The sequence below is a fragment of the Methylocapsa palsarum genome (assembly GCF_900114285.1).
Taxonomy (GTDB): Bacteria; Pseudomonadota; Alphaproteobacteria; order Rhizobiales; family Beijerinckiaceae; genus Methylocapsa; species Methylocapsa palsarum.
The window spans coordinates 1-55833 of the sequence record NZ_FOSN01000006.1; the positions used below are offsets into that span (position 1 = coordinate 1).

Genomic DNA, 55833 nt, shown 5'->3' on the forward strand with positions numbered 1-55833 from the left:
CAGAAGCCCAGCGAATGGATCAAGGCGCAGCCGGCCTTCGTCGGCGAACAGGGCAAGACGGTGTTGGACCCCGACTTCGACATCGACGACGGCGGCGTCCCGCACGAAAAGGCGCAGCTGCCCAAGCGGTAATGCTTTGGCCTTTCAACGCCGAGCCCTGATGGCCTCTTAGGGTGCTCTGCCGCCGGCCGGTTCGGCCCCCGCTATGACGGGTTTCAGGACGAGTTGATTGGCGTTTGAACGACATGTCGGGTCGTTAGCTGCCATCGCCAAGTGATCTGGGAACGACAGCTAAGCTGCTTCGGGCTCTCCGAACCAGTCGTTCCGTTTCCGGCCCAGAGGCGACCCATCCCTCACCCGGCCCCCAGCAACCGGATCGCCTCGGCGCGCTCGAAAATGTTGAGCAATAGGCGCAGCGCTTCTCCGCGTGGACCAGAAAGCTTCGAATTGTCCTCCACCACCTTCAGGGCCTCGCGCCGCGCGAGGGCGAGCAGAGCCGCATGCGCGGGCAACTCGGCCAGCTTGAAGCCGGGCAGGCCCGATTGCCGGGCGCCCAGCACCTCGCCTTCGCCGCGAAGGCGCAGATCCTCTTCGGCGATGCGGAACCCGTCCTCGGTTTCGCGCATGATGGCGATGCGCGCTTTTGCGGTTTCGCCGAGCGGCCCCTTGTACAAAAGCACGCACGACGATTTCGCCTCGCCGCGGCCGACGCGTCCGCGCAATTGATGCAATTGCGCGAGGCCGAACCGCTCGGAATGTTCGATCACCATGATCGAGGCTTGCGGAACATCGACGCCGACCTCGATCACAGTGGTCGCCACCAGAATCTGCGTCGTCCCCGCGGCGAAGGCGGCCATGGCGGAATCCTTTTCAGCGCCTTTCATCTTGCCGTGGACGAGGCCGACCTTGTCGCCGAAGATGTCCCGCAGATGGATGTAACGCTCCTGCGCCGCCGCGACGTCGAGCGTCTCGCTTTCCTCGACGAGGGGGCAGACCCAGAAGGCGCGCGCGCCGGCGGCGATCGCCGGGCGCAGCCGTTCGACGAGTTCGCCGATCCGCTCGACCGGTAGCGCCCGCGTCTCGATCGGGCGCCGCCCGGCCGGTTTTTCCCGCAAGGTGGAGACGTCCATGTCGCCGAAATAGGTCAGCACCAGCGTGCGCGGGATCGGCGTCGCGGTCATGACGAGAATATCTGCGGGTTGTCCGCCCGAGGTCTGGCCCTTGTCGCCGAGGGCGAGGCGCTGGTGGACGCCGAACCGGTGCTGCTCGTCGACGATGGCGAGGCCGAGATCCGCAAAGGCGACGCTCTCCTGAAACAGGGCGTGAGTCCCGACGGCGATGTTGAGGGAGCCGTCCTTAAGCCCATCCACAACCTTGGCGCGGGCGGCGCCTTTCTCGCGTCCGGTCAGCAGCGCGAGGGTCAGGCCCGATCCCCGCGCAAAGGCGTTGAGCGCGGAAAAATGCTGACGCGCCAGAATTTCGGTCGGCGCCATCAGCGCGGCCTGGCGTCCGGCCTCGACAACGCTCGCCATGGCGAGAAGCGCGACCAGCGTCTTGCCCGAGCCGACATCGCCCTGCAACAGCCGCAGCATCCGGTTGGGGCTGGCGAGATCCGCGCGGATCTCCACAAGCGCCTGTTGCTGCGAGGCGGTCAGCGAGAAGGGGAGGGCGGCGGCGATCCTCTCCGAAATGCGTCCGTCCCCCCGCGACGGGCTGCCCTTCGAGCGCGTCATCTGCGCCCGCGTCAGCGCCAGGGCGAGCTGGTTGGCGAAGAGTTCGTCGAGCGCCAGCCGCTGACGCGCCGGGTCGTCGGGCGAGGTCGCTTCAGGGGTTTCGGGCCGATGCGCCGCGTTTAGCGCCTGCGCGAACGAGGGAAGACTTTTGAAGCCGAGGACGCCCTGGTCATGCCATTCCGGCAAGTCTGGAAGCCGGGCGAGGGCGCCGCCGGCCGCCTTGACGAGAACCTTCGGAAACAGCCCCTCCGTGAGGGCGTAGACCGGCTCGACGGGATCCATCCGGGCGAACCCTTCCGCGTCGAGCACGCGGTCGGGGTGAACCATCTGCCGGTGGCCGTCCCAGAGTTCGAGCTTTCCGGAAATCCATCGCTTCGCGCCAATGGGCAGGCTTTTTTCGATCCATTGATGATTGGCGAGGAAAAAGACCAGCTGGACGTCGCCGGTGTCGTCCTCGACGAGCACCCGGTACGGCCCCTTGGAGCGCGGCCCCGGCGCGCGATGATCCACGACCGTGACCTCCAGCGTCACGACACTCCCGATCGGGGCGTCGGCGATTTTCGGGCGGTTGCGCCGGTCGATGGTCGCGGTAGGAAGGTGGAACAGGACATCGAGGATTCGGGCGCCGTCCGGCGCGCCGAACAGCCGGTCGAGCAGCTTCCCCGTCTTGGGTCCGACGCCGGGCAGGCTGGCCGCCGGCGCGAAAAGAGGATTGAGGAGAGAGGGCCGCATGATGTCTTATCGCCGCCTGCCGCCAGGGAGGCAATGGTCGCCGCGCATCGGACAATGCTCCCCGTCCAGTCTGTAGTATGCGCGCCGGCCCCTACGCGGCCGGTCTGGACAGCGCCTGCAAATGGCCGGACCGCGATCGCCGAACTTTTTGGGCGGGGACGGACAGATGCAGGCTGATGACCAGGCCACATTCAAGACTTCGGCGACTCAAGACTTCGGCGCGTGGCGCGGCGGCGCGCCGCTGCTTGATGAAGCGTTGCGAGTCGAGATCAGCCATCTCACTGAACTGACGCTTCCGCATCTTAAGGCCTTCGATCTCGATCTCGATCCCGAGCTCGGCCTCGCCTGCCTCACAGCCGACGGCGACGCCTTCGCTGTTTACCTCAACGGGCGCCTCACTCGGTCCTGGCGTAAAGAGGGCCACTGGAAACCCGCGAAAATCAAATGGTTCGGTCGCGCGGAGGTCGTGATCTATCCAGACCTGTCTATCATCTCGGCGGATAGTTGGCGGGAACTGGAGCAGACTTGGCCTTACGTGTTTACCCTGTCCGACAGCTACATGTTCATCGGTTATGACGAGGAGGCCATTCAGAGAGCTTTGATTAACGATCCTGAGCGGCATCTTGTGTCAATCCGAACTCGCGACGGCGGTTTCGAATTCGGCTTTGAAGAAATTTTTCTGGAAGACCGCGACGCCGAGTTCGACGAGCCGCAAGCTGCCTACAGCTTTGGCGATTGCTTCGCCTTCATCATTTATTCGAGTGATAGACTGTGGTTGCTGGATACCAAGACCAGGACTTACCGAAGCATTGCGGCGCCGTTCAGCCTCGCGTCGATCCATGTTATGAGCGGCGACGACAAAAAGACCTATGCGAACTTCGACAATCGGCCGCATGTTCAAGGTCATCCTGACTTGCCACCGTTCGAACTCGCGGTGTTCGATCTCGTCGCCCGGACGGCGAAGAAGCGCACCTTCGCGCCGGTCGCGGCGGCGCTCGTCTTGGCGGGGTTCGATCCGGCCATGGTCACGCTGCAGCCGAATGCGAAAGGCCGCATCATCGTCAGCGACGACCAAAAGGCCGCGCTGCTCGAATTTTGCGATGGCGATTAGCTGGCGAGGACCGCCCTGGCCGATTTTTCCGCTCATCCCGCCTCGCCGGAAAAGGCTGACAGGCGCGCGTTCAAAGTCTATACGGCGTCAACGTGAGGTCCCTGTCCTGGGGCCGATAGGCCAGAAGCCGGAGAACTCCATGTCGGCCCCCTCGCAGGTGCTCACTGACCTCGACGCACGGCGCCGGCGCGTCAAATTCCGCTCATGGCATCGCGGCATGCTGGAAACCGATCTCCTCCTCGGCCGTTTCGCCGACGCCGAGATCGAAAAGCTGAGCGAAAGCGAGCTTGACGATTTCGAAGCGCTTCTCGAAGCCCTGGACAGGGATGTCTTCGCCTGGATGACAGGGGAGACGCCAATTCCTCAGGTTTATGATACGCTGCTGTTTCGCAAGATCGTCGCCTTCCACGCCAAAGCGGATCCGTCAAGGCTGTGACATTTCCGATGCGGCTTTGCCGTTCCTATGCCTCGCAAGAGGCCCAACGCCTGAATTGACGCCCTCAACTTGACTGATCTCAAACGCGCGATCGCCGAACTCAACAAGGGCGGCTCGCTGACGCTCTCCTCCGTGACCGACGGCTTCGACGCGTTCCTCGTCGCGGAGATCTCGCGCGCGCTCGCCCGCGCGGCCGAGGACCGGGCCGTGGTGCTCGTTCACGTCGCCCGCGACAGTCAGCGCGCCCGCGCCTTTGGCGAAGCTCTCGCCTTTGCGGACCGGGACATCGAGATCCTGGAATTTCCGTCCTGGGACTGCCAGCCCTACGACCGGGTCTCCCCGAACGCCGCCGTTTCGGCGCGGCGGATGACCGTCCTCTCGCGCCTTGCCCGCTCGCGCTCGGCCTCCGAGCGGCCGCGGATTCTCTCGACGACGGTCAACGCGCTGGTGCAGCGGGTCGCGCCCTTGCAGAAGATCGCGGGCGACAGCTTTTCCGCCGCGCCCGGCAATGTCGTCGACATGGACGGGCTGGTTCAATGGCTCGAGACCAATGGATTCGCCCGCGCCTCGACGGTCCGCGACGCCGGCGAATATGCGGTCCGCGGCGGCATCCTCGATCTCTTCGCGCCCGGCATGGCCCAGCCGGTCCGGCTTGATTTCTTTGGCGACGCGCTCGAATCGATCCGCGCCTTCGATCCCGAAACCCAGCGCACCACCGGCCAGTTGCGCGGCCTCGACCTGGTGCCGATGAGCGAAGCCCAGCTGACCAGCGACTCGATGCGCCGGTTCCGGCAAGCCTACGTGACCTTGTTCGGGGCGCAGACGCGAGGAGATAGCCTCTACGAGGCCGTGAGCGAAGGACGCCGCCATGCGGGCGTCGAACATTGGCTGCCGCTGTTCTACGACAGGCTCGACACCTTGTTCGACTACGCCGGCCGGGCGCCGCTGATTTTCGATCCGCTCGCCGAGGACGCCGCGGGCGAGCGGATCGCGCAGATCGCGGATTACTACGACGCGCGCAAAACCGCGCATGATTCCGATCCTAATTCCTCGACCTACAAGCCGCTTCCGCCTGACCGGCTGTATCTTTCGGCCGCTGAATGGAGTCAGCGCGTCGGCGGATCGAGCGTCGTGCGGATGACGCCTTTTTCCCCCGCGCCGGGTGGTCGCGGCCTCATCGTCGATTGCGGCTCGAAGCCGGGCCGATCTTTCGCCGCCGAGCGCGCCGACCCCGGCGCCAATGTGTTCAACGCCGCCGTGGATCACGCGCAGACGCTTCAGGCGAGCCAGCGCCGCGTCATCCTCGCCGGCTGGTCGGACGGCTCGCGCGAGCGGCTGGCCCATGTTCTCGCCGAGCACGGGCTCGCCAACACGGCGCCGGTGTCGTCTCTTGAGCAGGCGCTGGCGCTGCCGCAATCGAGCGTCGGCGTCGCCGTCATCGGCCTCGAACAGGGGTTCGAGACGGACAGTCTTGCGCTCATCTGCGAGCAGGACATTCTGGGCGACCGGCTGCTGCGCGGGCGCAAGAAAGCCCGCCGCGCCGACGATTTTCTGCGCGAAGTCGGCTCTCTCAACGCGGGCGACATCGTCGTCCATGTCGATCACGGGATCGGCCGGTTCATCGGCCTGCAGGCGATCGAGGCGGCGGGCGCGCCGCATGATTGCCTCGAACTTCATTACGCCGACGGCGACAAATTGTTTCTGCCGGTGGAAAATCTGGAGCTTCTCTCGCGCTACGGCTCGGAGGACACCGAGGTCCAGCTCGACAAGCTTGGCGGCGGTGGCTGGCAGAAGCGCAAGGCGCGGATGCGCAAGCGCATTCTCGAAATGGCGGCCGGCCTTATCAAGATCGCCGCCGCGCGCCAGACGAGGGCCGCGCCGAAGCTCCTTCCGCCCGAGGGCATTTACGCCGAATTCTGCGCCGGTTTTCCCTACGACGAGACCGAGGACCAGCAGGCGACGATCGACGCCGTTCTCGACGACATGGCGTCGGGGCGCCCGATGGACCGCCTCGTTTGCGGCGACGTCGGTTTCGGCAAGACGGAGGTCGCGTTGCGAGCGGCGTTCGCGGCGGCGATCGAGGGCCGGCAGGTCGCGGTGATCGTCCCGACCACGCTTCTCGCCCGGCAGCACTACAAGAACTTCGCCAGCCGCTTCGCCCATCTGCCGGTCAAGGTCGCGCAAATGTCGCGGATGGTGAGCGCGGCCGAACTCAAGGCGGCGAAGGCAGGCGCGGCGTCGGGGGACGTGGACATCATCGTCGGCACCCACGCGGTGCTCGGCAAGGGCGTCGATTTCAAGGATCTCGCGCTCGTCATCATCGACGAGGAGCAGCATTTCGGCGTCAAACACAAGGAGCGCCTCAAGGAATTGCGCGCCGAGGTCCATATCCTCACATTGTCGGCGACGCCCATTCCCCGCACGTTACAGCTCGCCCTGACCGGCGTGCGCGAACTCTCGATCATCGCGACGCCGCCGGTCGACCGGCTCGCCGTCCGTACGTTCATCTCGCCGTTCGACGAGGTGCTGGTCCGCGAAGCCCTGTTGCGGGAGCGCTACCGCGGCGGACAGAGCTTCTATGTCTGCCCCCGCATCGAGGATATCGACGACGCGACGGCTTTCCTGCGCCAGCACGCGCCGGAAGTGAAATTCATCGTGGCGCACGGCCAGATGGCGGCGACCGAACTCGAGGACAAGATGTCGGCCTTCTACGATGGCCAATATGACGTCCTGGTCTCGACGGCGATTGTCGAGTCGGGCCTCGACATTCCAACCGCCAACACCTTGATCGTCCATCGCGCCGACATGTTCGGCCTCGCTCAGCTTTACCAGTTGCGCGGCCGCGTCGGGCGCTCGAAAACGCGCGCCTACGCCCTGTTCACGGTGCCCGCCAACCGCGCGATGACGCCGCAGGCGGAGCGCCGCCTCAAGGTGCTGAATTCGCTCGACACGCTCGGCGCGGGATTTCAGCTCGCGAGCCATGATCTCGACATCCGCGGCGCGGGCAACCTCCTTGGCGATGAACAATCAGGCCACATCAAGGAGGTCGGATACGAACTCTACCAGCAGATGCTGCAGGAAGCGATCGAGGCTCTGAAGTCGGGCGCAGACGAACCCGTCGAGGATGTGTGGTCGCCCCAGATCACGCTCGGCGCTCCGGTCACGATTCCCGAGGCCTATGTCGCGGACCTTTCGTTGCGGCTCGGCCTCTACCGCCGCCTCTCAACTCTTGAATCGGACGAGGAGATCGAGAGTTTCGCCGCCGAGATGATCGACCGTTTCGGTCCGCTGCCCGACGAGGTCGAGCAATTGATGAAGCTCGTGTCGATCAAGGCGCTCTGCCGGCAGGCGAACGTCGAAAAGGTCGACGCGGGCCCCAAGGGCGTCATCATCTCGTTCCGCGACAATTCCTTCGCCAATCCGCCGGGACTGGTGCGTTTCGTCGCCCAGCAGGGCTCTGACGCCAAGGTGCGGCAGGACATGAAGATCGTGTTCATGCGGGACTTCGAGGCGACGGAGGAACGCTTGGAAGGCACGCGCGCGATCATGCGCGCGCTCGCCGCCATCGCGCTGAAAAAGGCGGCCTGAGAAAGCCCGGCGGCGTCTCTTGGCGGCGGCTCTTACTTGCCATCGTCTGGCGCATGACCGCCTGCTGTGGCCTCGCCTCCCTGTAACTATGATTGAACCGGCCTTAGAATGCGCCTTCTTGTTGATGGAGGCGAACCCATGAAACTCGGCGATGGTCCGGCCGGCCCGGGCGAGGGGCCGCATGTCCCGCTCATGTGTCTGATAAAGGATGGGCTGCTGTTCGGCCACGGCGTTCTGCTGGCGAAAATGGATGAAGACGGCCTGTGCATCGAGGACGACCGCATTCTGAGGCTGCTCGCAATCGCCCAGGGCCGAAGTTCCGCAATCCGCGATTAAAGCCATGGGCCGCGCGTCACAACATTGGCGCTCCGGCGACAAGGCTCTCGCCGCTATCCATCTCGCGCAGATCGGCCTGCGCAAGATCGATGAGGAGGACGGCGAGCGGCTCGCGCTGGCGGCGGCGCTGCTCGATGCAGGCATGAGCGCGAAGGATTTGGCGCACGAGCTTCGGCTGAAAATCCAGCTCCGGGTAAGGAAATGGAGCGACAATCAGCCGCGCGTTCCGGCCGGAAGCGGGCGGGAAAGCGGGCGATGGACGTCGGGGGATGCGGCGGGAGGAGCAATGAAGCGCCGCTGGTTGAGGGGAGATCGGCGGGAGGTGTTGAAAGTATTGTGTATGACCTGCCGGAGGATGCCGTAGTGGTCGCCAAGCCCGACGGCTCACAAGTAGTCGATTATGACTCGCCAACTGGAAATCTGATGGCTCCGCCGCGAGCGAATTTTCGAGAGGTGTATGCGGCAGGAATGCGAGCAACCAACCCTTTTCAGATCAATGCCGCGGTTGGCCATTGGGGAGAGTTCGATTTCCAACGGGACGGCGCAAGCGGAACTTACTATCCGGTCTATAAACACGCAAGCAACTACGCCGTCGGTGTATTCATGGCGGGTGCGGGTTATTCGCGCCAAGACGCCATTGACATTTCTTAAAATTTTGCGTGGGCGTTTTCGAGCAACTATGCGACCGATAAATTTGAAAGAAAATACTGGACGTCGCACGGCTGGGATGATGCCCATTTCGGAGTCTGGAAGTGATTACTATCTTATGTTCGCCAATCGGCTTTGCTGTAAGTTCGCCACTGCTCGTTTACCTGACCTATAGCATATGGAGAGATGGGTTGCGCTGGGTCCCTGCGACGCTGCGGAGTATGAAATGGGTTGCGATCACTGTTATGTTAGCGGTATTTCTGAACTTGGCGATATTTGCCGGACAGTTTCTTTATGTTGTCGGAAATCCATGTGACGATATGAAAAGCTCTCCTGGCGCCGTCAATCAACGAGGCGATATAGCGGAGGCTCGAGTTCAGGCGTGCACTTTGATTGGCACAGTGGAAAACTATTATGTAACTCTACAGATCCATATTTATCCGCGTCTCTATCCTAAAAAAATACTGGTCGGCTATTCCCCGGTCGGCGACCACGATCCCATCCTGCGCTGGATCGATGACAACACACTTAGCGTGGATCTCGGCAAGGTTTCGTGGATCTCGTCGCGCCCCGACAGGGTGGGAAACATCCGCATCCTCTACCGCAACGTCATGGCCGATTAGGCCGCATTAGGATTGCGCGGACTAGGCTGGGACGACGCCCGCGCCGGTGTTGGAAAACGAAATGAAACGTATCTGGATTGTCCTCCTTGCACTCCTGTTCCTTGCGTTTTGTGCATTCCTGTGGCTCTTGCCGGCTTTCCTCTTAGGATTCATGTGGGGCGCTTCGGAGCCGGGATGCGACGAGGGACCCGTGACGGACCGGAGCTCCACCAATGGGCGGGGCGATGTTGTTGAAGAATATACGAATATCTGTGGGAGTATTGGGTCAATTATCGATTACTCGATCGTGCTGCAGCTTAAGGGCGACGAGAAAATGACGACGCTGGCTACACATGAATGGCTCCTCTACGACTACCCACAGTTTACCTGGATCAATGACGATGAGCTCAATATCGCTCTCGGCAATGTCGCATGGGTCTCCCATAAGGTAGAGAAAGTCGGCTCCATTCGCATCACCTATTCCTACACGAAAACGGGCTGGTGGTAGACCATCCATTTAGCATGCGTCTTTTTCATATTTTACAGCCAATCTCCGCGATGCGCGTCGTCCCCTGCATCATAGCAATGATCGTCTTTGGCGCGACGCTGGCGGCCCTACCGCTTGCTATTCGTCACCTATTTCCAGACGAGTACGACGAAGCAATGGCGCAGGATCGACGCGCCGCCAATTCGCGCGGCGACACAGTCGCAGAATATGACAGATCTTGCGGCTTCGGTGTATTTGACCAATCCATCGTTTTACAGCTTGCGGGTGCTGAAAAGCTGACGACATTGGCGAAATTCCAAAACCTACACTACGCCTATCCGAAGTTTCATTGGATTAACGACAACAACCTTAATGTTGAGCTTGGGAGCGTCCGTGGTCTTTCCTCTCTGCGCGGTAAGGCAGGCAACATTCGTATAAGCTATACTTACACGATGGCGGATAAGGTCCAATAACGATTGACGTCGCTCCACTCCTGCGGCGACCGGAAGGGGCGCTGCGGACAAAGGTAATCAAATTTACCTCTTAGGGGATCGACATGGCAGTCGGTTAATTCGGAACTTTCGACTACCAACGGGACCTCGCAACACAAACCTTTTTACACCCCTACAAACACGCCGCCAATTATAGCGTCGGCGTGTTCATGGCGGGAGCGGGTTATTCCCGAGCAACCACGATTTTCATTTCGAACGCGTTTGCGGGGCATTATTCCTCGAATTATGTGCAGGATCTGCACGAACGCCCCTATTGGACGGGCCGGGGCTGGGATGATGCTCACACCGGAGCTTGGAAATGATTAATGGTCTGGGACCGCGATTGCGAAGCGTGCTAAAAGGGCTCGGCGTCTTTATCGGCGGCGCGGCGCTCGCCGCTAGCATTTACGTCGGCGCGGTCGCGCTCTTTCTGTACCACGAGTGCGACGAATTCGACGAGACGCCACATGTCGCCAACTCCCGCGGCGATGTGGTATGGGGACATCTCAGAGCCTGCAAAGTCCTGATAGAGACGGATGATTCTTTCGTCGTTATGCGAATGAAGAATCAGTGGTCCTTCTTTCCCGAGAAAACCCTGATCGGCTACGAACCTCGTTATGATGGAAAGCTGGTCTTGCGCTGGATCGACGACAAGACGCTGAGCGTCGATCTCGGCAATGTCTTTTGGGTCTCCTCTTCACGGATCGACAAGGTCAAGGACATCGACATCGTCTATCGCTACACATTGTTTCCCACGGTGCAAGGCCAGTGACGCCACGCGGGCGTTTCCACTCGCCGTCGTCAAGGGGGAGACACTGGATCAAGACTGGCTGGGACGACGCCCGCGCCGGTGATTGGAAAACGAAATGAAACGTATCTGGATTGTCCTCCTGGCCGTCCTATTCCTTGCGTTTTGTGACATTCCTGTGGCTTTTGCCGGCTTTCCTCTTAGGCTTCATGTGGGGCGCTTCGGAGCCGACCGGGTGCGACGAGGGACCCGGGACGGAGCAGAGCTCCACCAATGGGCGGGGCGATGTCGTTGAAGAATATATGAAAGCCTGCACGGGTTTTGGGACAATTATCGATTACTCGATCGTGCTGCAGCTTAAGGGCGACGAGAAAATGATGACGCTGGCTACACACGAATGGCTCCGCTACGACTACCCACAGTTTACCTGGATCAATGACGATGAGCTCAATATCGCTCTCGGCAATGTCGCATGGGTCTCCCATAAGGTAGAGAAAGTCGGCTCCATTCGCATCACCTATTCCTACACGAAAACGGGCTGGTGGTAGCGCCGTCTTCAGGATCGAGAAGGGAGAGAACGAGTCCGGGACGACGCCCGCATGGAAGTGAGCAATAGCCGCGAATCATCTATTTGGAGTTATATTCAACTTCTGCCGTAAATGCTCAGCTCGAGTTCTTTCGCGAGATCGTCCGCACCCCATGCCGGAAAGTGAGCGGGATCTTTCGTCGGCGCGATCCAAGATGCCGTCGTTTCGCGGATGACCGCTGGCGAAAAGCGAATCTCCTTAAACTTAGCCGGCCGGTGACGCTAAAGTTCCGCTCATTGCCAAAGTTCCTGGCCAAAGCGTCTGGCCAAAGCGCCTTGGCGAAGCTGCCGACAGGCCCCTAAACATTGGAGCCGATCTGCGCTATATAGGAGGAAACACGCCCCGGAGACGTCGATGTCGAACACCAAATTTGCGGTTTTGTCCCTGACCGAAGCCGCCGCCGAGCGCGCCCGCCAGCTGATCGCGGACGCCGGCCGGCCGATCGCCGGGATCAAGGTCGGGATCAAGAACGGCGGCTGCGCCGGGATGACCTATACGCTGGATCTTGCCGATGAGGTCGCGGCCGGCGATGAAATCGTCGAGGATCAGGGCGTGAAAATCCTCATCGCGCCGAAGGATCTGATGTTCCTGCTCGGGACCAAACTGGACTTCGAGACGACCAAGTTCGCCTCGACATTCTCGTTCAGCAATCCGAACCAGATCTCGGCATGCGGCTGCGGCGAGTCGGTCGCGATCACCCCGGCGACCGAACGGGTTTAGCTCCCGCGCAGGTTGGGGCGCCTGCCCCTGATGCGACTCGCCCGGCTTCCGGAGGATAAAACCTGAGCGAGAGCCCGGAGCTGCTGAGCAAGATCGACAGCCTTGTCGCCATGGTGGCCTCCGAGGGCGATGCGCAGACGGCGTCCTGGAGCGACTGGCCCCTTCGCGCGGACTTCGCGGAGAGCGCCGCCAATCTCGCGCATTACCTCGCGTTGCGCCGCCGCGATCTTCGCCCCCTTCAACCTCGCCTGACGGCGCTCGGACTTTCGTCGCTTGGCCGATGTGAAGCCCATGTTCTGCCGGCGTTGCGTGCGGTCGGCGCGGCTCTCGCAGCCTTGGATGGCGACCATGGCCGCCCGCGGCCTGGGTTCGAAGAATTCTTCGCTGGGGAGAAAGCGCTGGCCGCGCGCTCGGAAGCCATCTTCGGAAACCGCTCGCGCGGGCGCGCCGCCGCGCTGCTCGTCACCTGTCCGTCGGAGGCGGCAGACGAGCCCAAATTCATGCTCCAGCTTGCGGAGCGCGGCGTCGAGGCCGTGCGCATCAATTGCGCGCATGACGACGCCGACGCCTGGGGGCGGATGATCGGGCATGTGCGCGCGGCCGAATCCACGACGGGACGGCGCATGAAAGTCCTGATGGATCTCGCCGGGCCGAAAATCCGCACGGGCGCGGTGAGCGCCAGGAAAGGCGAGCAGCGCATTTTTACGGGCGATATTCTGGCGATCACGGCGCCCGGCAAGCTCGGCAAGCTGAAACATTCGGAAGCGCGTTTTGGCGTTGAATGCACGCTTCCCGAAGCAATCCGGCATGCCGAGGCGGGACGCCAGATCTTCATCGACGACGGCAAATTGTCCGCTGTGGCGCTCCGCGTCGAGGATTGGGGCCTGCTCGCCCGCGTCACGATGGCTCCGGAAAAAGGCATGAAGCTCAAGCCGGAGAAGGGCCTGAACTTCCCCGGCGTCGATCTCGGCGTCGCGGCGATGACGGAAAAGGATCATGCGGACCTCGATTTCGTCGCCCAGAACGCCGACGGAATTTCGTTTTCTTTCGTTCATTGCGCCGAAGACGTCGCGATGCTCCAGGACGCGCTGGCGCAAAGGCGGCCGAAGGATTGGCGAACGCTCTCGCTGATCCTCAAGATCGAGACGCGGCAGGCGGTCGATAATCTGCCCGAGATCGTCGTGCGCGCGGCGGGGCGTCAGCCGGCGGCGATCATGATCGCGCGCGGCGATCTCGCGCTCGAAATCGGCTTCGCGCGCACGGCCGAGATGCAGGAGGAGATCCTGTGGATCGGCGAGGCGGCGCATCTGCCGGTGATCTGGGCGACGCAGGTGCTGGAGCATCTGGTGCGGGAAGGCGCGCCGGTGCGGGGCGAGATGACCGACGCGGCGATGGCCGCGCGCGCCGAATGTGTGATGCTGAACAAGGGCCCCTACCTGCTGGAGGCCATCGACACGCTGGATTCTCTGCTGATGCGCATGGGCGAGCATCAACACAAGAAAACGCCGCAGCTCCGGCGGCTGATGAGTTGGTAGGTTAGCTACGTGTCCTCGCCGCGATGAGTTCGGCGCGCGCGAGCAGCCGCTGCGCCTTGACGAGATGCGGCCGGTCGAGCATTCGTCCGTCCAAAGCGACGACCCCGACGCCGGGATCGGCGGCGAAGGCCTCGACGATCGAGCGAGCTTTGGCGATCTCCTCGGGGGATGGCGTGAACGCCGCATTGATGATGGCGACTTGAACCGGATGGATCGCCATCTTGGCGGAAAATCCGTCGCGACGCGCGGTTTCGGTTTCCGCGCGAAGCCCGTCGCTGTCGCGAAAGTCAGGGGAGATGGCGTCGATCGCCGCGACGCCCGCGGCGCTCGCCGCCAGCAAGGTCAGGGTGCGGGCGAGCGCATAGGGCGCGGCGTAGGCTCCATCTGATTGGCAGTAGGTTTGCGCGCCAAGACAGGCCGACAAATCCTCCGCGCCCCAGGCGAGGCCAGATAGTCTTGGGCTCGCCCCCGCGTAGGTCGCGAGCGCAAACATCGACGCCGCCGTCTCGGTGACGATCGGGATGATCTTCGTCGAACCGTCGGCGAGATCGTGTTCGGCCTCCTTGACCGCGAGCATGGCGCCGAGATGCTGAACATCGGCGCCGCCCCCGCATTTGGGCAGCATCAGACCGTCTGGCGCCGCGCTCATGATGGCGTCGAGATCCGCCTCGATCAGTCCGGAATCGAGGCCGTTGACGCGCACATAAAGGAGCGGGCGAGAGGGAACGCGCCCGGCTTCAACGAGGAACGCCAGCGCGACCGCGCGCGCTTTTGCCTTGGCCGCGGGCGCAACCGAATCCTCAAGATCGACGATGACGCAATCGGCTCCGAGCTCCAGGCTTTTCGCCAGCTTTTTCTCGCTGTCGGCGGGGACGAAGAGGAGCGAGCGCATAGATCAGGGCCGCGCGGCTGAAACAGCATTCATAACGCCTGCTCCATTCTGGAATGCGCCTTGGTGTCGCGCATGAAAACATAACAGATCAGCGACACGAAAATGCACGCGGTCGCATACCAGTAGAAGCCCGATTCGACTCCGCTGTTCTTGAAGGCAAGCGCTACATAATCGACGGACCCGCCAAACAGGGCGACGGTCAGCGCGTAGGGCGCGCCGACGCCAATGGCGCGGATGGCGGTCGGGAAAAGCTCGGCCTTGATGATGGCCGCGATCGAGGTGTATCCGCTGACGATCGCCCATGCCGCGCAGATCAGCAGGAAAGCGGTGAGCGGACTTTTCGTCGCCTGCAGCGCCGTGAGCAGGGGATAGGTGCCAAGCACGCCGAAAATCCCGAATCCGATGAGCAGCGGTTTGCGGCCGATCCTGTCGGAGAGCGCGCCATAGAGCGGCTGGAGAATCACGGCGAAGAGGAGCGAGCCGCTCGTGATCAGCGTCGTTTCGTCGTCGCTCAATCCGACCGACAGGCGCAAGAATTTCTGCATATAGGTTGTGTAGGTGTAGAATGCGGAAGTGCCTCCAATGGTGAGGCCGACGACAAGAAGCGCCGAACGCCAGTTGCGCCCCAGAATTCGCCACACGCTTTCGCTCCGGGCGCGTTTTTGCGCCTCCAGAAAAAGCTGCGATTCGGGCATGTCGCGGCGCAGATAATAGGCCGCGATTGAAAGCAGCGCGCCGATGAGGAACGGAATCCTCCAGCCCCAGGCCTTCAGCTGTTCGGGCGTCAGCAACAGTTTTTGCAGGATCAGCAGGACGAGGACGGCGCAGAGCTGGCCGCCGATCAGCGTCGTGTACCAGACGCCCGAATAAAATCCCCGCCGGTCCGGATGCGCGACCTCGCTCAGATAGGTCGCGCCCGAGCCGTATTCGCCGCCCTGGCTGAGACTCTGCAACAGCCGGGCGATGGCCAGAATGACAGGCGCCGCGACGCCGATACTGGCGTAGGCCGGGGTCACGGCGATGAGCAGAGAACCGAAGCTCATCAGCAGCACGGAGGCGGTCAGCGCATTGCGGCGTCCGCGACGGTCGGCGAAATAACCGAACAGGACGCCGCCAAGCGGGCGCACCAGAAAGGCGGCCGCAAAAAGCGACGCCGCCGCCAATTGCTGCGCGACGGCGTCGCCCGAGGGAAAAAAGGCTCCGGCAAAATAAAGCGAGAACGCCGAATAGGCGTAGATGTCGTACCACTCGATCAGATTGCCGGCCGAGCCGATGAGGATCGCCTTTGTCCGCCGGCTCATGTCATCGGGATCATAACCGTCGGAGATTTGTTCAGCGCTGGTCTTCATTCCCTCTCGTTTCCGGCGCGGCGGCGCCCTCACGCTCGCGTTTTCATCAAGGCCTGCCGCCGGCATTGCGCGACGAGGCCGCCATCCTGCTGAAACGCGCGATGGACGAATTCGACGATGCCCGCGCCGGGCCGGGATCTCGACAGCCGCTTCGAGACGACTTCGCTCGACGCGCTCAGCGTGTCGCCTTCGAAAAGAGGCGCGGGAAAGATCACGTCGGTCATTCCAAGGTTGGCGATCGTGGTGCCGAGCGTCAAATCATTGACCGAGACGCCGATCATCAGTCCGAGGGTGAACAGCGAATTCATCAACGGCCGCCCCCATTCGGTTTCGGTCGCGCAGAAATGCGCGTCGATGTGCAGCGGCTGCGGATTGAGCGTCATGTTCGAGAACAGCATATTGTCCATCTGCGTGACGGTTTTGGTCAGCCGGTGCTCGATCGTCACGCCGATTGTGAAATCCTCGAAATAGAGACCGCCGCGCTGGCGTCGGCGAGGTTCCGGTTTGGGGTCGTCGCTCATGCTTCGTGCTCCAGTGCTTGGCGGGCCCAGCCTTCGCGCGCGTCAGGCGCCATGCTGGTTCGCGGGCGCGGCGGCGGCGTGCATGAGGCCCGCGAGTTTGGCGTATTGAAGCAGGATAATCGTTTTCGCGTCGATGATTTCGCCGCGTTCGACCATCGCCAGCGCTTCGTCGAGGGTCGGCTCCAGGATTTCGATATCCTCGCCTTCGTCCGCAAGCCCGCCGCCGGCGCCGATCCGGTCCCCCGGCGAATATTGCGCGACAAAGAAGGTCAGCCTTTCGCAAAAGCAGCCGGGGCTCATATAGGCCTCGAACAATCGGCGCGGCGCGCGGACCTGAAACCCGGTCTCTTCTTCGGCCTCGCGCACGATTCGCGTCTGCGGGTCCGCGCCCTCGAGCCGTCCGGCGCAGACTTCGATCAGTTTTTCATGGCCCCCGTTGAGGTAGGCCGGAACCCGAAATTGCGAGATGAGCACGATCCGCGAGCGGCCTGGATCGTAGAGCAGGAGCGCGGCCCCGTCGCCGGAATCGTAGACTTCGTGGTCGAGGGTTTGCCGGCCGCCGTCGAATCGCCTGCGGTCCAGACGGATTCGCTGCAGAATTCCATGCCCGCGCGAGAGGATCTGGCGGCTGAGGATAAGAATCGCCTCGACCATCGGCTCAATAACCGAATTGTTCGCGCAGGATCCGCTCGTTCAGCGAATGGCCGGGATCATGAAGCAGTACGAGGTCGGTCGCGTGATCCATCTCGACCTGGACCTGGACGATGTTCTTCAATTCGAAATGATCCGCGACAGCCGCGACCGGACGTTTCTGCGCTTCCAGAATGTCGATCGTGACCCGGGCGGTGTCGGGCAGCAGGGCGCCGCGCCAGAGGCGGGGGCGGAAGGCGGAGATCGGCGTCAACAGGATGAGCGTGGCGTCGAGCGGCAGAATCGGGCCGTGCGCGGAGAGATTATAGGCGGTCGAGCCGACGGGCGTCGAGATGAGCACGCCGTCGGCGGCGAGTTCGCCGAGCCGCTCCTTGCCGTCGATGGTGATGCGCATTTTCGCCACCTGGTAGGATTGGCGCAGGATCGAGACCTCGTTGATCGCGCGCGCCCTGGTGGTGTCGCCGTTTTCGTCTGTCGCGTCCATCAGCAAAGGATGGACGACGGAGGCTTCCGCCTCGTCGAGGCGCTGTTCGAGATCGGGACCATGAAATTCGTTCATCAGAAAGCCGACGGTGCCGCGGTTCATGCCGTAGATCGGTTTGTTTTGACCCATGAACCTGTGCAGCGTCTGCAGCATCAGACCGTCGCCTCCAAGCGCCACGACGACGTCGGCGGACTCGGGGTCGACATTGCCATAACGCGCGACAAGCTCCTGCCGGGCGGCGCCGGCCTCCGGAGCGTCGGAGGAGAGAAAAGCGATGCGCTCGTAGCGATGGCGAGCGCGGGGGCCAGCGGACATGGCTTCGACCGGTCTGTATTCGCCTCATATGATCCGGGGGCGGACGGACATTTCAGCGGCAGCTTTGACATAGCCGCAAGCCGGGGCCGCCGTAAAGCGGCTCGCGTCCGCTATCAGGCGAAGAGCTCGTCGCTGTCCCCGGCGAGGAGAAGCTGCGGAACCTGAATCATCGTCCAGCCGCCGGAGAGGCGGTCGAAAACCCAGACCATGTCGACGCGGCTGAACGGCCATGATTGGGGCGCGCTCGTATCGCCAAGAATGAGATTGGCGATCAGCGGCAGGGTGTTGTGCTTCCAGGCGATCACGGCTGGCCCGGGGGCGCCGAGGACGGCCTCGACCAGGGCTTTTTCCTCGCCTTCGTAAAAATCGCGGTTGAAAGCGGCGTTGTTCCGGCCACGGAGAAAATCGGCGAGCGGAAGCAGCGTATGCTGAGGCCGCAGGCTTGGCGCCTGGGGCCCGGCCTTGCAGGCGTAAAGAACGTGCGGCGTCGCAAGCGCGGGATGCGCGAAATGGTCGCCCAGCGGAGCGAAATAGCGCACGAGCGCGCCCGCGCGCTGCCAGCCGCGGACGGTCAGGCTCTCCTTGTCCTTTTCGCCGCTGAGGCCGACCCCCCTTATCGTCTTGTCCGGACTTGGCCGCTCGGCGTGCCGGATCAGCATGATCTTTTCGCAGGGCATTGGCGTCGATCCATGTTTTGTGTCGCGGGGCGACGCTCGGAACGGGGAGAGGGAAAGCCGCGAAACCGGGGATCTGCGGCGGCATTCGTCGCCGGCGCCTGCAAGAAACCGTCGAAGGTTGTCCCGGAGCGCCGGATCTTATATGTTTTTTCCGAGTCGTCAGCCAACTGGCCGGCGCGGATTCCTGGGCCTCGTCATGACTTCAACTCCGGTTCCGTCGAAACGCTCGTCCAAGGCGCGCCGCGCGGCGAATGGACGCGTCCGGCCTTTGCTCGGTTCGCTGGCCGGATGCCCGTTTCATGATCTGCGCGGAAAGTTGAGCGCGGCCGGACTGCGTCCGACGCGGCAGAGAATGTCGCTCGGATGGCATTTGTTCGCCGGCGGCGACCGCCACCTGACGGCCGAAAGGCTTTACGAGGAGATGCGCGCCTCGCAGGTCTCGATTTCCCTGGCGACGGTGTATAACAGCCTGCATCAATTCACGGAATCCGGCTTGCTGCGCGAAATCGCGATCGACGGGTCGCGGACCTATTTCGACACCAATGTCACCGAACACCACCATTTCCTCGTCGAAGGCGAGAATGAACTCATCGATATTCCGCAAGTCGCGGTCGATCTACTCCGGCTGCCGCCGGCTCCGGCGGGCAAGCGCATCACCCAGGTCGACGTCGTCGTCCGGGTGCGGGACATCGCCCCGGAGCCGACGGAGGACTGACGACTGGCGGGCTGCGCCCCGGAAACCTTCCTCCGCGCATTGCCCTTGCGCGATCTTCCTTTGGGCGGTTCCCTGGCGCGATTTTCCTTCAGACTTCCCCGGATCCTCTTAAAGACCCCTCCAGCAAACGGCGCGAAAAGGCGCCTCCAGAACCTCCGCCTGCAGCCATTTTCTGGCCCTTTGATTTTATTGCGAGGCAAAAAATTGTAAGGGGGAGGCTCGCTTTAACGATTCCGTTCGCCGCGAAAGCGCCTTAAGGGTGCCGGAGAACGGAACTCTTGGCAGTCAGGCTTTCAGATGCTTTCCTCCGACGCTCTTTCGTCCTCAAATACGCCGCGCTCCGGCAAGATTGGCGTGCTTCTGGTCAATCTTGGCACTCCGGACGCGGTGGGCTATTGGCCTGTGCGGCGTTATTTGAAGGAATTTCTGTCGGATCCACGCGTGGTCGATATTCCCAGGATTGTCTGGTGGCCGATCCTGAACCTGATCATTTTGAACCTGCGGCCGCAGCGAAGCTCAAAAAACTACGCCGAGATCTGGAATCGGGAACTTAACGAAAGCCCTCTCAAGACCACCACGCGGGCGCAGGCCGAAAAACTCGCCGACTGGATCAGGGCGGGCGGACTCGATCCGAAAGACAGGCCCGGCGCCGGCGCCGGCCGGATCGCGGTCAGCTGGGCGATGCGCTACGGCAATCCCTCGATCGCGGGGGCGCTCGAAAGCCTGCGGGCGTTCGGCTGCGAACGGATTCTCGTCGCGCCGCTCTACCCGCAATACGCCGCCGCCACATGGGAGAGCGCGGCCGAGAAGGTTGAAGAATGCCTGACGGCGATGGGATGGCGCCCGGACCTGCGGATCACGCAGCCCTATTTCGACGATCCAACCTATATCGAAGCTTTGTCACTGTCGCTGCGGAGCGGCATTTCGCGCCTCGGCTTCACCCCCGAACGCATCCTGATCTCGTTTCATGGCGTGCCGAAATCTACCATCGCCAAAGGCGATCCCTACTCGGCGCAATGTCTTGAGACCTGGCGGCTCTTGCGGGAACACCTCGGCCTTAGTGAAAAACAATGTCCGGTCAGCTTTCAGTCGCGGTTCGGGCGCGCCGAATGGCTGCAGCCGTACACCGACGAAACGGTACGGAGCCTGGCGCGGCAGGGCGTGAAGAATCTCGCGATCGCAGCTCCTGGCTTTTCCGCCGACTGCCTCGAAACAATTTACGAACTGGGCGTGGAGAACCGCGATCTCTTCAAGGAAAATGGCGGAGAGAATTTCGCGGTGATCCCGTGTCTGAACGACAGCCACATGGGGATGATGCTGATCCGGGATCTTGTGGCGCGGGGCATGAAGGGCTGGCTCTAGAGCGTTTTCCAATCGCATGAAGTCATTCGATCGATCAGAAATCGGCCCAGATTCAAAAGCTTGAGCATATTCTTGTCGATCGGATTGATTCAATCCCATCGGGATATGCTCTAGCCGCGAACCCAGCCGGCGCTGCTGGTCTCGCCGGCGCCTGTTCAAGATAAGTTCATAAAGATCATCGATAGGTGTCCGCGGTTCCGATCCTTATGATAACTTATCCATAGCGGTATTGCATACCGCTGACGCTCTCGTTTCAATGGACGACGCATGACCAAGCGAATCCGCAAGGCTGTTTTTCCGGTCGCCGGGCTGGGGACACGATTTCTTCCCGCGACCAAATCGATTCCCAAGGAAATGCTGACCGTCGTTGACCGCCCGGTCCTCCAGCATGTCGTCGATGAGGCGCGCGAGGCGGGAATCGAACAATTCATTTTCGTGACGGGCCGCAACAAGGCCGTCATCGAAGATCATTTCGATATCGCCTACGAACTTGAGGACACGCTGCAAAAACGAGGCAAGCTGAAGGAATACAAGATTCTGACGGATCTGCTCCCGGCCGGCGGGACCGCGACGTTCACGCGCCAGCAATCCCCGCTCGGCCTTGGCCACGCCGTCTGGTGCGCCCGTGAGATCGTCGGCGACGAACCGTTCGCGGTGCTGCTTCCCGACATGGTGACGATGGCCGCCGACTCCAAAAGCGGGCGGTGCCTCGCCCAATGCATCGAAGCCTATGAAAAATTCGGCGGCAACATCATCGCGACCGAAGAAGTGGCGCCAGAAGAGGCGCATCAATATGGCGTCGTTTCGGTCGGCAAGGATTTTGGCCGCTCGTTCGAAATCACCGGCATGGTCGAAAAGCCGCCGAAGGGGACGGCTCCGTCCAACCTCATCATTTCGGGGCGTTATGTGCTCGGTCCGGAAATCTTCGCGATCCTAGAAAAGGGCGAAAAGGGCGCCGGTGGGGAAATCCAGCTGACCGACGGCATGATCGCGCTCGCCCGGACTGAGGCTTTCCATGGCGTGCGTTTCGACGGCAAGACGTATGATTGCGGCTCCAAACTCGGGTTTCTCACGGCGAACGCTGCTTTTGCGCTGGCGGACCCGGACCTCGCCGGGCCTTTCAGGGCGGAATTGAAAAAACTGGCCGGCGGCCTGTAGGCGTCGATCCGCTTGGCCGGGCGCGGTTCGGGGCGGACCTCTCGCATGCGGCTTTTTGAAAATCTTTTACAGGATAAAGCCGCGTTCCGTGACAGGCTGGCCGCCCTCGCCGCCTCGCCCATCTGGCGCCGACTGGCGCTCGCCGCGGCGGACCTCGTCTTCCCGCCCGCGTGTCTGCATTGCCGGGGGGCGACGGAGACGGCCGGTTCGCTGTGTCCGACCTGTTGGAGTCAGGTTCGGTTCATCGAGCGCCCGTTCTGCGAGCGTCTTGGAACGCCTTTCGCGATGGACCTTGGCGCGGAGGGCTTGCTCTCGCCGGAAGCCGTCGCCGACCCTCCGGTCTTCGGGCGCGCCCGCGCGGTGGCGCAGTTTGACGAAGGCCCGGTGCGCGAACTGACCCATCGGCTGAAATACAACGACAGGCTGGAGCTCGCGGGCCAATCGGCGCCTGGATGGCCCGCGCCGGCGGCGACCTTCTGCTCGACGCCGACCTGCTCGTCCCGGTTCCCCTTCACCGCCGCCGGCTGATGTCGCGCCGGTTCAATCAGGCCAACGCCCTGGCGCAGGTGGTTTCGGCGGCGAGCGGCGTTCCGGTCGATCCGTTCCTGCTCGAGCGCGTCAAGCCGACGGCGCCGCAAGTCCGACTGTCCCGTTCGCAACGCGAGCTCAATGTGCAGGGGGCGTTCCGCGTGCGCAAGCAGGTCGCCGCGAAGGTCGAAGGACGCAAGATCGTCCTTGTCGACGACGTCATGACCTCGGGCGCGACCCTCAATGCGGCGGCGCGGGCGCTTTTGCGCGCCCGGGCGGCGCGCGTCGATGTCCTGGTGTTCGCCCGGGCGGCGTAGCAGCCGCCGCGCCGGTCCTGAAGTTCGGACAAAACCCCATCGAACCCCGGAGGGATTGGGCCGCGGCTTCCGCGAGCCTGAAGCTGCGCACTTTTTATGGCCACATTTGGTAAATAGACGACGCCCTCCGCAATAGAAGAAGGGTGTAAATGTTGAAATTCATCAGCGTAAAGATGCTTATCGTACAAATATCGATTGTTATGTTGTGTGTATCAAGCGCGTTTGCCAGCGAAGATTATTTGATCCTGGCCTCATATTACTCGTCCGGTAGCCGGACGGCATGCGGAGAGGCCTTCGATCCTCAAGGATTCACTGCCGCAAGCAGAACTCTACCTTTCGGAACCCGGCTGCACGTGACCAATCCGGCGACCGGACGTTCGGTGATCGTGCGGATCAACGACCGCGGGCCCTATGTCCGGGGTCGGGGGCTCGATCTCGCGAAGGGCGCGGCCGCCGCAATCGGCATGATCGGTCAGGGGACCGCGAAGCTCCGAGTAGCGCGCCTGAATTAGCGCAAGCGAAAGCGCCGTCGCCTGTAAAATGCAGAGCCTGTAAAACGCAGGACTCGCAGGACTGCAGAAATCGCTGTGGATTGTGCTAAACTTTCAGCCGGATCTCATGAATGAGTCGGTTGGCGATGCAAACCCTAGCGCGCGTTCCATTTTTTAAGGGCGTCGAAGACCTCGATTTCGAGAAGTTCGACAGGCTTTGCAGGTGGCGGCGTTTTGACGAGGGAGAACTCGTCGTCGATTTCGAGGACGAATCCTCCGATGTCTATTTCATTATCGCGGGGGAGGTGCGGATTCTGATTCGCACGGTCTCGGGCAAGGAGATTATCCTTGGCGAGAGCAGGGCCGGACAATTCTTCGGCGAAATGACGGCGATCGACGGGGCCAAACGTTCGGCGAACGTCACGGCTCTGACCAATTCCGAACTCTGCATCATGCCGGCCGGCGTGTTTCGCGACGCGCTTTTCTCGTCGCAGATGATTTGCGGGCGCATTCTGCGCCTGTTGACCGGCCGGATCCGTGAGCTCAACGCGCGGCTCACCGAACATTCGATTTTCGATCTGAAGCACCGGCTTTATGCGGAGTTGCTCCGGATGGCTCATCCCCGCGCCGGGAAGCCGGGAGAGCGCGCCGTGACGCCGCCTCCCTTCCATCATGTCCTCGCGGCGCGGATCGGCTGCCGGCGCGAACAGGTGACGCGGGAACTCTCCGCCATGACGCATGATGGCCTGATCGAGAAAACCCGCGGAGCGCTGATCCTCGTCAAACCGGATGTGCTGGCGGCGCGGCTCGACGAGGCGATGCGCGAGGGCGGATGACCGGCGTCGGCTTCGTTTAGAGCGCTTTCCGATCGCATGAAATCATGCGATCGATCAGAAATCGCTCCAGATTAAAAATTTGAGCATAGTCTTGTCGATTGGATTGATTCAATCCGATCGGAATAGGCTCTAGCGAGCGCCATCCGCCGGCTTGAGGTTATGCGGCCTTGGCGAGAACAGCGGGGCCGCGGCGCCGGAATGGCGGATCAGGCTGCGCGCGTCGGGAACGAATTCAAGGCCGTCCCAGGGGCCGGCGACATCGAACTGAAATTGCCGGGCCTCGGGCGCAGGGTCAGAGGTCTTGTCGAACGGAGACGCTGCGCCATGCAGGTTCAGCGCCTGCTCGCCGATATCGGCCTCGCCTTTAAAGTTGAGGATCAGACGGGAGTTGGTCAAGACGCCATCCTCGATGGCGGCGACGCCATGAGCGATCTTTATCTTGAAATGGGCGGCGTCGAACGGCGTCTCCCCGTGCTGAATGTCGGAGGCCAGCGCGAGCGGCTTGATCTCGATCCTGCGCAGCGCCTCGCCGAGGTCGACCCCGTCCAGTTCGCCCCGACCAAAAGCGACGTTGGCGTCCCCTTCGAGGTTGCGCATGACGTCGCTCACGCTTGCGCCCTTGCCTTGTATGTCGACCGAAGCGGTCGCTGGACCGGCGAACCGCCACGGGTGGAGGAGGCTTGCGGCAACCTCGCCGGATTCTACGCCGTTCAGGGCGCCGCTGGCGTGAACTTCGAGGGCTTCGTCGTTGAGAGTCAGGATGGCGCGGCCGTTGATCGAGCCGCCATAGGCTTTGGCGTCCGCGAGAGTGATTTGCAACCGGTTGTTTCTACTCATCAATGAAACCGCCGCGTCCTCGATCTCCAGCGCCGGGAGGACGGTCCTGGCCGCCGAAATCCGCAGGTCGATGTCGGTCAATTTTGACGGTTTGAGGTCAAAGGAATCGTGGTTCCATTGTCCGTCCCGCCCGAGTGGCCTTGGAAGACCGGACAGAAACGGCCGCAGCGACAGCACATTCGCGGCCAGAGTGCCCGAAACCATCGGCGGATGGGCGGCGGCGTCCACGGCGAGCACGCCCTCGAAATCATTGCCGTCGAGCCTCAAACGAAGATCCGAGAATGTTGCGTTCGAGAGACCGATGTCGGCGGCGCAATGCAACGTCATGGCCTCGAACGGACCTGGAAGCGGCGCCATATAGCCGCCTGCCTCTGCGAGTTTTCGTAAGGACGGCGCCGTGGCGATGATTCGGCCGGCGTATCCAGGGTTGGCCGAGCCTTTGAGAACGCCCTCCGTCGTCAGGGTGACGGAAGGAGACCCGACGCTGAGGCTCATGTCGGACTGCTGCCCGCGCAAGACTTCGCTGGGGCGGGCGATACGCGCCGCGAAACTGAAGGTTTCGCCGTTCAATCGCGCCTCGCCGTTGGCGGTCGCGGCCGCGCCGAGTTTACGCCAATCCAGTTTGACGTTGATCTGGTCGATCAGGAAATCGGTTCGTTTGGACCTGCTCGAGAGATGCGCGGCGCCGTCGATAAAGGAAACGGCGCCAAGTCCCCCTTCATCGGCCCTCTTTGCTTGCGGACTGGCCGGCGCGGCGTTCGCCGCGAGGCCGATCGCGCTCTCTGGAGCTGTCGCCGGGCCGCGGTCGAGGTCGACGACCATCTCCGGCTGGTTCAAAATCACCGAGCCGATTTCGAGCCGTCCGCGCAGCAGGGCGGAAATCCGCAAATAGCTTTTGAGAACGCGAGCGTTGATCTGGATGACCCCGGACGCGTCGCTGAGTTCGATATCGCTGATGTTGATATGGGGCTGCGGAAGCACCACCAAAACCGTGGCCCCCTTCGAGACGACGGCGAGCCCGGTCATCTGACGGATCTCGGAAACGATCGCGGCGCTGAGGGCCGCCGTCGAGAACAACCATTGGACGGCGATGGACCCTAACGCCCCGAGGCCGACGACAAGTATGGCCGCCTGAGCCGCCCGCCCGAGGCGTCTCGATCGGGGGGATGAAGGGGAGGCGAGCGGCGCCATTTCAGCCATTGCCGTCAGCTGACCTCCAACGCGCGGGCGCGTCGCCGCCGTAAACTGGTGTCGTCTCGGAATTTGTCACGATCAAGGCGATCTGAATGGACAACTTGCTTCAACTCGCTGGCGCGACAAGTCGTCCCTTATCAATCCCATGAAAGACCAGTGCTGGCAAACGCTGCTGATCCGTATCTTCTCGAAAGCGAGCCGCCGGGTCCGCGCGACAATCGGCTGGGCCTTGGTTCAGCGTTCCGATCCTCGGTTGGCGAGGCCAAATTCCGTCCGCATCAAAAAAGCGAGTTCGTCGGCGCGGAACGGCTTTTCCAGAACGGGGCGGTCGGCATAGGCCGCCGGGAGTCCGGATCGGCCGTAGCCTGTGGTGAAAATAAAGGGGCAGTTCCGTTCAGCGAGGAGGTCCGCGACCGGGTCGACCTGCTGCAATCCCAAGCTCACGTCGAGCAGCGCCCCGTCGATGGTTTCGCGGGCGGCCAGTTCCAAAGCCGCGGCGACGTTCGAGGCGCAGCCGGCGATGGCGAACCCGAGGTCCTGCAACGTGTTCATGATGCTGAGCGCGACAAAAGGATCGTCCTCGACGACGAGTATCCGCCGCTTCGAGTTCACGGTCGCATCGACGAGTGTCATGTTAGTCTCATATCAGCGCCGCTCCTGTCAGTTGCGGCTTGATTTTTCCAGTCCTGGGTGGATCGTTTTCCAGCCTTGGGCGGTTCGTTCCGAGGGAAGCGCGCTATTTTCTCGGCTTGAAAATGAAACCGACGGCCGCTGCCGTTGCGGTCCAGGCCCAGCCGAGAATCAGGAGCACGCCGCCAGCCGGCGCGGCGAAAGCGAAGAGTTTCGATCCGTTAAGCGCGCGCACGCTCAGATCGCCACAAAATAGCAGGCTCCCGATCAGGAAGAAGCTGGCGGCGCCGAGAAACCAGACGCCTGTTTGCGGCGCCGCCACGGAAACGGCGGTGACGGCGATCGCGGCCGCCGCGTGGATCATCAGGAACTCAGCGGCGGTCTGAAGCTTGGGGTCGGCGACGCCATGCGCCGCCATCGCGGCGAGGATGACCCCGCCGCCACCGGCGAGCCCGGCGAAAAACGTCGTCCCGTAGGCCCATTTGCGCATCGCATCCCCTTCAAGGTTCTCGCAAGCTGAACCTTTTGATCTTTACAATATATTACCATCGCCAAACATTACCATCGCCACGGATGGTGGTGCATTTATGGCGCAGGCCGCGCTGGGTCTGGAAGACTCGGCTAAGCTTGGAAGAAACGTCGATGTTTACAAAAGCTTGAGCATATTCTTTTCGATCGGATTGTTTCAATCCGATCGGAATACGCTCTAGAGCAGGATTTTCGAAGCCGGGCCAAACCGATTCGGCTGGCCAGATCCGGAGGGAAGCGATGCGTTCACGGGCCGCAGTTCCGATCGCCGCCGCCGTTGGCCTACTTGCGTTCGCCTCTGGCGCGATCGGGCAGGACAAAGGCACGCTCGCTCCGGCGCCCCTCCCGCCGCTGGCGCATCCGGACGATCCTTCGACACCCGCGAAGGAATTGTTCGGCCGCCAGTCCGGGCCGGCGCCGTTAGCGGCGCGCACGATCGGCTTCTATTCGCGAGGCTGCCTCGCCGGAGGGCGGGCGCTTCCGGTCAATGGCCCCGCCTGGGAAGTCATGCGCCTCTCGCGCAACCGCAACTGGGGTCACCCCGCGCTGATCGCCTTTCTGGAGCGCTTCGCCCGTAAGGTTCCGGCCGTCAGCCATTGGCCGGGCATCCTCGTTGGCGACCTGTCCCAGCCGCGAGGCGGCCCGATGCTCACCGGGCACGCCTCCCATCAGATCGGCCTCGACGCAGACATCTGGCTGACGCCCATGCCCGCCAGGGAACTGACCCTGGCGGAACGCGAGGACATGTCCGCCGTGAACGTCGTCCGCGCCGATCGGCTCGACGTCGACCCGGCGCGCTGGACCCCGGACCATCTCGCGGTCATCAAAGCCGCCGCGCAGGATCCAGGGGTGCAGCGGATTTTCGTCAACGCGGCCATCAAGAAAGCCATTTGTCGGGACGCGGCCGGCGATCGCTCATGGCTGACCAAGGTGCGGCCCTATTATGGGCACGACTATCATTTTCACATTCGCATGGCGTGTCCCGCGGGGGAGGAAGCGTGCCGCGACCAGGACCCCGCGCCGCCCGGCGAAGGCTGCGACGCCTCCCTCGCCCATTGGTTTTCGGATGCGGTCCTGCATCCCAAACCGCCGAAAACCCCGGTGATTCCAAAGCCGCCCATCACCATGGCGCAAATGCCGACGGAGTGTAAAAATATCCTAACGGCGCGCTGAGGATCAGTTATTTGACGTCGGAGTTTTGCTCGATATTGGACGCCGTCACGGCGGCTGACTTAACCCTGACGTGATGAAGTCTGGTCTTGTGGCGGAGCGCCACGCTTCGTCCCATCACGATCGGGCCCTGAACAACGGGGCTTGCGGCGGAAGCGTTCTGAACGGGATTCACTGCGCCTTCAGCGGCCGCGGGCGAGGCGCCGGCGAGAGCCAGGGCCGACGCTAAAACCAACAGGCCTGCTGAAAAGGGGGCGGTTCTTTTTTTCATCGACGCGAAACTCCAGAATGAACCGCCACGCGCCGGCCGACGCCGGCATGAGAATAATTGGCGGCACTTAAATTTTCGGTTGAACTGCCTGATGGCGGGCTTCGCGACTCAGGCGGTAGATTGATTTTCGATCAGCGCGGAGGGTGCTTTTGACTCTGGAGCGATTTCTGATCGATCGCATGACTTCATGCGATCGGAAAGCGCTCTAGCGGAAGAACTTAACCCCTAAACAACAAGGTTTAATGATCCTTTCGCCGATCAAAGTAATGATAGGAATGAATGAGACGTTCGAGTTTTGTTAAAAACGAGAATATTAAAAATTTTGAGAGGCGCGCTGTGCGCCCAGTCACAGCTTAACAGTCACAGCTAAAAAATCACACTTCGCCCAGTTTGGGCCGGCGCAATCCGTCCGGCGGGCGCGGGAAATATCCTTCCTCCTTAATTCGTTGAAATTCCGATTGGGCATGAAACTCCCGTCCCGCCCAAACCGCAATAGCCGCTCGGATTTTTTGCGAGATATTGTTGATGATAACCCTCGGCATAGTAAAATTCCGGCCGGTCAAGGATTTCCGTGGTGACCGGATCAAAGCCGCGGGCCGCGAGCGCCTGCCCGAAAGCCGCCTTGCTCGCTTCGGCGGCGCGCCGCTGTTTGTCGCTTTCGACATAAATGCCGGAGCGATATTGCGTGCCGATGTCGTTTCCTTGACGCATGCCCTGGGTCGGATCGTGACTCTCCCAGAATGTCTTGAGCAGCGTTTCATAGGAGATTTTTTTCGGGTCGAAGGCCACGAGCACAACCTCGTTATGGCCGGTGCGTCCGGAGCACACTTCTTCGTAAGTCGGATTTGGCGTATGGCCTCCCGCATATCCGACGGCCGTCGCGTAGATTCCGTCGCCGAGTTCCCAGAATTTCCGCTCCGCCCCCCAAAAGCAGCCGAGACCGAACAAAGCTGTCTCAATCCCTTTGGGAAAAGGCAGCGCGATCGGGTGGCGCGTCACAAAATGACTGTCCTGAACCGGCATGGGAATCGTTCGTCCGGGCAAGGCTTCCTGCGCCGAGGGCAGGGTCAACGGCTTGCGAAATGTGAACATGACGCCGTTCCCGTGGATAACATGTTGATCTTAGTGAAATGTAAGCTTCGCCTTGTCGCATCGCAATGGCGCCGGCTCTCAAAACTTCGGCGAAATCGCCGCGGGCTTCACCGGCTTGAATAGCCGAATTCCGGCGGCGCCTCGCGGCCGAGCCGGAACAGGACGAGAGCGATGAGGCCGATCGCGAGCCAAACCGGGATATGGGGCAGCGTCGCCAGAACGGGGTCGAACACGAACGCCGGAAGATGCTTTTCGACGGCGCTGTAAAGCGCGGCGGTCTTGATCGGCGCAAGGGCCGTCGCCGCCTGGTCGAGCGGCGTCACGATCAGCCTTCCAGCCGAAAATGATGTCGCGCCGTCGACGATCAGCGCGGCGAAAGCGATCGCTGAAAGAACGAGAGCGGCAAAACGCGCTAATAATCTGAACATTTTCGCTCTTGGGTCAATTTGGCAGGCGCCTTGGCTGCGCCGATTATCGCGGATGAAGGACGAAGATCGAGGTATAGGGACGATTCCCCGGGGCGCAACCTGCGATCCTGTGATTCATCCCGAGGGTTATTATCTCTGGCGAAAGCCTTTTTGCCTCATAGCCCCGGCCATCTTGGCATTGCGTTTGGGAGGGCCCGCACTTATACAATAGGCAGTTCCCTTCATGAATGACGATTTTAGCCTCGCTCGCGAGTGGCCGCGCCATGCCGGTACGTGACGGCGCACCCGCCCAGGGCGCGCTCTTTTTAAATCCGAGCGCACAGGAGAAATAGAAGATGAGCAATGCGCCGCTGATGCCAAAAGCCACCGCCGTTTGGCTGGTGGAGAACACCTCGCTCACGTTTGAGCAGATCGCCAATTTCTGCAAACTTCACCCTCTCGAAGTCAAGGGAATCGCGGACGGCGAAGTCGCGGCGGGCATCAAAGGTCATGATCCGATCACGTCCGGGCAATTGACGCGCGAAGAAATCGCCGCGGCTGAAAAGACCCCGAGCCGTCAGCTTCAGCTGGCGGTGTCCAAGGTTCATCTTCCCGAGCCGAGCCGCAAGCGCGGCGCGCGATATACGCCGCTGTCGCGCCGGCAGGACCGCCCCAACGCCATTCTCTGGCTGGTGCGCAATCATCCCGAACTGAAGGACGCGCAGATCATGCGTCTCGCCGGGACCACCAAGACGACGCTTCAGGCCATCAGGAACCGGACGCACTGGAATTCGGCCGCCCTGACGCCGGCGGATCCCGTCACGCTTGGGCTTTGTTCGCAGATGGACCTTGATTTCGAGGTCAATCGCGCCGCCAAGGATCGTCCTCCGGTCGAGGAAAATCAGGGCCAGACGCTGGTCTCGGCCGAAGTGACGACGCGCGCGCGGGCCGATGAACCGAGAACCGAGGCCGAAGTCTTTGGCAGCGCTTCGGCGCCCGCCGAGGATCACGAGTCCGACATCGATCTCGATTCGGTTTTCTCCAAATTGAAAGACTTACAAATCAAGGAATAAAACAAAGATCTGCAAAACAAGGAATAAAATTGAGAGTCCGGTTGTGATGTTTCGATGAAAAGAGCGCTCCTCAAGCTTCGCCCCATGATCTGGCGTTAGATTGGCGCGAATCGGCGAGGCGCCGTTCCGCGTCTGCGCCGAACCAACGCGCTGGAGAACATCATGACGATACGAGGACTTGGCGCGAGCGGCGCCTTTTTCTTCTGGTTGCTTGCGGCCGCGCCCCTTCCGGCCGCCCTGGCGGCCGATCTCGGTCCAGGTCCATATCCGGGTCCATATCCAGGCCCGGGCGGCGGAGGCTCTCCTGGAGGCGATCGAGGTTATGCCTATGCGCCGCCGCGGGTTTATGACGCGGTCGACGCGAGATGCCGGATCGTTCCCAATCCGCAGCTGGATCTTGTCGGCGACACCGCGCGGTTCCGCCCGACGGCGGTCTGCCTCTCGCGCGGGCTTTACGCGGATTCGCTGGGCTTTCCTCAGGCCCCGGTTCTCTACGGGCCGCTGCGATAAACGCGGGCGTCGGCGTCAAAAAGCCGCTGTCTAGTACGTTTGGGTCACGCGCCGGAGCGAGGGTTCGGATACAAACCATGTCGCGGATGCTTGATGCCTTCGCGACTTTCGGACAGTTCCGCATCTGTTATCGCCCATCAGGTGGAACAAGAGCTGTTACCGAACCGGCCGTCCCGCCCCCCGTATGGGACGGCCGGACCTTTCTTCCGGGCGGCGTCTTCGCGGCTTCTTCGCGCCTGCGTTGGGGAGGGTTTCGGATCGCTCCTTAAGCGCGGTCCATGTCCTCGCGCCCGCGGCGCGTAGAAACGCCTCATCGCGCCCGTTGGCGCAAAACCGCCAAATCCAGCAAATCCCGGCCCTAAGCGCCAGCTCAGGAAAAGCGCGGCCCGCGCCGCGCTTCGGCGAGCGCCCGGGTCAGGGCCGACGCGAAATCGGCCTTTTCTCCAGGTCCGAGAAACGAGCCAATTTCGACGCTCTTTCCACGGGTGACAAGCGCCAGCCGCAGCGTGCCGAATTCCTCGTCGTCCTCGCGTTCGAGGCGCACCCAGGCGGGGTTGAACCGCCATTCCGCCCGCCTGCCGCTGGCGCTGACCTTGGCGAACAGCAGTTCGAAAGGGGTCACGTGAACGTCTTCATAGGCGCGGGCGGCTTTGAAATTCGCGCGGAACGCGAAATAAAAAATCGCCACGTCGAGCCCCATGAACCCCGCGACCGGCCAGGCGCCCATGATGACGAAGGGGAGGCACGAAATCAGGCTGGCGCCGGAAAAGACCATGAAAAGCAGCCGGAAATTGCTCTGCGTCAGCGACCGGTGCGGCGTCAGGCGCGCCGCGAATAATTTGCGGTCTTCAATCCCGACCGACGATGGCGCTTCGCAAGCCAAGACTCCGGATCCTCTTTCGCGCCTGCATTGAATTGATAAACGTTCCACTGAATTTATAAACGACAAATGGTTCAAAAAAATCCATCCAACAAGGCGCGCTCCAGGAAAGTTTCCGGGCGCGCGCTCACGCCGCCTGAAGCTGTCCTGAAGCCGTCCGGCCGCCCTCAAACCAGGTCGGCGTCGAAACCGGGGGCAGGGAGCCTCAAGGCGCCCAGCCCCGCGCGGATCAAGGAAATCTTCCGCCGTTTCGAGGCCGCCGATCCGCATCCGAAGGGCGAACTGGATTATTCCAACGCGTTCACGCTGCTCGTCGCCGTGGTTCTGTCCGCTCAAGCCACCGACAAAGGCGTCAACAAGGCGACGCGGGCTTTGTTCGCCGCGGCGGATTCAGCGCCGAAAATGATGGCGCTCGGCGAGGACAAGGTGCGCGAGTTCGTGAAAACCATTGGTCTGTTTCGCACCAAGGCGAAGCATGTGATCGCCTTGTCGCGGGAGCTTATCGAAAAATTCGGCGGCGACGTGCCGTCCTCGCGCGAGGCCCTCGAGACGCTTCCGGGGGTTGGCCGCAAGACCGCGAATGTGGTCATGAACATCGCGTTCGGCGCGCCGACGATCGCCGTCGACACCCATATATTCCGGGTTTCGAACCGCATTCCGCTGGCGCGCGGCAAAACGCCGATCGAAGTCGAGCGCGGCCTCGAAAGCATTGTGCCGGAAGCCTACCGGCTGCACGCCCATCATTGGCTCATTCTTCATGGGCGTTATGTCTGCAAGGCGCGGCGACCCGAATGCGAACGGTGCATCATCGCAGACCTTTGCGAGTCGGCGGAAAAGCGCGTGTGATCATTTTTGCTTCAACAGTTCCGAGAGCCAGTCGAAGCCGCGATCGACGCAGATGGCAAGCAGCGCGGCGATGATCCCGCCCTCGACGACATAGGCGGGATTGGCCGCCGAGAGCCCTTCAAGGATCGGCGAGCCAAGCGACAAAGCGCCGGCGCTCGACGCAATCGTCGCGGTTCCGATGTTGATGATCACGGCGGTGCGCAGGCCGGCCAGGATGAAGGGCGCCGCCAGCGGCAGTTCGATCCGCCACAACAGTTCAAAGGGAGAAAATCCAATCCCCCGCGCGGCGTCGCGGGCGCTGGCGGGCACGCCGTCGAGGCCCGTGATCGAGCCCTCCAGAACGGGAAGCGCCGCGTAGAGGGCGAGCGCGGCGAGCGCCGGCGGCGCGCCGTAGCCAAGGGCAGGAATCGCCAGCGCGAGAACGGCGACCGGGGGAAAGGTCTGGCCGATCGCGGCCATGGCCCTGACGACGGGCGCGAATTCACGCCCGGACTCGCGTGTCGCGAAGACGCCGAGGCCGATCCCCGCCGCCGCCGCGGCAAGGCTCGATAATGCGACCAGCTGGCAATGCGCGAGGGTGAGTTCGAGAAACGTCGCGCGCGAATAAATGAGATGGCGGTCGTCCGGAAACAGCGCGTGAAACAGGATTCCGGCCGACGGCATGAGGAAAATGGCGGCGACGAGAAGGAGGAAGAGCCACAGGCCTGGGCGGCGGGCGAACCGGCCGGCGGCGGACAATGCGGCGGCCGCGTCAGGTCGCATCTTGACCTTTGATGATGTCGGCGATGTCGATTTCGCTGATTTTGCCGCCGCCCCCGTCCGTCACCGACAGGCGCGAGCAACGGCGCTCGATCATAAGAGCGAGAGCGTCCCTGAGGCTCGCGTCGGCGCCGATGGTTTCGGGCGCCCGCGGCCTCCCCCGCATTCGATCCCGGACGGCGACGAAATCGAGAAGCCGGAGCCCCATCGCCTCGCGGCCGAAAAACTCCCGGACGAACTCATCCTCCGGACGGTTGAGAAGGTCGCGCGGCGCAGCCGTCTGAACCAGCCGGCCGTCCTTCATCACCGCGATATGCGTCGCCAGCCGCAAGGCCTCGTCCATGTCATGCGTGACAAAGACGAAGGTCTTGCCGGTTTCCGCGTGCAGCCGTCGCATCTCGTCCTGCAGACTCGCCCGGCTGACAGGGTCGAGCGCGGCGAAAGGCTCGTCCATCAGGACGATGTCGGGGTCGGCGGCGAGGGCGCGCGCAACGCCCGCGCGCTGCTGCTGGCCGCCCGACAATTGATGCGGATAACGGCGCAGCAGCTCCCGGTCGATCTGCAACAGCGCGGCGATCTCCTCGACCCGGGCCGCGAGCGTTTCGCGGCTCCAGCCGAGGAGACGCGGAACGGCGCCGATGTTCTTTTCGATCGTCCAGTGAGGAAAAAGGCCGACGGACTGGATCACGTAGCCGATTCCGCGCCGCAGCCGCACCGGGTCCATGGCGCGGATGTCCTCGCCGCGCAATTCGATCGCGCCCCGGTCGCAGGCGATCATCGCATTGATCATGCGCAGCACGGTCGATTTTCCGCACCCGGACGGCCCAATCAGGACGAAAAAGGCTCCGCGCCCGATGCTCAGGGAAAGATCAACGACCGCAGGGGCGGCGCCGAACGCTTTGCTGACGCCGCGCAGTTCGATCACGATCCCCTCCGCGCCGCGAGCAGCATCTGAAATCCAAAACTGGCGGCGAGCGCCTGAAGGATGATCGGGATCGCTCCCACAAGAACGAGGTCGAGAGCGTATTGCCCGATGCCCTGAAAAACAAATGCGCCGAGCCCTCCGGCGCCGATGAGGGCGGCGACGGCGGCAAGGCCGATCGCCTGAATGGTCACGACCCGCAGGCCCGAGACGAGCGCCGGCCAGGCGAGCGGCAATTCGACCAGGAGGAAGGTTTGGCGCGCGCTGAATCCCATTCCGGCGGCGGCGTCCTTCACGTCCGCCGCGACCTCGCTGACGCCGGTGAAGAAACCGCGCGTCAAAGGCAGCAGCGAATAAAGCGTCAGGGCGATGATGGCGGGCGCCGCTCCGGCGCCGTTGATCCCCCATGCGCGCAACAAGGGAAATTGCTGGCTAAGGGCCGTGAGCGGCGCCATCAACAGTCCAAACAGCGCGATCGAGGGGATCGTCTGGAGGATTCCAAGGCCTGAAAAGACGAGGCCCCGAGCGGACGGCCTGCGCAGGACGAGCGCGGTGAGCGGCGCGCTGATCGCCAAAGCGAAAAAAACCGCCGACGCGACAAGCACGATATGGCGACGAAGTTCGATGAAGAAAATATCGCGATGGCTGGCGAATTCCTTCGCGAGAGAAAGGTCCGCGAAGGCGCCCGAGTTCGCCGTCAGGGCGAAGCCCGCGCCAAGAGCCGCAATGAGGCCCGCGCGCGCGAGGAGACCAAGATTTGCTCTTTGCGCCGCATCGAGCAAGGCGAGCAAGGCCGTCGCCATCAGGATCCAGAACGCGGCGCCGAGGGAATAGCGCGCGGCGGACGGGTCGGAGAGGGCGAAAAGGCTGGCCAGCCGGCCGGCGCCGGAAAGGCATCCCCAGAGAATCAACATCGCGGCCCCGAAGGTCATCGCCGAGCGCGGCTTGTCCTTTGGATGAAACGCGAGCGCCGCCAGCGCGGCGAGGCCCGCCATCGCCGCTCCCGCCTCGAGCGGAGGGGCGTGCCACAAGGCGGTCGCGACGCCATTGGCGAGGCGGTTTGGCGCGCGATTGAGAAACGATCCGGCGAGAATTCCCGCCGCGCCAAAGCCGGCGAGCGCCAGCAGAACCTGATCATGCGGCTTCGGAAAGAGGACGCCCGCCGCCATCAATGATCACGTCCGCAATGATCATGTCCGCAATGATCAAGTCCGCGCGCGGCGAGGTAGGTTTGCGCGACCTCGCGGGCGGGCAGTCCCTCGATCGCGACTTTTTTGTTCAGGTCGCGCAGGGTGGCAAGATCGAGCCCCGCGAAAACAGGATCAAGCGCGGCGCGGATTTGCGGATAATCTTCGAGCGCGGCCGCCCGAACGACGGGCGTTGGCGCATAGACGGGCTCGGCATGGCGCGGATCGCCGAGCGCAACGAGGCCGAGGGATTCGAGCGCGCCATCGGTGCCATAGGCCATCGCGGCGTTCACGCCGGATATCCCATCGGCGGCGGCCTTGATCGTCGCCGAGGTTTCGCCGCCGGACAGAATCAGAAGCTGCGCGGCGCGCAACTTGAAGCCGTAAATCGTCTCGAAGGCGGGCAGGCCGGCGGCGCTTTCGACGAACTCGGCCGAAGCCGCCAGACGCACCCTGTTTCCGGCGTTGACGAAACGCGCGAAGTCTTCGAGCGTCGCCAGCGAAGCGGCCTTCGCCAGTTTCGCGGGAACCGCGATCACCCAGGTGTTGTCGGCGGGGGCGGGGGTCAGCCAGACAAGGCCGTTGCGCGTTGCGTCGAGCTCCGCCGCGCGGATGTAGCCGCCCTTCGCGTCCTTCCAGATTTCATCGTCCTCCTGATGAAAAAAGAACGCGGCGTTGCCGGTATATTCGACGCTGAGGTCGATCGCGCCCGACAGCAGAGCCGCGCGCGCGATGGCGGTCGGCCCGATCTGCAGCCTGTTTTCGGTTGGAACGCCCGCCCTTTCGAGGGACAGCAAGATCATCTGCCCAAGCAGGCCGCCTTCAAGATCGAGCTTCGAGCCGACCACGACAGGCGCCGCCGCACGGGTTGTTCGCGGCGCCGCGGCTGCAAACGCGCAGATCAGGAGTTCGCGCCGGGTCAAAGCCGACGGCCTCACGACAGCACCACGGTCAGGCGCTCGGCGGCGCGGGTGATGCCGGTGTAGAGCCAGCGGTAGCGGTGTTCGCGGAAAGCGCCGCTTTCATCGAACAGCACCACCGATTTCCATTGCGACCCTTGCGCCTTGTGGACGGTGAGCGCGTAGCCATAGTCGAACTCATCCGAGTCGCGGCGGAATTTCGGGGAGAGCGTGTCTTCGGCGCCCTGGAAGAATTCGGGCGGCACGCCAATCCGCAAGGCCTTGCTCGCAGGATCGTCCTCGGGGACGACCTGCATCGAGATCTTTTTCTTGCGCGTCGCCGAGGCGCTCTTCACGATCCAGACGCCGCCGTTGAGCAGCCCCTTGGTCTTGTTGTTTCTGAGGCAGACCAGCTTGTCGCCCGCCTCGGGAAATTCGGAATCATGCCCGAAAAGTTCGCGCATTCTCTTGTTGTAGGCGCGGCGGGTCCGGTTCAGTCCGACGAGCACCTGATCGGCGGCCGTCACCGCGCCGGAATCGATGTCGCGCCGCAAGATCACCCGGCTTTCGCCGTATGGTCCGGGCGCAAGTCTGCCGCCGTCGCGCACCAGCATCGACATCTTGATGATCGGGTTGTCGGCCGCCTGACGGTGGACCTCGGTGAGCATCACGTCCGCCTCGCCGTCGGTGAAGAAGCCGCCGCCCTTGACCGGCGGCAATTGCGCGGGGTCGCCGAGAACGAGCACGGGTTTGCCGAAAGACAGAAGGTCACGGCCAAGCTCCTCATCGACCATGGAGCATTCGTCGATGATGACGAGGCTCGATTTCGCGACGGCGCTTTCATCGTTCAGCACGAAGGTCGGTTCTTCGGTATCGGTCTCGCGCGGCTTGTAGATCAGGCTATGGATCGTGCGCGCGTCCTTGCAGCCCTTGGAGCGCAGGACCAGCGCGGCCTTCCCGGTGAAGGCGGCGAAGGCGACGTCGCCGTCGGCGTCCTCGGCCAGTTGCCTCGCGAGCGTCGTCTTTCCCGCGCCGGCGTAGCCAAACAGACGGAAGACCTGCGGCTCGCCGCGTTTCAACCATTCCGAAACGGCCTTGAGAGCGCCGTCCTGTTGCGGCGACCAGGTCATCTTGGAGCCTTTTGGTGCGGGGAGGGATGAGATTGGTTGAAAGCCGCATACCACCTGAAAAGACCAGAACCGGCAAGGGGTTCGTCTTTGCGTCGGCGCAGGATCTCGAGCTGGAACGGGGGGCGGACAAACGAAGGCGACGGCGACCGGCGTCGCTTTTCGGCGTCATGCTCTGGCGCGCTCGCCGCGCGTCGCGTAAAAGTCGAATGCAATCAAGAATAATCGCAAGAAGAATTCTTAAGGGGAAATACCCATGAGGCGTCTCGTCTGGACCATTGCATTGTGCGGTTCTGCCCTTCCGGCCGCCGCCGAAGAGCCGCTGGCGGCGTCTCCCGGCGCGAAGCTCCTGTTCGCGGCGCAGGCGCAGGGCGTGCAGATCTATTCGTGTCAGGCCAAAGACCCGTCCGGAAAAGACCCGGCTTATGGCTGGGTTCTGACCGGGCCCCAGGCGGTCTTGACCGGCGCCGACGGGCGCCAGATCGGCGTGCATTCCAAAGGGCCGTCCTGGATTTTGGCCGACGGCTCGAAGGTGACCGGCGCGATCGTCGCCAAAGGGGCTTCGCCGCAGGAGGGCGCAATCCCCTGGCTCCTGCTGCGCGTCGATTCGCACGAAGGGTCAGGGCGTCTCGACGGGGTCAGCGAGATACGGCGGCTGAACACCAGCGGCGGCGCGGAGCCGGGCGAGAGCTGCACTAGCGCCCGCGCCGGGGAAGTCGCGCGGGTTCCTTATTCGGCGACCTACGAATTCTACGGCACCTGACCGGCGATTATACTATGCTCCGCTTGCGCTCCGGCTTGCCCAGGTTGTAACAGCAAAGCTGGAAAGCGGGAGTCGGGATGAGCGCAGCTGTGGTCGGAATTATCGGGGGATCTGGCGTCTATGACTTGCCGGGCCTCGAAGACGTGCGCGAATTGACCTTCGAGACGCCTTGGGGAGAACCGTCCGATCCGCTGCGCCTCGGCCGGATCGGCGAGACGAAGGTGGTGTTTCTGGCCCGCCATGGCCGCGGCCATCGATTGTCCCCCTCCAGCATCAATTATCGCGCCAATATCGACGCCCTGAAGCGGGCGGGCGTGACCGATATCGTCTCAGTCTCCGCCTGCGGCTCCTTCAAGGAGGATCTCTATCCCGGATTGTTCTTGCTGGTGGATCAGTTCGTCGACCGCACATTCGCGCGGCGGAGCTCCTTCTTCGGCGACGGCTGCGTCGCGCATGTCTCTATGGCGCATCCGGTCGCGCCTTTGCTGCGAGGCCGGATCGCGGCCGCCGCGGCGGCTGAGGACATCCCCTGCGTGACCGGGGGGACCTACGTCTGCATGGAAGGTCCGCAATTCTCGTCGCTCGCCGAATCGCAAATGTACCGATCCGCTGGTTTCGATGTGATCGGCATGACCGCCATGCCCGAAGCCAAGCTCGCGCGTGAGGCGGAAATATCCTATGCGACGATCGCCATGGTCACCGACTACGATTGCTGGCATCCTCATCACGATGACGTCGATGTCGCCTCTGTGGTCAAGATCGTTCAGGCCAATTCCGGGGCGGCGTCGCGCCTGCTCGGGCGGCTCCTGCGCGATTTTCCGGCCGAGCACGAGCCCTGTCCGATCGGATCCGACCGCGCGCTCGACAACGCCATCATCACCGCTGCCCCCGCCCGAGACCCGGCTCTTTTGAAAAAACTCGAGGCGATCATGTTTCGGTTCGACCAGCCATGACGATACCGTTCGACCTGAAGAACAGCATCCGCACCATCCCGGATTATCCGAAGCCGGGAATCATGTTCCGCGACATCACGACCATGCTGGGCGACGCGCGCGCGTTCCGCTGCGCCATCGACGAACTGGTGCAGCCCTGGTCCGGCGCCAAGATCGACAAGGTCGCGGGCATGGAGGCGCGCGGCTTTATCCTCGGGGGCGCGGTGGCGCATCAGCTCTCCGCCGGCTTCGTGCCGATCCGCAAAAAGGGGAAGCTGCCGCACACGACGGTCAAGATCGCCTATTCGCTGGAATATGGCCTCGACGAGATGGAGATCCATGACGATGCGGTCGTGGCGGGCGAGCGCGTGATCCTTGTCGACGATCTCATCGCCACGGGCGGCACGGCGACCGGCGCCATCCAGCTTTTGAAGCAGATCGGCGCCGATGTCGTCGCCGCCTGTTTCGTGATCGATCTGCCCGCGCTTGGCGGCGCGAAAAAAATCGAGGACCTCGGCGTGCCTGTCCGCACGCTGATGTCGTTTGACGGGCATTGAGACGATCGGGTCAGGAACGTCCCGGTTTAAGGAATTTCCCGAGGCGCCGTTGCGCGACAAGAGGCAATTCTCTAGAAGCAGCAGCAACCGAACGGGGGTTTCATGCGTCCTTCCAATCGCGCTGCGGATGAACTGCGCGCCGTCACGATCGAACGCAATGTCGCGCGTTACGCCGAAGGCTCCTGCCTGATCAAATTCGGCGGGACGCATGTGCTGTGCACCGCGTCGCTGGAGGACAAACCGCCGGCCTGGCTGCGCGGGCAGGGGCGCGGCTGGGTCACCGCGGAATATTCCATGCTGCCGCGCGCCACTCATACGCGCACCCGGCGGGAATCGACTTCCGGCAAGCAAACCGGCCGCAGCCAGGAAATCCAGCGCCTGATCGGCCGCAGCCTGCGCGCCGTCACCAATCTTCAGGGCCTTGGCGAGCGTCAGATCACCCTCGACTGCGACGTCTTGCAGGCCGACGGCGGCACACGGACGGCGGCGATCACGGGAGCCTGGGTCGCGCTCCACGATTGCGTCAAATGGATGCGCGGGCGCTCGATCATCAAGGATCATCCGTTGCGCGATCACGTCGCGGCCATTTCCTGCGGCATCTCCAATGGCGAGCCCGTGCTCGATCTCGACTACGCCGAGGATTCAGCGGCGGAGACCGACGCCAATTTCGTCATGACGGGAGGGGGTTCCCTCGTCGAGGTGCAGGCGACCGCGGAAGCGGCCGTCTTCAGCGACGGGCAATTGCACGCCATGCTGACTCTGGCGCGGGCCGGCATCGCCCGGCTGGTGGACTTGCAGAAAACGGCGGTCGCCTGATTGGGCCGCCCGCTTACCGGCCGGCTGGTCATCGCAACGCATAATTCCGGCAAGCTCGCGGAGATGCGTGGCCTCCTCGAACATTACGGGGTCGATGCGGTCTCCGCCGCCGAACTCGGCCTGCCTGATCCGGAGGAAACCGGATCGACCTTCGCCGAAAATTCCGAAATCAAGGCTCGCGCCGCCGCAAAAGCGGCTGGTCTTCCGGCGCTTGCGGACGATTCCGGACTTTGCGTCGCGGCCTTGAACGGCGATCCCGGCATCTATTCGGCGCGGTGGGCGGGCGCCGGCCGTGATTTCGGCGTCGCGATCAAGCGGATAGAAACGGCGCTCAAGGAGGCGGGCGCGCAGGCGCCGTTCAAGGCCCATTTCGTCTGCGTCCTGACGCTCGCCTTCCCGGACGGCGAGATACACAGTTTCGAAGGCAAGGTTTTCGGCGCTCTCGCGTTCCCTCCGCGCGGCGAACATAATTTCGGCTATGATCCGATTTTTACGCCCGAAACCTTCACCCGGACCTTCGCGGAAATGAGCGCGCAGGAAAAACACGGGATTCCCGCCGACGGCTCGCCCGGTCTGTCGCATCGCGCCCGCGCCTTCCAGGCCTTTGCCGGCGCCTGTCTTTCGGCTCAAGGCGACGATTAAGCATTGATTTTCGCGGCGCCGCGCCCTATTATATTGCAGCGCAAAAAAGCCCCCTGGCGTAAAGCCCCGTGGCGCATAGTCCCTGGCGCGGAGAACGAAGGCGGATCATGTCTGCTGTCTGGAATACGAAATTTGGCCCGAGGCGCGTGCGTCACGACCCGCCCACTCTGAAGGAAGCCATCGTCGCCGCGCAGGGTTTGACCGACCAACTCCTCCAGCAGGTCGAAATCGCGGCCGCGCTGATGGAATTGCCGGTGGACGTCGTGCGGGCCGAATTGCTCAAGGCCGCGCCGTCGCGCAAGAGCGAGCATATCGTGACCTCGGGTGGACGCGAACGGCTGGCGCGCACCGTCGTCGTCGAACGCAAGCCGAGCCGGCGAATGACCGCCCCGTCGAGGGCCGCCCGCACCTGATCGGGGAGGCCCGACCGTCGGCCGCGCTTCTACCGCCGCAGCTCCGCATAGGCCTGAAATCCCGGCGGCAGAATGGGTTGCGACCCGGTGATGATCGCTGGCAGGCGGTAGGGCGGCTGTTGGCGCCCGTAAGAATAGCTCAAGGCCGCGGGCCGCGACTTGAGAGGCTGCGCTTCCGAAATCCGCACGCCGTCGCTTGACGCTTCTTGACTCGGCGCAGGCGCTTCCCGACCCGGCGCAAGCGCCCCCAGCGTCCCGGTCGCGGCGGGATCCAAGGGGACCAATTTTCCCGACGCCCTGGTTGTCTCAAACGTCTTGGTCGCCTCAAACGTCTCGGCCGCCTCAAACGCTTCGGCCGCCTCCGGCTGAGGCTGAAGCGCCGCCTCGGCGGGGGGCCCGAGATCGGTCGGGCGCGCCGGGGGCAGCGGAATGTCGGCGGCCGTTTCCTCCGGCGCCGGCCTTGCCGCGGAACCCTGCCGGACAAGCGCCGCCTGCTCGCGCGCCTCGCCGGGCTTGCCGGCAAATCCGCCGCCGAACGCCGACATGACGTTGCGCATGAATCCGCCCAGGACCGAGGCCTGTACGATCGGCTGCGACTGCGGCTGCGTCGGCGGTTGAGGCGAGGCCGAGAGAGCAGGGGGTTTGCGAGGCGCGGCCGACGCGACCATCACGCGCGGCTCGTTGCAGGCGCGAATTCCAAGACCGATCAATTCGGAGCCGCGCAGAACCTTGTATTCGCGTGTCAGGGCGCCGAGCCTCGCCCGCACGGCCGCGGGATAGGAATCGAACAGCTGTTGCGAGACGTTGAAATCGGTTTGATGATTGCGGGGATCGTAGGCCTGATGAAATTTCAGGATGCTGTCGGGATAGACGCAGACATTCGGCAGGCTGAGCGCGAGGGTGCAGGCCGAACGGCATTCGTGGAGCCTCACCTCGCGGTCGGACGCCCGATAAAGCGCGGTTTGGGTCTGATAATCGGTGACGAAGCCGCCGACGTCCTTCATCACAATGACCGGAGCCGGCATGGGCGGCGGCTGAAGATAGCCCAAAGTTCACCTGTGGTCTGGAACGCCAGTCGTCGCGCGCAACCGGGCGCGATGACGGTATTGAATCGTAGTAAACGTATTCTTAATCAATCTGGGTAAGTCTTGATCAATCTCGACAAGTCTCGCTTCGTCGAAAGGCGGATTTATGTTCACGAGCGGGCGTTTGAGAAAGTAAGACTCTGCGTTTAATTGTGGCGTGACTTTGACGGCGAAGTCCGTAGAGACTTGAAGGGGCGTCAGGGCGCCTGGATGACCTGGCCACAAGAGCGTGACATAACCAGCCGATGAGTGACCGAAACAGAATCGTCGAGGACCCCGGCTTTGCGCTTTATGTGCATTGGCCGTTCTGCCTGTCCAAATGCCCCTATTGCGACTTCAACAGCCATGTCCGCGCGCACCCTGTCGACGAAGACCGTTTTGTCGAGGCCTATCGCGCCGAGCTTGCGCATCGCGCGGGTCTTACCCGGGGCCGCACCGTGTCCTCGATCTTTTTCGGAGGCGGGACGCCCTCGCTCATGAAACCCTCGACGGCGGCGGCGATTCTCGACGCCGCCGCCGCTCTGTGGCCGATCGCGGCGAACGCCGAGATCACTCTCGAGGCCAATCCGACGAGCGTCGAGGCGACCCGTTTTCGCGGCTTCCGCGCCGCTGGAATTAACCGCGTTTCGCTTGGCGTGCAGGCGATGAACGATGCCGATCTGAAGGCGCTCGGCAGAACCCACAGCGCGACGGAGGCGATGGCGGCGGTGGATCTCGCCGCGTCCGTTTTCGAGCGTTACTCGTTCGATCTCATCTACGCGCGCCCGGGCCAGACCGCGAAGGACTGGCGCACGGAATTGGGCGCCGCGATCTTGCGCGCGCGCGATCATCTTTCGCTCTATCAGCTCACCGTCGAACCCGAGACGATGTTCGAGCGCTTGCGCGATCGCGGCAAACTGGTTCTGCCGGGGGACGATCTCGCTCGCGACCTTTGGGATGTGACGCAGGAGGTCACCTCGAAGGCGGGGCTTCCGGCCTATGAGGTTTCCAATCACGCCCGGCCCGGCGCTGAAAGCCGGCACAATCTCATCTACTGGCGCTACGGCGAATATGCGGGGGTCGGGCCTGGCGCGCATGGCCGGATCTTGACGCCGAACGGGCGGCGCGCCCAGGCGACGGAACGCCATCCAGAGACCTGGCTGACCGCAGTCGAGACCGAAGGTCATGGTCTTGTCGAAGACGCGTTCCTGACCAACGACGAACAGGCCGATGAATTTCTCCTGATGGGCCTTCGGCTTGCCGAAGGCATCGAGCCGTCGTCGTTCCACACGATGGCGGGCCGCCGGCTCGATCCTCGCCGCGTCGATTCTCTCATCGCCGACGGCATGGTCGAATATACGCCGCACGGGCGGCTGCGGGTCAGCGCTGAAGGCTTTCCCGTGCTCGACGCCGTCGTCGCCGATCTCGCCGCCTGATTGCTCGACTCCTCCATTGCGCCGGAACTATGTCCGCCGCTTTGAAGCTGGCGATTGCGCTATCGCGTCACGCCACACGCTCGCCGCATTCGCAACCGTAAGCTACGGTCGCGGTTGATCCGGAATCGCGGAGGTTGCTGAAGGTCAGTTTCGCAAATGAGAGGCGCGCTAGTTCCCCTCGCGTCGGTTCGTTCTGGTTGGTCCCGGATTCGGCGTTAACGGATACAATTTTAATCATTTCGCTTCATTGCTGCGGCGCTCGTCGCGGGACGAAAATTGGAGTTTTGAATTGCGTCAAGCACGGCTCCGCACAGGTTTCTTGAAGCATACGGGCGTCTTGGCCGCGGTCTATGTCGGGGCCGCCGTATTCAGTATGTTCGCTCCCTCCTCGACAGAGACGGCGATCGCCAACGGTGACACCCGCACATTGAATCTCTATCATTCGCATACGGGCGAATCGATCCAGGCGACGTTCCGCGTCAACGGAGCCTATGACCCGGCTGTCCTCGCCAAGCTCAATTATTTTCTGCGCGACTGGCGCAACAACGACGTCACGAAAATGGACCCGCGTCTGTTCGACGTCGTCTGGGAGGTCTACCGCACGGCGGGCGTCACCGAACCGGTCCGCATCGTATCCGCTTATCGCTCCCCCGAAACCAACGCCATGCTGCGCAGCCGCTCCAGCGCGGTCGCCGAACATTCCCAGCACATTCTCGGCAAGGCGATGGACACGACCATCAGCAGCCTGTCGATGGAGAAAATCCGCGAAATCGGGATGCGGCTCCAAAGAGGCGGCGTCGGCTATTATGGCAGCGCGGCCTTCGTCCATCTCGACGTCGGCAACGTGCGCAGCTGGCCGCGCATGAGCTACGATCAGCTCGCGCGGCTGTTCCCGGACGGCAAGACGGTTCATCTCGCCTCGAACGGCCGGACGCTTCCCCGCTATGAAGAAGCGCGCGCCGAGATCGCCGCGCGCGGCGGAATCGTCTCGGATGTCCAGGTCGCAAGTTCAGGCGGAAATTTCTTTTCCTGGCTGTTTGGCGGCGGACGCGAGGCGCAGGACGACATCGCCGCAGAGCGCGCCGCCCCTCCGGCCCGCGCCCAGGTCGCGAGCCTAGATCGCGCCGATGCGCCCGCTCCGGCGGCCGCGAAGCTGTCGGCCGCCGATCGCCGCAAGGCGCGCGACATTCCGCCTGCCGCCCTCAGCGCCGCTCCGGCGCCGTCAGCGGTCGCGGCGGCCCCCGCGCCACCGCCTGCTCTGGTTGCGGCTCAAAGCCAAACCGTGGTCGCAAGCCTCACGCCGCCCGCTCCAATTCGCGACAGTCGCGCCGGAATCGCCGAGGACCGCGCGGCCAGCGCGCCCAGAGACAGCCAAGAGTCTCGTCCTCAAGAGTCTCGCGAGCAAGATTCGCCTGCACAGGAGACGCGCGCGTTCGCCGCGCCGCCGCCGCCGCGCCGTCCTGCCGACCTCATCGCCGCTTCATCCCTGCTCGCGGAAGCGCCGTTGCCGCCGCCGCGCGCCGATGGACTGACCAAAGTCGCCTCGGTGTCGGTTCGTGACGCCGCCGCGTCAGGCCATGATCTTAAGCCGCATGATTCTCAGCCGCATGACGCTCCGGCGCATGAAGCCCAGCTGAAGCCGACGCCCGCGAAGGGCGATCCGATTGGCGGCCTGATCGCGCCGGCTCCGAACGCTTCGCTCGAGCGCGCGGCGAGCCTGCCGGTGATCATCACCGATGGGCAGAAGGAGAAGACGGGCGCGTCGACGGCGGTCCTCGCTTATGCGGGAGGCGCGCAGCCGCTTCAAAAACCCGATCCGGCCCAAAAAGCCGTGAGCGCGACTCAGCCAGCCATTGTCTCGGTCCGCCTCGACAAGGCCAATTTCCACGGACGCGCAAGCCAAACGGCGTCGTCGCCTTCAAATCCGGTCCCGGGCCAACCTGTCACGGGTCTGCGCCAGGCGGCGAAGATCATTCCGGATGCGCTCTCGAACAAACCGACCTCCGGTTATGTCACGGCTTTCGGAGCCTCGGCGAGCGACCTCGACTGCAGCCACTTTAAAACGCAGTCAGTGGCTGCGTCTTCCGCGAAATGAAGTCGTCTTAATTTGAAGTCGCCTTTTAAATAAGATTTCGCGCTCAGCCGCCGCCCCGTCCCACTCCCGCCAGCGCCGCCGCCAGCAAGGTCAAACCAAGCAGCAGGACGGCCAGCGCCGCGCCGGCTTCGAACAGGGCTCCGGCGACAAGGGCCCGCCGCGAGCCGGGCCGAGCGAATTTCACCGCTGATTTTTTGGCGAACACCGCCAGGGAGGCGAGCGCTCCCGTGGTGATCGCGGTTCCAAGCGACATCGCCAGAACCGCCCCGACGCCCGTCAGAAAAACTCCCTGAGCCAGAGCGAACACAAGCACAAGAATGGCGCCCGAACACGGACGCGACCCCGCCGCGACGACAGACAACGCCGCGTTTCTCCACGAAAATCCTTCACCGAGGGAACGCGGATCGGGCGCGTGAAAATGCCCGCAGCCCGGACCATGCGTATGATCGAGACTGCAATCGTCGGCGGCGAAGCGGCTCGGCGCGCCGGGTGGAGGAGCTTGCCATGGCAAGTCTTGCACAGGACCGGATTTCCAGGCCGCAATCAGCGCCGATCCTTTCCTGGCGAGCAGCGCCGCGCCGAGAAGCGCGATCGCGGCGTAGCTGGCGATTTCCACGGCGTTTGAGGCCGCCGTCATCCGTTTTGACGTGGCCCCGAAGATGAAGGCGGCGACGCCGACGATCGTCACGGCGACGAGCCCCTGCAGCAGGGCGGCCGCGAGCGAAATCGCGAGACCCCGGCGAAGCATGTTCTCGTTGGCGAGCATATAGGAGGTTAGAACCGTCTTGCCGTGGCCGGGACCCGCGGCGTGAAAAACCCCATAGGCGAAACTGAGGCCGATCAGCCCCGAGGCGACGAGGCCGCTGTCCTTCGCCGCGCGGATCGCGCCGGTCAGCAAGCGGTAGAAACCGCTTTCCTGGGTGAGAATCCAGCCGCCGAGTCCATTGGTCGCGCCCACGGCGCCTTCATTGGCCCCCACCGCGAACGGATGATGGACCCCTTGCGCAAGCGCGGCGGAATCCAATCCGGACGCGGCGCACGCGAGCGCACCGCCGCAAAGCGCAAGCAGCCCAAGGGGGCTCGACAAAGGCCTTTTCAGGAATTTCCGAAACGACAGCGCGCCGAACATGAGGCCGATCAAATCCCGTTCACGGACAGGCGATGATGATCGGACTCGCCAGCTTGACGCCGAAGTCGGAGCCGGGCGAAAGGCCGCTGAAAAAAGCCTCCGAAAGTTTCTTGGTTTCGTCGGCGGCGAGGGGTTTTGTTCCGAGCACATTCGCGGAACAACCCTTGGGCGCGCCGACGAGCGCGACGGGATCCTGCTTTGCAAGTTCGAAAGCGACGAAATACGTCGGATCATAGACCTGAAGCGAGAACGCCTTTCCCGCGCTCGCGGGCGTCTTCAAGGGAAGCGTGAAGCGCAGGACGACCAGCTTGTCGTCGCGTTCCTCCAGCGAATAGTCGATCGGCGCCCCAAACTCGATCTTTTTGTTCGACGCCTTCGCATGGGTGAAATAATCGAACTCGGCGAGATCCTCGACATTGGTTTTCGCCAGCGGCGCGAGATCGTCCTTGCTCAGGAGCTGGCCGCCCTTTTTCTGGCCTTCCGTCACGAAGGCCGAATACATTTCATCGAACACCCAGGCGTGGCGGATCGCCTCGATCTCTCCCTTGGGGCCGAACACGACCTGTTCTTGCGCCGACACCCAGACGTGCGGATGCGCAAGCGCGGCGTTCGCCAGGAGGGACAGGGCCGCGATCAGGGAAAGCCTCAGGCGCAAAAGCGTCCTCATCATCGGCCGCAGAGAACCGCCGCGCGTATCGCGCCGGCCGGCGACCCGCCTGTCTCACAGGACAATCGTCAAGTTTTGTCAACGAGGCTTGAAACGTGCCCAACCCTTATTGACTTCGCAAGTCTGGCCAAACAGTGGCGGGCCTTGCGAAGACGAGGGGTTCAGTAGACGTCCGCCTGGTAGCGGCCGGTCTTTTTGAGCTGCTGGACGAAAGCCCGCGCGGCGTCCGGATCCTTTCGGCCATGCTCTCCGACGATCTCGATCAGCGCTTTTTCAACGTCCGCCGCCATGCGTTTGGCGTCGCCGCAGATATAAAAATGGCCGCCGCGATCGAGCCATGTCCACAGTTCCAGACCTTCTTCGCGCATTTTGTCCTGGACGTATGTTTTCGGCCCTGCGTCGCGCGACCAGGCGAGCGACAGCTTCGACAGCGCGCCTTCCGCGCTCAGGGCGCCGAGTTCGTCCTCGTAGAAGAAATCGGCGTCCCGGCGCTGGTGGCCGAAGAACAGCCAGGCGCCGCCGCTCGCCCTGGTCGCGCGCCGTTCATGCAGAAAGGCGCGGAACGGGGCGATTCCGGTGCCGGGGCCGACCATGATGATCGGCGTATCAGGGCTCTGCGGCAACGCGAAATTATGCGCGCGCTGGATGTAGGCCCGGAATCTCGCGCCCGGATGAAGGTCCTCGGCGAGCCAGGAGGATGCGACGCCGCGGCGGACCCTCGCGCCGACGGCGTAACGCACGTGATCGACCGTCAGCGAAACGCGGGCGGGATCGGCCTTGGGAGAGGACGAGATCGAATAGAGCCGAGGCTGCAGGGAATCGAGGCTTTCGACGAAAGCCTCGGGATCGGGGCGGATGCCGGGAAATTTCTCGATGGCGGCGAGAACGTCGAGGGTCTCGGCGTCGCCGTCGGGATCTTCGCCCCTGGCGAGGCTTTTCGCCTTTTTCCGGCGCTCGCCACCGGTCACATAGGAGATCAGTTCGAACAGCGAGTCGGGAGCGCTCCCGAGTGAAACCTCGGAGAGGAGGACCTCACGCAGCGTGTGGCCGGCGATGGGGAAATCCTGCGGCGCGTGGAGCGCCGCGATGACGGCGTCGACGAGCGCCGGATCGTTGCGCGGAAACACCCCCAGACTGTCGCCGACGCAATATTCAAGGCCGCTCCCGGAGAGGTCGAATTCGATATGGTAGGTCGATTTTTCAGAACTCTCCTTGTTGAGGCGCCCGCGCGAGAGAAAGCTGATTTCGACCGGAGCCTCGCGCGCATAGCCCGGCTTCGCCGTGGCGGCGTGCGGGGAGGCGGCCTCAGACGGAGCCTCAGTTTGAGGCGCCGCCGCCGCGGCCCCCGGAGCGCCCGCGAGTTCTTCCGCCAGGGCCTTCAACGCGCGGGCGGTCTGTTTTTCTCCGGGCGCGCAGAGGTTCAGCCGCGATTCGGCGCCTGCCGCGATCGCCTCCGCATAGGTTTCGCAAAGATAGCCGCACTGGCCGCAATCCTGCTGCGCCATGGCCGCCATCATCCGCCGCCGCAAGGGCAGGCCCTCGGCCAGCTTCATGCGCTCGTCGAGCGCCATCGCCGGATCGTGCCAGGGCGCCTCCTCCTCTTGCGGAGCCTCGGCGAGAGGAGCAAGCGCCGTCGGGTCCCGCGCTGGATCCGGCGCATAGAGGCCAGCGAAAAATCCGTTCAGCCATGCGCGCTGCTCGTCGGAGAAGGGCGCGCTTTCGGGCAGCATCGGCGTTATCCCGGGAGGGGTGACCAGCACGCTCATGCGTCGCCTCCGAGCGCGAATGTTTGCAGCGTTTTGAGATCGCGGCTGGCGGTGAAGCTCTGGAAACTCTGCTCCGGCCCGGCGCGGTTCGAAAGATAGGCGGAAAGCAAATTCTCGATGAGCCGGGGCGCGTCCTCCGCCTTGACGTCGCGGCGCAGCTCGCGGCCGATCGCGGCGCCTTCGCCGAAGCCGCCGCCGACATGCAGATGGTAGCCGTCCACCGTATCTCCGTCGTCGTTGACCGTCACCCGCGCGCCGATGAGGCCGATGTCGCCAATGTAATGCTGGGCGCAGGAATGGTGACAGCCGGTGAGGTGGATGTTGACGGGCTGGTCGAGCGCCACCCGCGTCTCGCACCAGGCGGCGATGGCGTCCGCGTGGCCCTTGGTGTCGGCGGCGGAAAACTTGCAGCCGCGCGAACCCGTGCAGGCGATGAGCCCGGCTCGGATGCTGGAGGCCCTCCAGTCGAGGCCCGCGGCCTCGATCCGCTCCTGCGCCTCGGCGATCCTGTCCGCGGCGAGGCCTGAAAGCAGCAAATTCTGCCACACGGTCAGCCGGATGTCGCCGTCGCCGCAATCCCTGGCGATGGCTGCGAGTTCGCGCATCTGCGCCGTCGTCATTTTGCCGACCGGGAGGGCGATTCCGATATAGGAGAGGCCGGGCTGACGCTGCGGGTGAACCCCGATATGGGCGTGCCGGTCCTGCGCCGGGCGCGGCGCGACATGGGCCGCCTCCACCCGCGCGAGGGGGCGTCCGAGCTTCGCCTCGACCGCCTTGAGGAAGGCGTCGAAGCCCATCCCGTCGAGTACGTATTTGAGCCGGGCCTTCGCCCGGTTGGTGCGGTCGCCGAGGTCGATGAACGCGCGGACGATCGCGTCCGCCACCATCACCGCATCGGCGGGAGGAAGAACGACGCCTGTGTCGCGGGCAAGATCCCGGTGGCCGGAGATGCCGCCAAGGACCAGACGGAAATAGACGCCCGGCGGAAGGCTCGCCCCGGCCGTGACCTCGACGGCCTGGAAGCCGATGTCGTTGGTGTCCTCGAGGGTGGCGATCGCCCCGCCGCCGTCAAACGCCACGTTGAACTTGCGCGGCAGTCCCGAGAGGGCGCGCTCGTTCTGGACGTGAAAATTCCATGCGCGCGCGTAAGGGCGGGTGTCCAGAAGCTCGAACCGGCCGATTCCCGCCGTCGCATCCCCGGTGACATTGCGGATATTGTCCGCTCCGGAATGGCGGGACGACAGGCCCAGCTCCTGAATGGCCTCGATCACGTCGATCCCGCGCCGGGCGGGGATTTCGCGGATCTGCAAGTTGGCGCGCGTCGTCACATGCGCGTAGGGGGCCGCGAACCTGTCCGCTATGTCGGCGACGCCGGCGAATTGCCAATGATTGAGAATTCCGTTGGGAATACGCAGGCGGCACATATAGGCGTCCTGCGCGGGCGCGACATAAAACAGCCCGTAGTATCGCCAGCGGAAATTATCCGGAGCCTTGGGAAATTCGTCGCGCGCCGTCTGATCCTTCAGGCGCGGGTAGGCGTCGAAAGGGTGCTCCTCGCGCTTCCATTTTTCCTGATCGGCGAGCTTTTTGCCCTGCGCCTCAAACCTCGCCATGGCGGCGAGATGCGGCGCGTCCGGCCCGGAAACGGGCGCGGTGGTGGGCGCCTTAGAATTAGGCGCCGGAGCCATCGCTTTTCCCGCTCTGGCGATGTGAAGTCCTGACGCAAAGCCTTCGAGATAACGCTTCTGTTCCGATGTAAAATCAACGCTCATCAGGCACCGCGAACTTTTCTTCTGGATTTGAGGAGGGTCAACTCCCCTCAGTCCAGCAAAATCCGCGCCGCTCCGGCGAAGCTCCGGTCTTTTCGCCTTTCCCCTGAAATCTCGCCTTTCCTATAATCAATGCGGGCGCCGGATGATCGATCCGGGCTGGCGCCTACCGTTCGATGCGGGGCGAATGCGGGGAGGGCGCAACCCCTGGTTCGATCGCGCCGGACAGGATAACCGCCGACAGGAGTATGGCGAAGACCATCGCGATGACCGACGCGATGAACCAGCGCACGGTCTTGACATATTCTGCGGCGTCATCGTCCGCCAGCCGCAGCGACCGGAACAAGGCGTGGATTTCCATAAAGATCGGAATGGTCAGGACGAGCGCGGCGGCGACCGAGCGGGGCGTCCAGTCGCCGGGCGCCTCGAACACCCAGCCTCTCAGAAACGTCAACGAGAAGCCGAGGAAGATCGTGATCGCATTGCCGATGCTTTGCCGATAACCATTCGGCAGCGGGCGCGGAGCGGAAGCGGGATCAGTCAAGGTCATGGAATGGCCGGAGATTGGCGTGAAACGTTGTTGGACGGCGGAAACATTTCACCTTGGGTTCAAATGATTATTTATTCTCTTATGGAGGACCGCCGATTTTTGGGATGACAAGGGTCTCCAAGGGGCGGGGCTCAGGGGCCGGGTCGGCAAGGGGTTGATTGTCGCGCCAGGATAGGGCATAGGAGCGCAGTTCGTTTTGACCGGCCGCGCGGCCGGTTATTTATTTTTCTGGGACCCGCTCTGATGAAAGTCCGTAATTCCTTGAAATCGCTGCGCGGCCGCCATCGCGACAACCAGCTCGTGCGCCGCAAGGGCCGCGTCTACATCATCAACAAGACGCAGAAGCGCTACAAGGCGCGTCAGGGCTGAATGGCCCCCGTGTTTTGAACGCAGATCGGCTTTGACGCCGGAGCGCCGGTTCGGTACGCTCAGGTATGCGATCTCTTTCCCGGTTTTTCGCCTGGTTTCTTGTTTGCCTCGCGGGATTGCTCTGCGCCAACGCCGCCGCGGCGGCGGACGCGGGTTCGCAACTGCCGCAGAGCGACCGTCCTGGCCCCGCTTCCGGGCCGGGAGAGGGCGGCCACAAAAAACCTGCCGCCTCGCCTCTTGCGTCTGCCGCCATTCGCGGACAGATGCTTGACGATCTTTTTGCGCGTCTCCAGCGGGCGCGGGATCAAAACGAAGCCCAGACTCTCGCGCTTTCCATTCAGCATATCTGGTTTCAGACCCGTTCGGACACGGCCAGCCTGCTGATGCAGCGCGCCGCGCAATCCATCCAGGACTCTCATTATCCGCTCGCGCTTTCGCTCCTGGACAAGATCGTCGCTCTCGAACCCCAATGGGCGGAAGCCTGGAACCAGCGCGCCACCGTCCGCTTTCTCGCTGACGATTCTGAAGGGGCCATGGCCGATATCGACCAGGTGATAAAACTGGAGCCGAGGCATTTTGGCGCGCTCGCCGGGATGGGAGCGATCTTGCAGCGCGCTGGTCTCGACAAGCAGGCGTTGCAGATCTACGGCAAGTCGCTAAGCCTTTATCCGATGCAACCCGAGTTGCAAAAAACCGTTGAAAAACTGAAACTTACAGTCGAAGGTCGGGATATCTGACGAGGCGCTTTCGAAGTAAATTCAAGTAAAGAAGCCTTTTTTAAAAGAACAGCCTGATCTCGAGCGGGCGTCTAGAACAAAACTTTGGCGCTGTTTCCGGGACCGCAGGAAGCGGCCTCGGCGTCAGCATCACGGCCAGGCTTCCCATGAAAACGGTCCGCGGTAGACCGGCTGGATAATCCTTCCGGCCCGCGCGGCGATATGGCCGCGAGACCCCGGCGCATAGGCGAGCGCACGCTCCGCCCGCCAATCTTCATTGCCATAATCGCGGTGGCGGCGGGCCGCAAAGGCGGCGGCGCCATCCCGGTTCCGATGGCGCGCATACATCGTCGTCCGCGGCGGCGAGCCGGAGATTTCGATATCGGCGCCCTCGGCTTTGACCATCTCATAAAGCCGGGCCGCGTTGCCGGGCGAAAGCCTGACGCAGCCGTGGGAGGCCGGGTGGCCAAGATGCCCCGTCGCATGCGTGCCGTGGATCGCATAGCCGCCTTTGAAGAAAATGGAATTCGGCATTGGCGACATGTCGTACTTGCGCGAATAGTGCATGCGCTGCAGCCCGGTGGCGTGATAATGGCCTCGCGGCGTCACGTAGCCGGACCGCGCCGTCGACACCGGCCAGACGTAGTCGCCGCTCGCGGAACTGACATGCATGGTCTGCGATCCGAGATCGATGGCGATATTGACCCGCGCCTCGGCGTTGACGACGGGACAAGCGGTAAAGCCGAGGAAACAAAGGGCGGACATGAATCGCATGGCTTCGTCTCGCTGTTGAATTACATAAATAATCAACGACGCCCGAAAGGTAAACGTTTCAGCGTAAATAAGGTTAAATAATAAATATTGCATCGCGGCGTAACGCGCCGGTGTTTCACTCTCAGGTTGCTCAACGTCTCGTGGTTGTGCTCCAAACTGGACTTTCCCGCGGATGTCTTTATTGCGCGCGTTCGCCGGATCGATCTCCTTGCTGGCTGGCGGCGGGCTTGGACGAAAATCCCGGGCGGATTTCGGCGGGAGCAAATCAGACTATGCTCAAGCTTTTGACTCTGGAGCGATTTCTGATCGATCGCATGACTTCATGCGATCGGAAAGCGCTCTAAGTTTCCGAGGCTCGCGCGGCATGCTCATCGGAGGCCGAACGATCAAAATCGTCATCGGCAGGAGCCTCCGCCTCAACCTCCGCCGGAGGCCGCAAGGTCAGGCGTCCGCCCGCCACGTCGACACGCGGGACATTCTCTTTGGTGAAGGCGACGAGCAGGGTCGCGCCTCCCGCCGCGGGCGCGATTTCCAGAATATCGCCGCCGCCGAAATTATGCACCGCGACGATGGCGCCGGCGGTTTTGCCCGTCTCGCTGACCGCGGCGAGCCCGACGAGATCGGCGAGATAGAACTCGTCCTCGCCGGCGGCGGGAAGGGCCTTCCGGTCGACGTAGAGGTCGAGATTGGTCAGGCTTTCCGCGATGGAGCGGTCGCGGACGCCCTGAATGCGGGCGACGAACAGGTCGTCCTTCAGATGGCGCAGGCTCTCGATGGTGAACTGGCGTGTTCCGGCGGCGTCGTGGAGCGGCTTGTAGGAGCCGATCGCCTTCGGATCGCCGGTGTAGGATTTGAGGCGCACTTCGCCTCTGACGCCATGCGCTGCGCCAAACTTGCCGACAAGGACGCGGTCGTTGAGCAACGGCTAGTCCTTTCCAAACCTGCCTTAATCCAAGCCCGGTTCTTATCCAAGCCCGCCTTAACGGGAGACGC

At 63.0% G+C, this 55833-nt stretch carries 60 protein-coding genes and 1 pseudogene (1 of these 61 only partly in view); 33 read left to right on the forward strand and 28 right to left on the reverse strand.

What is annotated here, in order from left to right:
• Window positions 1-353: 353 nt before the first annotated feature.
• Window positions 354-2465 carry an ATP-dependent DNA helicase RecG gene (gene recG / locus BM177_RS08000; RefSeq protein ID WP_091680904.1) on the reverse strand — a complete coding sequence of 704 codons (2112 nt, stop codon included), beginning with the start codon at window positions 2463-2465 and terminating at the stop codon, window positions 354-356.
• Window positions 2466-2631: 166 nt separating this feature from the next.
• Between recG and BM177_RS08005 the strand changes: the two genes are divergently transcribed.
• The 13 genes from BM177_RS08005 (at window position 2632) to BM177_RS08065 (ending at window position 13754) form a co-directional block, all read left to right on the forward strand.
• A complete protein-coding gene (locus tag BM177_RS08005) occupies window positions 2632-3576 on the forward strand; it encodes a hypothetical protein (protein ID WP_091680907.1) in 945 nt (314 codons plus the stop codon).
• 139 nt (window positions 3577-3715) lie between these two features.
• Window positions 3716-4012 carry an FAD assembly factor SdhE gene (locus tag BM177_RS08010; protein ID WP_091680909.1) on the forward strand — a complete coding sequence of 99 codons (297 nt, stop codon included), beginning with the start codon at window positions 3716-3718 and terminating at the stop codon, window positions 4010-4012.
• Between the two features lie 69 nt (window positions 4013-4081).
• On the forward strand, window positions 4082-7600 hold the full coding sequence (gene mfd, locus BM177_RS08015) for a transcription-repair coupling factor (protein WP_091680911.1): 3519 nt from the start codon (window positions 4082-4084) through the stop codon (window positions 7598-7600).
• A gap of 138 nt (window positions 7601-7738) precedes the next feature.
• Entirely contained in the window at window positions 7739-7936 is a 198-nt protein-coding gene (locus BM177_RS08020; RefSeq protein ID WP_139223560.1) for a hypothetical protein, read from the forward strand.
• 4 nt (window positions 7937-7940) lie between these two features.
• Window positions 7941-8300: a hypothetical protein gene (locus BM177_RS08025; RefSeq protein WP_091680915.1), complete on the forward strand. Its 360-nt coding sequence runs from the start codon at window positions 7941-7943 to the stop codon at window positions 8298-8300.
• Complete coding sequence (locus tag BM177_RS19475) at window positions 8300-8587, forward strand: hypothetical protein (RefSeq protein WP_139223561.1); 288 nt, start codon at window positions 8300-8302, stop codon at window positions 8585-8587. The genes BM177_RS08025 and BM177_RS19475 overlap by 1 nt, the downstream gene beginning before the upstream one ends.
• Window positions 8588-8805: 218 nt before the next feature.
• On the forward strand, window positions 8806-9207 hold the full coding sequence (locus tag BM177_RS08035; RefSeq protein WP_139223562.1) for a hypothetical protein: 402 nt from the start codon (window positions 8806-8808) through the stop codon (window positions 9205-9207).
• A gap of 61 nt (window positions 9208-9268) precedes the next feature.
• Window positions 9269-9694, forward strand: a complete 426-nt coding sequence (locus BM177_RS08040) for a hypothetical protein (RefSeq protein WP_139223563.1) — start codon at window positions 9269-9271, stop codon at window positions 9692-9694.
• A 14-nt stretch (window positions 9695-9708) separates the two neighbouring features.
• Window positions 9709-10146, forward strand: coding sequence for a hypothetical protein (locus BM177_RS08045; protein WP_091680927.1), 438 nt, complete (start codon window positions 9709-9711; stop codon window positions 10144-10146).
• A gap of 337 nt (window positions 10147-10483) precedes the next feature.
• Window positions 10484-10936: a hypothetical protein gene (locus BM177_RS08050; RefSeq protein WP_091680929.1), complete on the forward strand. Its 453-nt coding sequence runs from the start codon at window positions 10484-10486 to the stop codon at window positions 10934-10936.
• Window positions 10937-11046: 110 nt separating this feature from the next.
• On the forward strand, window positions 11047-11460 hold the full coding sequence (locus BM177_RS08055; protein WP_139223565.1) for a hypothetical protein: 414 nt from the start codon (window positions 11047-11049) through the stop codon (window positions 11458-11460).
• Between the two features lie 393 nt (window positions 11461-11853).
• On the forward strand, window positions 11854-12219 hold the full coding sequence (locus BM177_RS08060) for a HesB/IscA family protein (RefSeq protein ID WP_091680934.1): 366 nt from the start codon (window positions 11854-11856) through the stop codon (window positions 12217-12219).
• Between the two features lie 110 nt (window positions 12220-12329).
• On the forward strand, window positions 12330-13754 hold the full coding sequence (locus tag BM177_RS08065; RefSeq protein WP_175492533.1) for a pyruvate kinase: 1425 nt from the start codon (window positions 12330-12332) through the stop codon (window positions 13752-13754).
• 1 nt (window position 13755) lies between these two features.
• Here BM177_RS08065 and BM177_RS08070 read toward each other — a convergent pair whose 3' ends face one another.
• From BM177_RS08070 to BM177_RS08095, 6 genes are all read right to left on the reverse strand, one after another.
• The gene (locus BM177_RS08070; RefSeq protein WP_091680939.1) at window positions 13756-14646 is read right to left on the reverse strand and encodes an HpcH/HpaI aldolase/citrate lyase family protein; all 891 of its coding nucleotides are present in this window, start codon (window positions 14644-14646) and stop codon (window positions 13756-13758) included.
• Window positions 14647-14675: 29 nt separating this feature from the next.
• Window positions 14676-15995, reverse strand: a complete 1320-nt coding sequence (locus BM177_RS08075) for an MFS transporter (protein WP_244532208.1) — start codon at window positions 15993-15995, stop codon at window positions 14676-14678.
• A gap of 29 nt (window positions 15996-16024) precedes the next feature.
• The gene (locus tag BM177_RS08080; protein ID WP_091680941.1) at window positions 16025-16516 is read right to left on the reverse strand and encodes a MaoC family dehydratase; all 492 of its coding nucleotides are present in this window, start codon (window positions 16514-16516) and stop codon (window positions 16025-16027) included.
• Between the two features lie 42 nt (window positions 16517-16558).
• Entirely contained in the window at window positions 16559-17170 is a 612-nt protein-coding gene (locus BM177_RS08085) for an NUDIX domain-containing protein (RefSeq protein WP_091680944.1), read from the reverse strand.
• A gap of 4 nt (window positions 17171-17174) precedes the next feature.
• Entirely contained in the window at window positions 17175-17966 is a 792-nt protein-coding gene (locus BM177_RS08090) for an NAD kinase (RefSeq protein ID WP_091680947.1), read from the reverse strand.
• A gap of 113 nt (window positions 17967-18079) precedes the next feature.
• The gene (locus BM177_RS08095) at window positions 18080-18643 is read right to left on the reverse strand and encodes a hypothetical protein (RefSeq protein ID WP_091680949.1); all 564 of its coding nucleotides are present in this window, start codon (window positions 18641-18643) and stop codon (window positions 18080-18082) included.
• 196 nt (window positions 18644-18839) lie between these two features.
• Here BM177_RS08095 and irrA point away from each other — a divergent pair, with 196 nt between their 5' ends.
• The 6 genes and pseudogenes from irrA (at window position 18840) to BM177_RS08125 (ending at window position 24050) form a co-directional block, all read left to right on the forward strand.
• On the forward strand, window positions 18840-19358 hold the full coding sequence (gene irrA, locus BM177_RS08100) for an iron response transcriptional regulator IrrA (protein ID WP_091681305.1): 519 nt from the start codon (window positions 18840-18842) through the stop codon (window positions 19356-19358).
• 297 nt (window positions 19359-19655) lie between these two features.
• Window positions 19656-20720, forward strand: a complete 1065-nt coding sequence (hemH, locus tag BM177_RS08105) for a ferrochelatase (protein WP_091680951.1) — start codon at window positions 19656-19658, stop codon at window positions 20718-20720.
• A gap of 267 nt (window positions 20721-20987) precedes the next feature.
• Entirely contained in the window at window positions 20988-21878 is an 891-nt protein-coding gene (gene galU, locus BM177_RS08110; RefSeq protein ID WP_091680953.1) for a UTP--glucose-1-phosphate uridylyltransferase GalU, read from the forward strand.
• Between the two features lie 45 nt (window positions 21879-21923).
• A pseudogene (locus BM177_RS08115) lies at window positions 21924-22723 on the forward strand (ComF family protein).
• A gap of 149 nt (window positions 22724-22872) precedes the next feature.
• On the forward strand, window positions 22873-23235 hold the full coding sequence (locus BM177_RS08120) for a septal ring lytic transglycosylase RlpA family protein (protein WP_425284382.1): 363 nt from the start codon (window positions 22873-22875) through the stop codon (window positions 23233-23235).
• Window positions 23236-23360: 125 nt separating this feature from the next.
• Window positions 23361-24050 (forward strand): Crp/Fnr family transcriptional regulator, encoded by a 690-nt coding sequence (locus tag BM177_RS08125; RefSeq protein WP_091680956.1) that lies wholly within the window; start codon window positions 23361-23363, stop codon window positions 24048-24050.
• Window positions 24051-24179: 129 nt separating this feature from the next.
• Here the strand turns inward: BM177_RS08125 and BM177_RS08130 are convergent, their stop codons facing one another.
• The 3 genes from BM177_RS08130 to BM177_RS08140 all read right to left on the reverse strand — a co-directional run bounded on the left by BM177_RS08130 (window position 24180) and on the right by BM177_RS08140 (window position 27201).
• Window positions 24180-26087, reverse strand: a complete 1908-nt coding sequence (locus BM177_RS08130; protein WP_091680958.1) for an AsmA family protein — start codon at window positions 26085-26087, stop codon at window positions 24180-24182.
• Between the two features lie 228 nt (window positions 26088-26315).
• Window positions 26316-26714, reverse strand: a complete 399-nt coding sequence (locus tag BM177_RS08135; RefSeq protein WP_091680961.1) for a response regulator — start codon at window positions 26712-26714, stop codon at window positions 26316-26318.
• A gap of 103 nt (window positions 26715-26817) precedes the next feature.
• Entirely contained in the window at window positions 26818-27201 is a 384-nt protein-coding gene (locus BM177_RS08140; RefSeq protein ID WP_091680964.1) for a DUF423 domain-containing protein, read from the reverse strand.
• A 278-nt stretch (window positions 27202-27479) separates the two neighbouring features.
• Between BM177_RS08140 and mepA the strand changes: the two genes are divergently transcribed.
• Window positions 27480-28412 (forward strand): penicillin-insensitive murein endopeptidase, encoded by a 933-nt coding sequence (gene mepA, locus BM177_RS08145; RefSeq protein WP_091680967.1) that lies wholly within the window; start codon window positions 27480-27482, stop codon window positions 28410-28412.
• 7 nt (window positions 28413-28419) lie between these two features.
• On the opposite strand, the gene BM177_RS08150 is transcribed toward mepA, so the two are convergent.
• The 3 genes from BM177_RS08150 to BM177_RS08160 form a co-directional block, all read right to left on the reverse strand.
• The gene (locus BM177_RS08150) at window positions 28420-28680 is read right to left on the reverse strand and encodes a hypothetical protein (RefSeq protein WP_091680969.1); all 261 of its coding nucleotides are present in this window, start codon (window positions 28678-28680) and stop codon (window positions 28420-28422) included.
• A gap of 438 nt (window positions 28681-29118) precedes the next feature.
• On the reverse strand, window positions 29119-29772 hold the full coding sequence (msrA, locus tag BM177_RS08155) for a peptide-methionine (S)-S-oxide reductase MsrA (protein WP_091680972.1): 654 nt from the start codon (window positions 29770-29772) through the stop codon (window positions 29119-29121).
• Window positions 29773-29879: 107 nt separating this feature from the next.
• Window positions 29880-30200 (reverse strand): hypothetical protein, encoded by a 321-nt coding sequence (locus tag BM177_RS08160; protein ID WP_091680977.1) that lies wholly within the window; start codon window positions 30198-30200, stop codon window positions 29880-29882.
• A 335-nt stretch (window positions 30201-30535) separates the two neighbouring features.
• Here BM177_RS08160 and BM177_RS08165 point away from each other — a divergent pair, with 335 nt between their 5' ends.
• Both BM177_RS08165 and BM177_RS08170 read left to right on the forward strand, forming a co-directional pair.
• Window positions 30536-31252 (forward strand): DUF1013 domain-containing protein, encoded by a 717-nt coding sequence (locus BM177_RS08165; RefSeq protein WP_091680979.1) that lies wholly within the window; start codon window positions 30536-30538, stop codon window positions 31250-31252.
• A gap of 162 nt (window positions 31253-31414) precedes the next feature.
• Window positions 31415-31762: a hypothetical protein gene (locus BM177_RS08170; RefSeq protein ID WP_091680981.1), complete on the forward strand. Its 348-nt coding sequence runs from the start codon at window positions 31415-31417 to the stop codon at window positions 31760-31762.
• A gap of 370 nt (window positions 31763-32132) precedes the next feature.
• Here BM177_RS08170 and BM177_RS08175 read toward each other — a convergent pair whose 3' ends face one another.
• Window positions 32133-32645: a DUF2244 domain-containing protein gene (locus BM177_RS08175; RefSeq protein WP_175492534.1), complete on the reverse strand. Its 513-nt coding sequence runs from the start codon at window positions 32643-32645 to the stop codon at window positions 32133-32135.
• Window positions 32646-32711: 66 nt separating this feature from the next.
• On the opposite strand from BM177_RS08175, the gene nth reads away from it, so the two are divergent.
• Window positions 32712-33488, forward strand: a complete 777-nt coding sequence (nth, locus tag BM177_RS08180; protein WP_091680983.1) for an endonuclease III — start codon at window positions 32712-32714, stop codon at window positions 33486-33488.
• On the opposite strand, the gene BM177_RS08185 is transcribed toward nth, so the two are convergent.
• Genes BM177_RS08185 through BM177_RS08205 form a run of 5 tightly spaced genes read right to left on the reverse strand, consistent with a single transcriptional unit; the run spans window position 33489 to window position 38385 of the window.
• Window positions 33489-34250, reverse strand: a complete 762-nt coding sequence (locus BM177_RS08185) for an ABC transporter permease (protein WP_091680986.1) — start codon at window positions 34248-34250, stop codon at window positions 33489-33491. It lies immediately after the preceding gene.
• Window positions 34240-35172, reverse strand: a complete 933-nt coding sequence (locus tag BM177_RS08190) for an ABC transporter ATP-binding protein (RefSeq protein WP_091680989.1) — start codon at window positions 35170-35172, stop codon at window positions 34240-34242. Before BM177_RS08190 ends, BM177_RS08185 begins: the two co-directional genes overlap by 11 nt.
• Entirely contained in the window at window positions 35169-36338 is a 1170-nt protein-coding gene (locus BM177_RS08195) for an ABC transporter permease (RefSeq protein WP_091680992.1), read from the reverse strand. The genes BM177_RS08190 and BM177_RS08195 overlap by 4 nt, the downstream gene beginning before the upstream one ends.
• Window positions 36338-37294, reverse strand: a complete 957-nt coding sequence (locus tag BM177_RS08200; protein ID WP_091680994.1) for an ABC transporter substrate-binding protein — start codon at window positions 37292-37294, stop codon at window positions 36338-36340. Before BM177_RS08200 ends, BM177_RS08195 begins: the two co-directional genes overlap by 1 nt.
• Window positions 37291-38385: an ATP-dependent DNA helicase gene (locus tag BM177_RS08205; RefSeq protein ID WP_091680997.1), complete on the reverse strand. Its 1095-nt coding sequence runs from the start codon at window positions 38383-38385 to the stop codon at window positions 37291-37293. Before BM177_RS08205 ends, BM177_RS08200 begins: the two co-directional genes overlap by 4 nt.
• Window positions 38386-38638: 253 nt before the next feature.
• Between BM177_RS08205 and BM177_RS08210 the strand changes: the two genes are divergently transcribed.
• From BM177_RS08210 to BM177_RS08235, 6 genes are all read left to right on the forward strand, one after another.
• The gene (locus BM177_RS08210; RefSeq protein WP_091680999.1) at window positions 38639-39145 is read left to right on the forward strand and encodes a DUF3455 domain-containing protein; all 507 of its coding nucleotides are present in this window, start codon (window positions 38639-38641) and stop codon (window positions 39143-39145) included.
• Window positions 39146-39222: 77 nt separating this feature from the next.
• On the forward strand, window positions 39223-40098 hold the full coding sequence (locus BM177_RS08215) for an S-methyl-5'-thioadenosine phosphorylase (protein WP_091681002.1): 876 nt from the start codon (window positions 39223-39225) through the stop codon (window positions 40096-40098).
• Window positions 40095-40634, forward strand: a complete 540-nt coding sequence (locus BM177_RS08220) for an adenine phosphoribosyltransferase (protein WP_091681004.1) — start codon at window positions 40095-40097, stop codon at window positions 40632-40634. The genes BM177_RS08215 and BM177_RS08220 overlap by 4 nt, the downstream gene beginning before the upstream one ends.
• A 102-nt stretch (window positions 40635-40736) precedes the next feature.
• Window positions 40737-41450 carry a ribonuclease PH gene (rph, locus tag BM177_RS08225; RefSeq protein WP_091681006.1) on the forward strand — a complete coding sequence of 238 codons (714 nt, stop codon included), beginning with the start codon at window positions 40737-40739 and terminating at the stop codon, window positions 41448-41450.
• Window positions 41451-42092 (forward strand): RdgB/HAM1 family non-canonical purine NTP pyrophosphatase, encoded by a 642-nt coding sequence (gene rdgB, locus BM177_RS08230; protein WP_091681008.1) that lies wholly within the window; start codon window positions 41451-41453, stop codon window positions 42090-42092. It begins immediately after the preceding gene.
• Between the two features lie 107 nt (window positions 42093-42199).
• On the forward strand, window positions 42200-42505 hold the full coding sequence (locus tag BM177_RS08235; protein ID WP_091681313.1) for a hypothetical protein: 306 nt from the start codon (window positions 42200-42202) through the stop codon (window positions 42503-42505).
• Between the two features lie 29 nt (window positions 42506-42534).
• Here the strand turns inward: BM177_RS08235 and BM177_RS19985 are convergent, their stop codons facing one another.
• A complete protein-coding gene (locus BM177_RS19985) occupies window positions 42535-43554 on the reverse strand; it encodes a hypothetical protein (protein WP_175492535.1) in 1020 nt (339 codons plus the stop codon).
• 281 nt (window positions 43555-43835) lie between these two features.
• Here BM177_RS19985 and hemW point away from each other — a divergent pair, with 281 nt between their 5' ends.
• Window positions 43836-45005 carry a radical SAM family heme chaperone HemW gene (gene hemW / locus BM177_RS08245; protein WP_091681010.1) on the forward strand — a complete coding sequence of 390 codons (1170 nt, stop codon included), beginning with the start codon at window positions 43836-43838 and terminating at the stop codon, window positions 45003-45005.
• 289 nt (window positions 45006-45294) lie between these two features.
• Window positions 45295-47100, forward strand: coding sequence for a peptidoglycan L,D-endopeptidase MepK (mepK, locus tag BM177_RS08250; protein ID WP_244532209.1), 1806 nt, complete (start codon window positions 45295-45297; stop codon window positions 47098-47100).
• Between the two features lie 43 nt (window positions 47101-47143).
• Here mepK and BM177_RS08255 read toward each other — a convergent pair whose 3' ends face one another.
• The 5 genes from BM177_RS08255 to BM177_RS08275 form a co-directional block, all read right to left on the reverse strand.
• Window positions 47144-48241: a nickel/cobalt transporter gene (locus tag BM177_RS08255; protein WP_244532210.1), complete on the reverse strand. Its 1098-nt coding sequence runs from the start codon at window positions 48239-48241 to the stop codon at window positions 47144-47146.
• Between the two features lie 7 nt (window positions 48242-48248).
• Window positions 48249-48899, reverse strand: a complete 651-nt coding sequence (locus BM177_RS08260) for a DUF1007 family protein (protein ID WP_091681015.1) — start codon at window positions 48897-48899, stop codon at window positions 48249-48251.
• Window positions 48900-49057: 158 nt separating this feature from the next.
• A complete protein-coding gene (locus tag BM177_RS08265) occupies window positions 49058-50662 on the reverse strand; it encodes a sulfite reductase subunit alpha (RefSeq protein WP_091681018.1) in 1605 nt (534 codons plus the stop codon).
• Window positions 50659-52434: a NirA family protein gene (locus BM177_RS08270; protein WP_091681021.1), complete on the reverse strand. Its 1776-nt coding sequence runs from the start codon at window positions 52432-52434 to the stop codon at window positions 50659-50661. The genes BM177_RS08265 and BM177_RS08270 overlap by 4 nt, the downstream gene beginning before the upstream one ends.
• Window positions 52435-52597: 163 nt before the next feature.
• Window positions 52598-52981 (reverse strand): hypothetical protein, encoded by a 384-nt coding sequence (locus BM177_RS08275; protein WP_091681024.1) that lies wholly within the window; start codon window positions 52979-52981, stop codon window positions 52598-52600.
• 243 nt (window positions 52982-53224) lie between these two features.
• Here BM177_RS08275 and ykgO point away from each other — a divergent pair, with 243 nt between their 5' ends.
• Complete coding sequence (gene ykgO, locus BM177_RS08280) at window positions 53225-53350, forward strand: type B 50S ribosomal protein L36 (protein ID WP_012590802.1); 126 nt, start codon at window positions 53225-53227, stop codon at window positions 53348-53350.
• Window positions 53351-53415: 65 nt separating this feature from the next.
• Window positions 53416-54087 carry a tetratricopeptide repeat protein gene (locus BM177_RS08285; protein WP_091681027.1) on the forward strand — a complete coding sequence of 224 codons (672 nt, stop codon included), beginning with the start codon at window positions 53416-53418 and terminating at the stop codon, window positions 54085-54087.
• 129 nt (window positions 54088-54216) lie between these two features.
• Here BM177_RS08285 and BM177_RS08290 read toward each other — a convergent pair whose 3' ends face one another.
• The 3 genes from BM177_RS08290 to BM177_RS08300 form a co-directional block, all read right to left on the reverse strand.
• Complete coding sequence (locus tag BM177_RS08290; protein ID WP_244532211.1) at window positions 54217-54840, reverse strand: L,D-transpeptidase; 624 nt, start codon at window positions 54838-54840, stop codon at window positions 54217-54219.
• 340 nt (window positions 54841-55180) lie between these two features.
• The gene (rimM, locus tag BM177_RS08295) at window positions 55181-55762 is read right to left on the reverse strand and encodes a ribosome maturation factor RimM (RefSeq protein ID WP_091681029.1); all 582 of its coding nucleotides are present in this window, start codon (window positions 55760-55762) and stop codon (window positions 55181-55183) included.
• Between the two features lie 57 nt (window positions 55763-55819).
• Window positions 55820-55833: the final stretch of an aspartate aminotransferase family protein gene (locus tag BM177_RS08300; RefSeq protein WP_280140540.1), read on the reverse strand. The gene runs 1414 nt beyond the window's last position; the window shows 14 of its 1428 coding nt (coding positions 1415-1428); the start codon falls outside the window, past its right edge; it ends in the stop codon at window positions 55820-55822.

Bases quoted from the DNA above. Each gene is read 5' to 3' on its own strand.
- recG (WP_091680904.1), bottom strand. From the start codon at position 2,465: ATGCGGCCCTCTCTCCTCAATCCTCTTTTCGCGCCGGCGGCCAGCCTG.
- BM177_RS08005 (WP_091680907.1), top strand. From the start codon at position 2,632: ATGCAGGCTGATGACCAGGCCACATTCAAGACTTCGGCGACTCAAGAC.
- BM177_RS08010 (WP_091680909.1), top strand. From the start codon at position 3,716: ATGTCGGCCCCCTCGCAGGTGCTCACTGACCTCGACGCACGGCGCCGG.
- BM177_RS08020 (WP_139223560.1), top strand. From the start codon at position 7,739: ATGAAACTCGGCGATGGTCCGGCCGGCCCGGGCGAGGGGCCGCATGTC.
- BM177_RS08025 (WP_091680915.1), top strand. From the start codon at position 7,941: ATGGGCCGCGCGTCACAACATTGGCGCTCCGGCGACAAGGCTCTCGCC.
- BM177_RS08035 (WP_139223562.1), top strand. From the start codon at position 8,806: ATGAAATGGGTTGCGATCACTGTTATGTTAGCGGTATTTCTGAACTTG.
- BM177_RS08040 (WP_139223563.1), top strand. From the start codon at position 9,269: ATGAAACGTATCTGGATTGTCCTCCTTGCACTCCTGTTCCTTGCGTTT.
- BM177_RS08045 (WP_091680927.1), top strand. From the start codon at position 9,709: ATGCGTCTTTTTCATATTTTACAGCCAATCTCCGCGATGCGCGTCGTC.
- BM177_RS08050 (WP_091680929.1), top strand. From the start codon at position 10,484: ATGATTAATGGTCTGGGACCGCGATTGCGAAGCGTGCTAAAAGGGCTC.
- BM177_RS08060 (WP_091680934.1), top strand. From the start codon at position 11,854: ATGTCGAACACCAAATTTGCGGTTTTGTCCCTGACCGAAGCCGCCGCC.
- BM177_RS08065 (WP_175492533.1), top strand. From the start codon at position 12,330: ATGGTGGCCTCCGAGGGCGATGCGCAGACGGCGTCCTGGAGCGACTGG.
- BM177_RS08070 (WP_091680939.1), bottom strand. From the start codon at position 14,646: ATGCGCTCGCTCCTCTTCGTCCCCGCCGACAGCGAGAAAAAGCTGGCG.
- BM177_RS08075 (WP_244532208.1), bottom strand. From the start codon at position 15,995: ATGAAGACCAGCGCTGAACAAATCTCCGACGGTTATGATCCCGATGAC.
- BM177_RS08080 (WP_091680941.1), bottom strand. From the start codon at position 16,516: ATGAGCGACGACCCCAAACCGGAACCTCGCCGACGCCAGCGCGGCGGT.
- BM177_RS08085 (WP_091680944.1), bottom strand. From the start codon at position 17,170: ATGGTCGAGGCGATTCTTATCCTCAGCCGCCAGATCCTCTCGCGCGGG.
- BM177_RS08090 (WP_091680947.1), bottom strand. From the start codon at position 17,966: ATGTCCGCTGGCCCCCGCGCTCGCCATCGCTACGAGCGCATCGCTTTT.
- BM177_RS08095 (WP_091680949.1), bottom strand. From the start codon at position 18,643: ATGCCCTGCGAAAAGATCATGCTGATCCGGCACGCCGAGCGGCCAAGT.
- irrA (WP_091681305.1), top strand. From the start codon at position 18,840: ATGACTTCAACTCCGGTTCCGTCGAAACGCTCGTCCAAGGCGCGCCGC.
- hemH (WP_091680951.1), top strand. From the start codon at position 19,656: ATGCTTTCCTCCGACGCTCTTTCGTCCTCAAATACGCCGCGCTCCGGC.
- galU (WP_091680953.1), top strand. From the start codon at position 20,988: ATGACCAAGCGAATCCGCAAGGCTGTTTTTCCGGTCGCCGGGCTGGGG.
- BM177_RS08120 (WP_425284382.1), top strand. From the start codon at position 22,873: ATGTTGAAATTCATCAGCGTAAAGATGCTTATCGTACAAATATCGATT.
- BM177_RS08125 (WP_091680956.1), top strand. From the start codon at position 23,361: ATGCAAACCCTAGCGCGCGTTCCATTTTTTAAGGGCGTCGAAGACCTC.
- BM177_RS08130 (WP_091680958.1), bottom strand. From the start codon at position 26,087: ATGGCTGAAATGGCGCCGCTCGCCTCCCCTTCATCCCCCCGATCGAGA.
- BM177_RS08135 (WP_091680961.1), bottom strand. From the start codon at position 26,714: ATGACACTCGTCGATGCGACCGTGAACTCGAAGCGGCGGATACTCGTC.
- BM177_RS08140 (WP_091680964.1), bottom strand. From the start codon at position 27,201: ATGCGCAAATGGGCCTACGGGACGACGTTTTTCGCCGGGCTCGCCGGT.
- mepA (WP_091680967.1), top strand. From the start codon at position 27,480: ATGCGTTCACGGGCCGCAGTTCCGATCGCCGCCGCCGTTGGCCTACTT.
- BM177_RS08150 (WP_091680969.1), bottom strand. From the start codon at position 28,680: ATGAAAAAAAGAACCGCCCCCTTTTCAGCAGGCCTGTTGGTTTTAGCG.
- msrA (WP_091680972.1), bottom strand. From the start codon at position 29,772: ATGTTCACATTTCGCAAGCCGTTGACCCTGCCCTCGGCGCAGGAAGCC.
- BM177_RS08160 (WP_091680977.1), bottom strand. From the start codon at position 30,200: ATGTTCAGATTATTAGCGCGTTTTGCCGCTCTCGTTCTTTCAGCGATC.
- BM177_RS08165 (WP_091680979.1), top strand. From the start codon at position 30,536: ATGAGCAATGCGCCGCTGATGCCAAAAGCCACCGCCGTTTGGCTGGTG.
- BM177_RS08170 (WP_091680981.1), top strand. From the start codon at position 31,415: ATGACGATACGAGGACTTGGCGCGAGCGGCGCCTTTTTCTTCTGGTTG.
- nth (WP_091680983.1), top strand. From the start codon at position 32,712: ATGGTTCAAAAAAATCCATCCAACAAGGCGCGCTCCAGGAAAGTTTCC.
- BM177_RS08185 (WP_091680986.1), bottom strand. From the start codon at position 34,250: ATGCGACCTGACGCGGCCGCCGCATTGTCCGCCGCCGGCCGGTTCGCC.
- BM177_RS08195 (WP_091680992.1), bottom strand. From the start codon at position 36,338: ATGGCGGCGGGCGTCCTCTTTCCGAAGCCGCATGATCAGGTTCTGCTG.
- BM177_RS08205 (WP_091680997.1), bottom strand. From the start codon at position 38,385: ATGACCTGGTCGCCGCAACAGGACGGCGCTCTCAAGGCCGTTTCGGAA.
- BM177_RS08210 (WP_091680999.1), top strand. From the start codon at position 38,639: ATGAGGCGTCTCGTCTGGACCATTGCATTGTGCGGTTCTGCCCTTCCG.
- BM177_RS08215 (WP_091681002.1), top strand. From the start codon at position 39,223: ATGAGCGCAGCTGTGGTCGGAATTATCGGGGGATCTGGCGTCTATGAC.
- BM177_RS08220 (WP_091681004.1), top strand. From the start codon at position 40,095: ATGACGATACCGTTCGACCTGAAGAACAGCATCCGCACCATCCCGGAT.
- rph (WP_091681006.1), top strand. From the start codon at position 40,737: ATGCGTCCTTCCAATCGCGCTGCGGATGAACTGCGCGCCGTCACGATC.
- BM177_RS08235 (WP_091681313.1), top strand. From the start codon at position 42,200: ATGTCTGCTGTCTGGAATACGAAATTTGGCCCGAGGCGCGTGCGTCAC.
- hemW (WP_091681010.1), top strand. From the start codon at position 43,836: ATGAGTGACCGAAACAGAATCGTCGAGGACCCCGGCTTTGCGCTTTAT.
- BM177_RS08260 (WP_091681015.1), bottom strand. From the start codon at position 48,899: ATGATGAGGACGCTTTTGCGCCTGAGGCTTTCCCTGATCGCGGCCCTG.
- BM177_RS08265 (WP_091681018.1), bottom strand. From the start codon at position 50,662: ATGAGCGTGCTGGTCACCCCTCCCGGGATAACGCCGATGCTGCCCGAA.
- BM177_RS08270 (WP_091681021.1), bottom strand. From the start codon at position 52,434: ATGAGCGTTGATTTTACATCGGAACAGAAGCGTTATCTCGAAGGCTTT.
- BM177_RS08275 (WP_091681024.1), bottom strand. From the start codon at position 52,981: ATGACCTTGACTGATCCCGCTTCCGCTCCGCGCCCGCTGCCGAATGGT.
- ykgO (WP_012590802.1), top strand. From the start codon at position 53,225: ATGAAAGTCCGTAATTCCTTGAAATCGCTGCGCGGCCGCCATCGCGAC.
- BM177_RS08285 (WP_091681027.1), top strand. From the start codon at position 53,416: ATGCGATCTCTTTCCCGGTTTTTCGCCTGGTTTCTTGTTTGCCTCGCG.
- BM177_RS08290 (WP_244532211.1), bottom strand. From the start codon at position 54,840: ATGCGATTCATGTCCGCCCTTTGTTTCCTCGGCTTTACCGCTTGTCCC.